The organism is Nocardia asiatica NBRC 100129 (assembly GCF_000308415.1).
Classification (GTDB): domain Bacteria; phylum Actinomycetota; class Actinomycetes; order Mycobacteriales; family Mycobacteriaceae; genus Nocardia; species Nocardia asiatica.
This window is the reverse complement of record NZ_BAFS01000150.1, coordinates 1-45,438: the sequence shown is the minus strand read 5'-3', so window position 1 is coordinate 45,438 and position 45,438 is coordinate 1. Positions and strand designations below refer to the sequence as shown.

45 protein-coding genes are annotated in these 45,438 nt (G+C 69.2%); 18 read left to right on the top strand and 27 right to left on the bottom strand.

Annotated elements, in window-relative coordinates; all coding sequences use genetic code 11:
• A partial coding sequence (locus tag ON27_RS14365; RefSeq protein WP_043726105.1) for a phospholipase D occupies positions 1 to 282 on the bottom strand: 282 nt, incomplete at its 3' end.
• Positions 283 to 480: 198 nt separating this feature from the next.
• Between ON27_RS14365 and ON27_RS14360 the strand changes: the two genes are divergently transcribed.
• The 3 genes from ON27_RS14360 (at position 481) to ON27_RS14350 (ending at position 2,881) form a co-directional block, all read left to right on the top strand.
• A complete protein-coding gene (locus tag ON27_RS14360; protein ID WP_043726104.1) occupies positions 481 to 1,104 on the top strand; it encodes a hypothetical protein in 624 nt (207 codons plus the stop codon).
• A 137-nt stretch (positions 1,105 to 1,241) separates the two neighbouring features.
• Positions 1,242 to 2,021, top strand: a complete 780-nt coding sequence (locus tag ON27_RS14355) for a helix-turn-helix domain-containing protein (RefSeq protein WP_043726101.1) — start codon at positions 1,242 to 1,244, stop codon at positions 2,019 to 2,021.
• Positions 2,018 to 2,881, top strand: coding sequence for a fructosamine kinase family protein (locus ON27_RS14350; RefSeq protein WP_051046571.1), 864 nt, complete (start codon positions 2,018 to 2,020; stop codon positions 2,879 to 2,881). The genes ON27_RS14355 and ON27_RS14350 overlap by 4 nt, the downstream gene beginning before the upstream one ends.
• A 30-nt stretch (positions 2,882 to 2,911) precedes the next feature.
• Here ON27_RS14350 and ON27_RS14345 read toward each other — a convergent pair whose 3' ends face one another.
• The 3 genes from ON27_RS14345 to ON27_RS14335 form a co-directional block, all read right to left on the bottom strand.
• Positions 2,912 to 3,787, bottom strand: a complete 876-nt coding sequence (locus tag ON27_RS14345) for a TIGR03619 family F420-dependent LLM class oxidoreductase (RefSeq protein WP_043726099.1) — start codon at positions 3,785 to 3,787, stop codon at positions 2,912 to 2,914.
• A 148-nt stretch (positions 3,788 to 3,935) separates the two neighbouring features.
• Complete coding sequence (locus ON27_RS14340; RefSeq protein WP_051046568.1) at positions 3,936 to 4,439, bottom strand: VOC family protein; 504 nt, start codon at positions 4,437 to 4,439, stop codon at positions 3,936 to 3,938.
• Positions 4,436 to 5,200 (bottom strand): SDR family NAD(P)-dependent oxidoreductase, encoded by a 765-nt coding sequence (locus ON27_RS14335; RefSeq protein WP_218002995.1) that lies wholly within the window; start codon positions 5,198 to 5,200, stop codon positions 4,436 to 4,438. The genes ON27_RS14340 and ON27_RS14335 overlap by 4 nt, the downstream gene beginning before the upstream one ends.
• Positions 5,201 to 5,261: 61 nt before the next feature.
• On the opposite strand from ON27_RS14335, the gene ON27_RS39885 reads away from it, so the two are divergent.
• Positions 5,262 to 5,897, top strand: coding sequence for a TetR/AcrR family transcriptional regulator (locus ON27_RS39885; RefSeq protein ID WP_051046564.1), 636 nt, complete (start codon positions 5,262 to 5,264; stop codon positions 5,895 to 5,897).
• 75 nt (positions 5,898 to 5,972) lie between these two features.
• On the opposite strand, the gene ON27_RS14325 is transcribed toward ON27_RS39885, so the two are convergent.
• A complete protein-coding gene (locus ON27_RS14325) occupies positions 5,973 to 6,233 on the bottom strand; it encodes a hypothetical protein (protein ID WP_043726094.1) in 261 nt (86 codons plus the stop codon).
• Positions 6,234 to 6,456: 223 nt separating this feature from the next.
• Between ON27_RS14325 and ON27_RS14320 the strand changes: the two genes are divergently transcribed.
• The gene (locus ON27_RS14320; protein WP_043726091.1) at positions 6,457 to 6,639 is read left to right on the top strand and encodes a hypothetical protein; all 183 of its coding nucleotides are present in this window, start codon (positions 6,457 to 6,459) and stop codon (positions 6,637 to 6,639) included.
• A 267-nt stretch (positions 6,640 to 6,906) separates the two neighbouring features.
• Here the strand turns inward: ON27_RS14320 and ON27_RS14315 are convergent, their stop codons facing one another.
• The 4 genes from ON27_RS14315 to ON27_RS14300 form a co-directional block, all read right to left on the bottom strand.
• Positions 6,907 to 7,716, bottom strand: coding sequence for a hypothetical protein (locus ON27_RS14315; protein ID WP_043726090.1), 810 nt, complete (start codon positions 7,714 to 7,716; stop codon positions 6,907 to 6,909).
• A 522-nt stretch (positions 7,717 to 8,238) separates the two neighbouring features.
• A complete protein-coding gene (prcB, locus tag ON27_RS14310) occupies positions 8,239 to 9,051 on the bottom strand; it encodes a proteasome subunit beta (RefSeq protein ID WP_043726089.1) in 813 nt (270 codons plus the stop codon).
• A 110-nt stretch (positions 9,052 to 9,161) separates the two neighbouring features.
• Positions 9,162 to 10,481 (bottom strand): family 1 glycosylhydrolase, encoded by a 1,320-nt coding sequence (locus tag ON27_RS14305; protein ID WP_043726087.1) that lies wholly within the window; start codon positions 10,479 to 10,481, stop codon positions 9,162 to 9,164.
• Between the two features lie 83 nt (positions 10,482 to 10,564).
• The gene (locus tag ON27_RS14300) at positions 10,565 to 11,362 is read right to left on the bottom strand and encodes a HugZ family pyridoxamine 5'-phosphate oxidase (protein ID WP_043726085.1); all 798 of its coding nucleotides are present in this window, start codon (positions 11,360 to 11,362) and stop codon (positions 10,565 to 10,567) included.
• Between the two features lie 102 nt (positions 11,363 to 11,464).
• Here ON27_RS14300 and ON27_RS14295 point away from each other — a divergent pair, with 102 nt between their 5' ends.
• Positions 11,465 to 12,556, top strand: a complete 1,092-nt coding sequence (locus ON27_RS14295) for a hypothetical protein (RefSeq protein ID WP_086007482.1) — start codon at positions 11,465 to 11,467, stop codon at positions 12,554 to 12,556.
• A 45-nt stretch (positions 12,557 to 12,601) separates the two neighbouring features.
• Here ON27_RS14295 and ON27_RS14290 read toward each other — a convergent pair whose 3' ends face one another.
• Positions 12,602 to 13,852: a lipase family alpha/beta hydrolase gene (locus ON27_RS14290; RefSeq protein ID WP_043726083.1), complete on the bottom strand. Its 1,251-nt coding sequence runs from the start codon at positions 13,850 to 13,852 to the stop codon at positions 12,602 to 12,604.
• 42 nt (positions 13,853 to 13,894) lie between these two features.
• Positions 13,895 to 14,878, bottom strand: coding sequence for an SMP-30/gluconolactonase/LRE family protein (locus ON27_RS14285; RefSeq protein ID WP_169334507.1), 984 nt, complete (start codon positions 14,876 to 14,878; stop codon positions 13,895 to 13,897).
• Positions 14,879 to 15,108: 230 nt separating this feature from the next.
• Here ON27_RS14285 and ON27_RS45385 point away from each other — a divergent pair, with 230 nt between their 5' ends.
• A complete protein-coding gene (locus ON27_RS45385; protein WP_281032766.1) occupies positions 15,109 to 15,240 on the top strand; it encodes a hypothetical protein in 132 nt (43 codons plus the stop codon).
• On the opposite strand, the gene ON27_RS14280 is transcribed toward ON27_RS45385, so the two are convergent.
• Positions 15,224 to 15,940 carry a metal-dependent hydrolase gene (locus tag ON27_RS14280; RefSeq protein ID WP_043726078.1) on the bottom strand — a complete coding sequence of 239 codons (717 nt, stop codon included), beginning with the start codon at positions 15,938 to 15,940 and terminating at the stop codon, positions 15,224 to 15,226. The genes ON27_RS45385 and ON27_RS14280 overlap by 17 nt on opposite strands.
• Positions 15,941 to 16,724: 784 nt before the next feature.
• On the opposite strand from ON27_RS14280, the gene ON27_RS14275 reads away from it, so the two are divergent.
• From ON27_RS14275 to ON27_RS14260, 4 genes are all read left to right on the top strand, one after another.
• Positions 16,725 to 17,597: a hypothetical protein gene (locus ON27_RS14275; protein ID WP_218002994.1), complete on the top strand. Its 873-nt coding sequence runs from the start codon at positions 16,725 to 16,727 to the stop codon at positions 17,595 to 17,597.
• A gap of 118 nt (positions 17,598 to 17,715) precedes the next feature.
• Positions 17,716 to 18,345, top strand: coding sequence for a histidine phosphatase family protein (locus ON27_RS14270; protein ID WP_043726073.1), 630 nt, complete (start codon positions 17,716 to 17,718; stop codon positions 18,343 to 18,345).
• A 500-nt stretch (positions 18,346 to 18,845) separates the two neighbouring features.
• Positions 18,846 to 19,487, top strand: a complete 642-nt coding sequence (gene yczE / locus ON27_RS14265; RefSeq protein ID WP_043726112.1) for a membrane protein YczE — start codon at positions 18,846 to 18,848, stop codon at positions 19,485 to 19,487.
• A gap of 125 nt (positions 19,488 to 19,612) precedes the next feature.
• Positions 19,613 to 21,826, top strand: coding sequence for a molybdopterin oxidoreductase family protein (locus ON27_RS14260; protein ID WP_043726071.1), 2,214 nt, complete (start codon positions 19,613 to 19,615; stop codon positions 21,824 to 21,826).
• 243 nt (positions 21,827 to 22,069) lie between these two features.
• Here the strand turns inward: ON27_RS14260 and ON27_RS14255 are convergent, their stop codons facing one another.
• The 4 genes from ON27_RS14255 to ON27_RS14240 form a co-directional block, all read right to left on the bottom strand.
• Positions 22,070 to 24,310 carry a molybdopterin-dependent oxidoreductase gene (locus tag ON27_RS14255; protein WP_043726067.1) on the bottom strand — a complete coding sequence of 747 codons (2,241 nt, stop codon included), beginning with the start codon at positions 24,308 to 24,310 and terminating at the stop codon, positions 22,070 to 22,072.
• Complete coding sequence (locus ON27_RS45380; protein WP_043726064.1) at positions 24,307 to 25,278, bottom strand: enoyl-CoA hydratase/isomerase family protein; 972 nt, start codon at positions 25,276 to 25,278, stop codon at positions 24,307 to 24,309. The genes ON27_RS14255 and ON27_RS45380 overlap by 4 nt, the downstream gene beginning before the upstream one ends.
• Positions 25,279 to 25,408: 130 nt before the next feature.
• Positions 25,409 to 25,951, bottom strand: coding sequence for a TetR/AcrR family transcriptional regulator (locus ON27_RS14245; RefSeq protein WP_043726057.1), 543 nt, complete (start codon positions 25,949 to 25,951; stop codon positions 25,409 to 25,411).
• A 156-nt stretch (positions 25,952 to 26,107) separates the two neighbouring features.
• Positions 26,108 to 27,010 (bottom strand): alpha/beta fold hydrolase, encoded by a 903-nt coding sequence (locus ON27_RS14240; protein ID WP_043726056.1) that lies wholly within the window; start codon positions 27,008 to 27,010, stop codon positions 26,108 to 26,110.
• Positions 27,011 to 27,137: 127 nt separating this feature from the next.
• Between ON27_RS14240 and ON27_RS14235 the strand changes: the two genes are divergently transcribed.
• Positions 27,138 to 28,994: a Na+/H+ antiporter gene (locus ON27_RS14235; RefSeq protein WP_043726055.1), complete on the top strand. Its 1,857-nt coding sequence runs from the start codon at positions 27,138 to 27,140 to the stop codon at positions 28,992 to 28,994.
• Between the two features lie 10 nt (positions 28,995 to 29,004).
• Here the strand turns inward: ON27_RS14235 and ON27_RS14230 are convergent, their stop codons facing one another.
• Complete coding sequence (locus ON27_RS14230; RefSeq protein ID WP_043726054.1) at positions 29,005 to 29,553, bottom strand: TetR/AcrR family transcriptional regulator; 549 nt, start codon at positions 29,551 to 29,553, stop codon at positions 29,005 to 29,007.
• Between the two features lie 214 nt (positions 29,554 to 29,767).
• On the opposite strand from ON27_RS14230, the gene ON27_RS14225 reads away from it, so the two are divergent.
• Both ON27_RS14225 and ON27_RS14220 read left to right on the top strand, forming a co-directional pair.
• On the top strand, positions 29,768 to 30,370 hold the full coding sequence (locus ON27_RS14225) for a TetR family transcriptional regulator (protein WP_043726051.1): 603 nt from the start codon (positions 29,768 to 29,770) through the stop codon (positions 30,368 to 30,370).
• A 30-nt stretch (positions 30,371 to 30,400) separates the two neighbouring features.
• Positions 30,401 to 31,051, top strand: coding sequence for an enoyl-CoA hydratase-related protein (locus tag ON27_RS14220; protein ID WP_043726047.1), 651 nt, complete (start codon positions 30,401 to 30,403; stop codon positions 31,049 to 31,051).
• Between the two features lie 523 nt (positions 31,052 to 31,574).
• On the opposite strand, the gene ON27_RS14215 is transcribed toward ON27_RS14220, so the two are convergent.
• From ON27_RS14215 to ON27_RS14185, 7 genes are all read right to left on the bottom strand, one after another.
• Positions 31,575 to 32,654 (bottom strand): MBL fold metallo-hydrolase, encoded by a 1,080-nt coding sequence (locus ON27_RS14215; protein ID WP_051046562.1) that lies wholly within the window; start codon positions 32,652 to 32,654, stop codon positions 31,575 to 31,577.
• Between the two features lie 49 nt (positions 32,655 to 32,703).
• Positions 32,704 to 33,942 (bottom strand): cysteine--1-D-myo-inosityl 2-amino-2-deoxy-alpha-D-glucopyranoside ligase, encoded by a 1,239-nt coding sequence (gene mshC, locus ON27_RS14210; protein ID WP_043726044.1) that lies wholly within the window; start codon positions 33,940 to 33,942, stop codon positions 32,704 to 32,706.
• 137 nt (positions 33,943 to 34,079) lie between these two features.
• Positions 34,080 to 34,502: a hypothetical protein gene (locus ON27_RS14205; protein WP_043726107.1), complete on the bottom strand. Its 423-nt coding sequence runs from the start codon at positions 34,500 to 34,502 to the stop codon at positions 34,080 to 34,082.
• Between the two features lie 85 nt (positions 34,503 to 34,587).
• Positions 34,588 to 35,394 (bottom strand): SCO1664 family protein, encoded by an 807-nt coding sequence (locus tag ON27_RS14200; RefSeq protein WP_043726041.1) that lies wholly within the window; start codon positions 35,392 to 35,394, stop codon positions 34,588 to 34,590.
• A 4-nt stretch (positions 35,395 to 35,398) separates the two neighbouring features.
• Complete coding sequence (locus ON27_RS14195) at positions 35,399 to 35,983, bottom strand: DUF3090 domain-containing protein (RefSeq protein WP_039798216.1); 585 nt, start codon at positions 35,981 to 35,983, stop codon at positions 35,399 to 35,401.
• A gap of 73 nt (positions 35,984 to 36,056) precedes the next feature.
• Positions 36,057 to 36,815, bottom strand: coding sequence for a histidine phosphatase family protein (locus tag ON27_RS14190; protein ID WP_043726037.1), 759 nt, complete (start codon positions 36,813 to 36,815; stop codon positions 36,057 to 36,059).
• Positions 36,816 to 36,831: 16 nt separating this feature from the next.
• Positions 36,832 to 37,761 (bottom strand): undecaprenyl-diphosphate phosphatase, encoded by a 930-nt coding sequence (locus tag ON27_RS14185; protein WP_043726035.1) that lies wholly within the window; start codon positions 37,759 to 37,761, stop codon positions 36,832 to 36,834.
• A gap of 292 nt (positions 37,762 to 38,053) precedes the next feature.
• Here ON27_RS14185 and ON27_RS14180 point away from each other — a divergent pair, with 292 nt between their 5' ends.
• The 4 genes from ON27_RS14180 to ON27_RS14165 are packed head-to-tail and all read left to right on the top strand — an operon-like array spanning position 38,054 to position 42,093.
• Positions 38,054 to 39,013: an aldo/keto reductase gene (locus ON27_RS14180; RefSeq protein WP_043726032.1), complete on the top strand. Its 960-nt coding sequence runs from the start codon at positions 38,054 to 38,056 to the stop codon at positions 39,011 to 39,013.
• A 20-nt stretch (positions 39,014 to 39,033) separates the two neighbouring features.
• A complete protein-coding gene (locus ON27_RS14175) occupies positions 39,034 to 40,092 on the top strand; it encodes a heme/hemin ABC transporter substrate-binding protein (protein WP_043726030.1) in 1,059 nt (352 codons plus the stop codon).
• Positions 40,089 to 41,183, top strand: a complete 1,095-nt coding sequence (locus ON27_RS14170; RefSeq protein ID WP_083887569.1) for a FecCD family ABC transporter permease — start codon at positions 40,089 to 40,091, stop codon at positions 41,181 to 41,183. Before ON27_RS14175 ends, ON27_RS14170 begins: the two co-directional genes overlap by 4 nt.
• A 25-nt stretch (positions 41,184 to 41,208) precedes the next feature.
• Positions 41,209 to 42,093: a heme ABC transporter ATP-binding protein gene (locus tag ON27_RS14165; protein ID WP_083887568.1), complete on the top strand. Its 885-nt coding sequence runs from the start codon at positions 41,209 to 41,211 to the stop codon at positions 42,091 to 42,093.
• A gap of 309 nt (positions 42,094 to 42,402) precedes the next feature.
• Here ON27_RS14165 and ON27_RS14160 read toward each other — a convergent pair whose 3' ends face one another.
• The 3 genes from ON27_RS14160 to ON27_RS14150 form a co-directional block, all read right to left on the bottom strand.
• Positions 42,403 to 44,496 carry an MMPL family transporter gene (locus ON27_RS14160; protein ID WP_043726027.1) on the bottom strand — a complete coding sequence of 698 codons (2,094 nt, stop codon included), beginning with the start codon at positions 44,494 to 44,496 and terminating at the stop codon, positions 42,403 to 42,405.
• 16 nt (positions 44,497 to 44,512) lie between these two features.
• A complete protein-coding gene (locus ON27_RS14155; RefSeq protein WP_043726024.1) occupies positions 44,513 to 45,046 on the bottom strand; it encodes a WKL family lipoprotein in 534 nt (177 codons plus the stop codon).
• 6 nt (positions 45,047 to 45,052) lie between these two features.
• Positions 45,053 to 45,438, bottom strand: a 386-nt coding sequence (locus tag ON27_RS14150) for a hypothetical protein (RefSeq protein WP_306306949.1), incomplete at its 5' end; no start/stop codon positions are given.

Sequence of the window (45,438 nt, the reverse complement as noted above, 5' to 3'; positions counted from 1 at the left end):
CCACTTCAGCAGGTAGATGTCGAGATCCGGTCGCTGTGCAGGCAGCCAGGACAGGAATTTTCCGAGACGATTCGGCCCTTCGAGGGTCTTGTCCCGGGGTTCGAACTTGATCCGGGTGTCGAAGTCCCAGCCGATGAGGATGATGCGCTTGCGGGCCTGCAACATCGCGGACTTGGCATGGCGGAAATAGTCCGCCGCGTCGACGATGCACGCCAGCCGATCGGCCCGTGCGATCTGCCAGCACGTTTCGCCCGGGGTGAGGATTTGTTGCTCGTCGCTCATGTGTAGCCAGTTCTCTCGTGCAGCCCGACACCCGCAGGTGAACGATTCACAGTACTGCGCGGTCGCCGACCCTTTCGGCGGGCATCGATCGGGCATCCGTCCCGCGACCGGAGGGATTGCGTGGCAGCGCGGGCTGGAGGAAGGTGAGTATGTCCGGTGGCGCCACGGGTGCCACCTGACCAGGGCGGGAGGTGGCCCGTGTACGCACGTTCCAGCACGATTGCGGCCCAGCCGTCGTCGATCGACGACGGGATCGCATACCTCCGTGACGAAGTGATGCCGAATCTGCCCGAAATCCAAGGGTGGGTCGGTCTGTCCTTGATGACCGACCCGTCGACAGGACGCTGCATCGCCTCGACCTCGTGGGAATCCGAGGGGGCGCTGCACGCCAGCAGAGGCCGGGTCCAGCAGTTACGCGACGGCCTGGCTCGGCGGCTCGGCGGCCGGGTGGAGCGGGTCGAGGAATGGGAGATCGCGGCGCTGCATCGGGATCATCCGGCCGGCGACAGCGCTTGCGCCCGGTGCACCTGGGTGCAGGTCGATCCGAGCCAGCTCGACCGGCTGGCCGACACGTTCAAGATGGAAGTGCTGCCGCAGACGGAGATGCTCGACGGATTCTGCAGCGCGAGCCTGTTCATCGACCGGCAGAGCGGCCGCGCGGTGGGCGCGACCGTGTGGGAATCCCGTGCGGCGATGGACGGCAGCCGCGAGCAGACCAATCGGATCAGGGCACAGGCCACCCAGCGGGTGGGTGCCAACGTGCTCGAAGTCGGCGAGTTCGATCTGGCGTTCGCGCACCTGCGCGTTCCCGAGATGGCCTGACCAGACGCGCATCCGGCCGGAGGACGGGCTTCCGGCCGGATGCCCTCGTGCGGGATGGCCGCCGGCCTCCCGGGTGTGCATGTCGATTACCCGCGAGGTAATCGCACGTGCCGTGCGGCTGTTCGTAGGATCGGGGCGTGACTACCCCAACGGCCGGTGACCTGCTGCGGCACTGGCGCCTGGAACGCAGGCTGAGCCAACTGGAGCTGGCCGGCCGGGCCGATACCTCGGCGCGGCACCTGAGCTTCATCGAGACCGGCCGCGCCACGCCGAGCCGGACCATGATCGTGCATCTGTCCGAGCATCTGGAGATCCCCTTGCGCGAACGCAACCGCGTGCTGCTGGCCGCGGGCTACGCCCCCGCCTACGCGCAACCCGGCCTGGAGACCCCCGCCATGGACGCCGTTCGCGGGGCGATGCGCCAGATCCTCGCCGGCCACGAACCCTACCCGGCGCTGGCCATCGACCAGAACTGGACGATGATCGACGCCAACAGCGGTGTGGCCGTGCTCGTCGCGGGCATCGATCCGGCGCTGACCGCCCCACCGGTCAACGCGCTGCGGCTGAGCCTGCACCCAGACGGCATGGCCGGACGCATCCGCAACCTCGCCGAGTGGCGCGGCCACGTCTTCGCCCGCCTCGCCCGGCAGGCCGAGGTGACCGGATCCAGGGACCTGGCCGACCTGCTCGAGGAGCTGCGATCCTATCCCGGCGGGGAAGTGGAACTCGCCGTCCCCGAACCCGACCAGGCGGTGGTTCCGCTGCGGATCGAACACGACGGCGACGAGCTGTCGTTCCTCAGCGTCACGACGGTGTTCGGCACTCCGATGAACGTCACCGTCGCCGAACTGGCCATCGAGTCGTTCTTCCCCGCCGACGAGGACACCATGAAACGGCTCACCGCTGGCGCCCGGTGAGCCGCGCCGCGCGACTGTCGGCACTGCTGAAGGTGCCCGTGCGCGGCATCACCGATCTCGGCGCCCGCCATGCGTGGACCCTGCACCGCGCCGAACTGTCCGACGGCCGAGACGTTTTCGTGAAGGCATCGGCGGAGCCGACACCGGTCTTCGCGGCCGAAGCGGCGGGTCTGGCTTGGTTGCGAACCACTGATCGCGGCACCCTCCGCGACGGCGCTGTGCTGCCGCCGGTGCTGGCCGCCGACGACCGGATGCTGGTGCTGCCCTGGCTGGAGGAAACCGGCCCCACACCCGCTGCCGCCGAGCGACTCGGACGCGAACTCGCGGCACTGCACGCCGGCGGAGCCGAGTCGTACGGCGCGCCGTGGGAGGGCTGGATCGCGAGCCTGCCGCTGCCCAACGCCCGGACCGCCGGACCGTGGTCGCGGTGGTACGCCGAGCATCGTCTCGCGCCCTACCTCGCCGCGGCGGCCACACACCTCGGCGCCGACGGCACACGCCTGGTCGAGCGCGTCATCGACCGCATCGATGACCTGGCCGGACCTGCCGAACCCCCGGCCCGCGTCCACGGCGACCTGTGGTCGGGCAACATCCTGTGGACCCGGGAGCGGGCGATGCTGGTCGACCCCGCCGCGCACGCCGGTCACCGCGAGACCGATCTGGCCATGCTCGCCCTCTTCGGCGCCCCGCACCTGGACCGTATCCGCGCCGCCTACCACGAGACCAGCCCGCTCGCCGACGGGTGGCGCGACCGCACGGCGCTGCACCAGTTGCATCCGCTGCTGGTGCACGTCGTGCTGTTCGGCGCGGGCTATCGCGCGCAGACGCTCGCCGCGGCCGGTGCGGCGCTGGCATCCTGACCGTGGCCGGGCCGCCGCACCGGCCAGGTGTCACCCGTCGACGCGCGCGATGACCTTCTCCGCGAAGCGCGACAGGTTGGCGATCTTCGTCTCCAGCGGCTCGGTGTCCTGCTCGGTGGTGTAGGGCAGCCGGAAGCCGACGATCACGTCGGTGACGCCTTTGTCCTCGAGACGCTTGACGCCGTCCACGGTGAAGCCGTCCAACGAGATGACGTGCACCTGGAAATCCTCGCGCGTGCCGTATTCCGCGCGCAGGGCGTCCAGTTCGGCCAGCAGCCGGTCGAGTTCGGCGCCGTCGCCACCGGCATGCATCCACCCGTCACCGCGCTGGGCGGCCCGGCGCAAGGCTGGCTTGCTGTGCCCGCCGATCAGGATCGGCACCGGTTCGGTGGGCACCGGGCTGATCTTGATCGGCGGAATGTCGTAGAACTGCCCGTGGTATTCGAAGTATCCGCCCGCAGAGAGCCCGCGCACGATGTCGATGCATTCGTCCATCCGCGCGCCGCGCTTGTCGAACGGCACCCCCATGATCTCGAAATCGTCCGGCCACGGGCTGATGCCGACGCCGAGCCCGAACCGGTTGCCGCTGAGCGCGGCCACCGAGGCGGCCTGTTTGGCCACCAGTACCGGAGGCCGGATCGGCAGCTTCAGCACGAACGGGGTGAAACGCAAGGTCGTGGTCACCGCAGCCATCGCCGCACTGAGCACGAACGCCTCGATGAACGGCTTGTCCTCCAGGAACTCGCGGTTCCCGTCCGGGGTGTAGGGGTATTTCGCGTCGGATTCCTTCGGATAGGCCACGCTGTCCGCGACGGCCATGGAGGTGTAGCCCGCCTCCTCGGCGGCCTTGGCGAGAGCGAGATAGTACGACGGATCGGTCATCGTCTCGGCGTAGGTGAAGCGCATGGTGCTCGCCTTCCTGGCGCGTCGGGCGCGCCGCGCGGTTCCCGGCGCCGGTGCCCGCGCAGCGGGCCGTCGCCGAGAAGTGAGGGAAACTGCCGCAGACGGATCCGAGCCGCCTCGAGGGTGTCGAGGCCGCCGCGGAAATCACCGCCTACTGCCATGGATTGGTGAAGCCTTCCGGGATCAAGTGGTCGAACAGGGCCTTCATCTCCCGCGACAACCGCAGCAGTTCGACGTGCGACCCGATCGGCCCGCCGTCGAGGTAGGCGAACTCCATCCCGACGCCCTCGAACCTGCCTTGCGCGACGATCTCGATGCCCGCCGCGGCGGCCTCGGCGAGGGCGGCGTCATAGTCCTCGGGCACCCAGGCGACGTGATGCAATCCCGGGCCGAAACGATCGAGATGCTCGGCATACAGGCTCGGCCCGCCACGTGGTTCGATCAATTCCAGCTGCTGGCCGCCCGCGTAGCCGAGCGCCACGCCGATCGTGTAGTCGGCCGGCGCGCCGCGCAGTTGCGTGGTCTCGGGCCCGAAGTGGACATCCGGAATGGTGAACCACTCGCCGACGCCGTAACGGCTGGTGAACGTCTCGCACGCCGCGGCCAGATCCTCGACCACCCAGCACAGCTGGAAGATCGGTCCGCGGGCGATCACCGGCGTGCTCCGACGCGGCCCATCAGGCTCGGACACCAGCGGTAGGCGGCGACCACCGCCTTGTTGTAGTGCGGAATCACGATGTACGGCTTGTTCTTGCGCATGCCGCGCAAAATGTGGGCCGCCGCCCGCTCCGTGCTGATCATCCCGATCGGCATCCGGCGCGCGGGACCGCGAAAGGAATACCCGGGCAGGTCGATGCCCGAATCGACGATGTCGGTCGCGACCCCTCCCGGCACGGCCACGCTCACCCGCACACCCGCCGCGGCCGCTTCGGCCCGCAGCGCGGTGCTCAGGCCCACCACGGCGTGCTCGGTCATCGCATAGGCCGCCGACGGCGCGATCGGGGTCAGTCCCGCGATGGAGGTCATGTTGACGATGTGACCGGATCCCTGCGCGCGCATCAGGGGATAGGCGTGGCGCGTCGCGTGCACCACGCCCCACAGATTCACGTCGACCAGCCGCTGCCACTGCGGCAGCGGCATGTGCTCGACGACGCCGCCGAGGCGGATGCCCGCGTTGTTGAACAAGAAGTCGATGCGCCCGAGTTCGGCTACCGCGCCGTGGACGAGGCGGCGCACCTGCTCGTCGTCGGAGACGTCGACGACCTGGGTGTGGATCGCGGTACCGGCGGCCAGACCCACCAGCCCGGCGGCATCACTGTCGGCGGCCACCACCGCGACGCCCCGCGCGGCCAGCAGGCGGCACAGCGCGGCGCCGAGACCGGACGCGGCACCGGTGACCACCGCCACATTATCCACGCCGTTCAATTAAGCATCTGTGTTTAACATCGTCAATACTCGTGTTTAGTACAGTGCGAGTATGCCGAGCGCCGCTTCGCGCACCGCCTTGCTCGACGCCGGGGAACGCCTCATCGCCGAACGCGGCGTCGACGTGCCGCTGCGCGACATCGCCGCCGCGGCGGGCCAGCGCAACAACTCCGCCGTGCACTATTACTTCGACTCCCGCACCGGCCTGATCGAAGCCATCGTCGAGCGGCGCATGAACTGGCTCGAACACCGGCGCATGCAACTGCTGGCCGCCCACGAGGCCGCCGGCGGGGTCAACGACCTGCCCACCCTCGTGGCCATGCTCGCCATGCCGATCCTGGAACTGCTCGCCCACGACGGGGTCACCCATCTGGGCCGGTTCCTGGAAGTCGTGCGCACCCATCCCGTGGTCGCCGACGCGCGCCGCCTCGCCGGAGCCGACCGGGCGGCCGTGCGGATCATCGCCACCCGGCTCGACGCCGCGCTCGGCCTGACGGGACGGCTGCGCAGGCAACGCCTGGAAACCATGACCACCGTCATGCTCGCGCTGATCGCCGACTACGAGCGCACCCTGGAATCGGGCGTCCGCACCGCGCACCCCGAAGACGCCGCGGAGATCGTGGACATGATCGTCGCCATGCTCACCGTGCCCGTCCGTGAACACACCGTCTCCGTGCCGGGACGCTGAAACCCGGCACGCGGCCCCGTCCTGACGCGGCATCTCACGACCGCCCGCGGCCGACCACCACCGCACGGCGAATGTTCATCCCAGCGTCCGCGGCCACCCGGCTCCGAATCCCGGCGCGGTGAGCGGCCGATGGTGTTGTGGCGAGGCGATTTCCGGGAATCTGCGGTGCAGCCGATCGATATAGCGGCGCACGGTGCACAATTCGACGTGCAGCTCCTGCCGCGCGGCGGCATCGCCGCGATGGGCGAATCCGAGCTCGCGCGCCAGCGTCTGGGCGCGTACGGTCAGCAACTCCAAGAAGACCCGGGCCTGGGCGAGGTCGGCGTCTTGTTCCATGCGGTGGCCGATCTGTCGTTCGATTCTCTGTCGGTCGCCCAGTGCCCCGTGCCGCGGTCCTCGGCCGATCGGAGCAGACATGATGCTAACCCAGCCGCAGCCTCAGCGGTGCCGAAATGGGACTGTCGCATGGCTATCGGCTGGCGACCGGCCCCCGGTGGCGCTAGCCGGGGTGGCGAGACGGCCCGGCGGCCCTGCCGCCATCGACGCGTATCGTGATCGTATGGGCGTGATCGGGGAGCTGTTTCCGGGTAAGAAGCTGACCCACGAGGGCAGCGAGGACAGCGACGGACAGACCCACACGCCGCGGTTCGACATCGACCTCGACACCGGAGTCGTGCGAGTGCCTCGCCCCGACCGGGCGGCAACCGCGCAGCGCGGCGACGACCGGCCGGAGCAGGAATAAGCCCGTCGACGTCGCTACTCGACCCGGGCGGAAAACATCTTTGATCGCAAGCCGTGTCGGCGCCGCTGCACGTCGGTAGCGTCGCCGCAATGGGCGGCGCAGAAGGGCGGCTGCGGCCACTGAAGACCGTCACGGGCGTCAGCGGCGCGGTGTGGTCAACGCCCTGCCCGCCAGCCGGCAGCCGGCGCCTTGACTTCCTACGGGCACGGCGGCGCGATCCTGGATCCGAGCAGAGTCCGCCCGATCGTGCGCGGAAACCAGCGGCCGTTATCGGCTGAGAACCGGCGTCCTCGACAGGTGCGCGGTGGTGTCGTGCTGCGGTGGGTTCGTGTTGCGCACCCACGTGACATTGGCGACCAGATCATCGTCGAAGACGAGCTCGTCCCACAGCAACTGCTCGGTCTCCGCCACAGGTTGCGCCGCCGGACGCGGCGCCTCGACGGCCACCGCCGCAGGCTGCTCCGGCTCGGCCGGCTGCGCAGGCAACGGCGTCACCAGCCACATCAGCGCCCGCATCGGACTGAGACCGTACCGACGGCTACCCTGCGCGACAGCGAGGACCGCGGCCGCGGCGGTCATCACACCGACAGCCAACGCCACCGGGGTGAGCCCGGCTCCCGCCATCCGCCGCTCACCCGAGCCCGGCGCCGCCGCCTCGTCCAGAACCCGGTGCAGCAACCCCGCGTCGAAACCTTCGCCCTGGTCGATCAGGATCCGCAGCTCCGGCGCCCTGGTATCCAGATACAGCAGGCCGCACAGCACCAGAATCGCCCCGGCCACACTCGAAGCCATCACCAGATGAGCCAGCGCACGAGAGCGCGACCGCGCCTGCGCCACCACGGCGAACACGGTGACCACCATCGCGGCGGCGGCCAGCAGACCCCAAGCGCCGCTGATCGTCACATCACGGAATTTCGACACCGAGTACTCGTCGAAGCCGGTGGTGAAACCGGAGATCCGGCCGAACGCGTCCGAACGCGCCTCGCCACCCGAACCCGACGCCGAAAGCCACGGCCGGAACAGCAGGACGAACGCCGCGAGACTCGTGGCCCCCGCACACAGAAAGCCCCAGTCCAAACCCCGTCGTGGTGTCGCACCGCGTGCCGGAGGCCGCGAGCCTCCGTTCCCACGATCTCGCGCTTCGGATGCCTGCCAGGGGGTGGTGTGTGCCATTGCTCCAGTTTCGCCGGTGCCGCGTGGAATTCGCCGCCGCCCAATGCAATAACAGTGCAATTGCTCCGGAGGGTCGAAATCGCGACACATGAATAAGGTGTAATTCGATACGGGCGCCATCGACCATCGACGAAAATCACCGTAAGCACCTGCGCGACCAGGAGCAAGCGTGATCGATCTCCCATGCATCGCCGCAGCTCCGGCGGCATCGCATCCGCATGTGACCCAACCGGTGAGTAACATTTCGCCCGTGGCGTTGGCCTCGGTCTTTGCCGTTCCGCCGCACCATTGACCGGACCATGGCCGCGCGAATTGCTGTGACCCGCTTAACAAGTACGAAATGGGACTTCGGTCACAAATCCGCGCCGTGCGCGTCCGAGGTCGCCGGATATCGTCGAATTACGGACGGCCCGAGCCGATCCCGGTTCAGCGCCCCGCCGACGCCCGCGCGTCGACCACCGACCGAGCGATCTCCGCCAGGCTCTCCTCCGAGACCTCCACCGCCCCATCGGCATCGACCAGCACCGCGGTCGGGTAGATATCGCGCGACAGATCCGGACCACCCGTCGCGGTATCGTCGTCGGCCGCGTCCAACAGCGCCTCCACCGCCACACCCAGCGCCCCCCGCGCATCGAGATCGCGGCGATAGGTCTTCTTCAACGACGACTCCGCGAACACCGATCCCGAACCGACAGCCGTGTAACCGAAACGCTCCTCGTACCGGCCACCCACCGCGTCGTACGACACGATCCGCCCCGCCCGCTCCGGATCCGCGGCATCCACGTCGAAGCCGACCAACAGCGGCACCACCGCCATATCCTGCAACGCGGCCGGAAGATTGGCCCGCACCATCGCCGACAACTTCGTGGCCTTGCCGTCGAAGGTCAGCGCCGCCCCCTCGATCTTCTCGTAATGCTCGAGTTCCACCGCGAACAATCGGATCATCTCCACCGCCACCCCCACCGTGCCCGCGAAACCAGCCGCCGAATACGTGTCGGTGATGAATACCTTCTGCATATCCCGCATCGCCACCAGATTCGCCATCGTCCCCCGGCGATCACCGGCCACCAGCACACCACCGCGATAACCGACCGCGACGATCGTCGTCCCGTGTGGCGCCACGACACCACCACCGAAACGCTGATCGGGCAACAACCGCGGCGCGTACCGGCGCAGATACTCCGAGAAGGACGCCTCCGGGTACTGCAAGCCGAGCGGCAGGTGACTGTCGGTCGTCATCTATCACCTTTCCGGGCAGAGCGTATGAACGACATGCTCTCCCGCCGACGTTACCCGAACACACCCACCGCCCGGCGACAACCGCCGAAGCCCGGCCGCAGCCCTGCGCGCTAAGCCGGGTCGTCCCCGATACACGTCTCCTGCGCGTCGATCTGCACACAGGGGACCGGAACCCGCGTGGGCCGATAACCAGAAGCCACACCACCCGCGCGGATCAAACGCCCATAGGCATCGACCCCATCGGTCGGGCGCCGCGCCAACGCCGGATCGGTCAACACGTCCACCGTGTAGAGCCCGAACCGCGGCGCGTAGGAACCCCACTCGTAGTTGTCGGTCAGACTCCAATAGTTGTAGCCGATGACGTTCATCCCGTCGGCCTTCGCCCGCTGCAACCAATACACCGTGTCCCGCAGATGATCGGCGCGCGTATAGCCATCCGGCCGAACCTGCCCGTTCTCCGTCGGAAGACCGTTCTCCACGACATACAGCGGACGATCCGGGAACTGCCGCGCGTAATGCCGCAACGCGTAGTAGATACCCTCGGGATGCACCGGCAGCTCCCACATCGGCGGACCACCCGACGCGCCGCCCTGCGCCGACTCCCCGGTGCGCGGCAGCGGAGCGAAATAGTAGTCGACCCCGATGAAGTCCAGCTTCGCCGAGATCCGATCCAGGATCGGCTGATTGACCTCCCGCTCGGCACCCGCCACATACCCCAGATTGCTCGTCACCAGCGCGTCCGGCCGAAGCCGGTGGATGACGTCGTAGATCTCGTTGTGCGCACGCGCGATGTGCTCCACCATCACCGGCGCCTCCTCGACACTGATCCCACCGGTGCGCAACTCGGTGCCGACATACGCGGCAGGCTCGTTGAACGTCACCCACAGCGGATCCCGCGAGGCGTACCGGTGCACCACCTTGCGCATATTCGCCAGCCAGTCCGCCACCATGCCCGGATCACGCCACCCGCCACGGTCCGACGCCCACCCCGGGTACACCCAATGATCCAACGTCAGCATCGGCCGCATCCCCGCCGCCAAGATCCGGGCGATCACATTGTCATAGAACCCGAACGCCGCCTCGTCCCAGGCATACGGCGCGGGCTGCAACCGCGCCCACTCGATCCCCACCCGATAGACCCGCACACCCAGACGCGCCGCCAGATCGATATCACCGATATAGCGGCGCGCGAAATCCACCGAATCGCGATACGGATCCGCCGTCGCGCCCGACGCGATGTACCGCGACCAGTTGCTGTCGGGCGCCCGTCCTTCGGACTGAAACCCCGACGACGCCACACCCCACAGAAAGTCCGCACCGAACGCAGGCCACTCCTCACCCGGATGAGCAGCCGAAACACCCGAAGTCAGCAGCACGGCCGCAGCCGCCGACAGCGCGGCGAGCCCCCGCCACTGAGTGCGTGTACGCATCGCCGTAGCGTAACTGCCGAATAGCTGGCTTCCTCGGCAGAAAGGTGCGTGTCGCCGGCCGCGCCACCGTCACGACCGCGCACTCACTCCGGCCGCGACCGCCGCGCCAACTCCACCGTCGCCGCACGCAACTGCTCGACCCCATCCAGCCGCTCCGCATACCCCACCCTCGTGCGCGCCACACCCCGCGGCGTCACCACCCGCAGATCCAAGCCGTACCGGTCCGCACGCTCGCACGACGCCACCGTCGCGTCGGGATAGCCACCCAGCCGCCGCGCCATGTCCAGCAACGCATCGGCATGATCGTCGTTGAGATGCGCCACCGCACGAGCCGCCACCGGCAGCACCGGATCCGGCTCCGCCGCCGCGTACTCCTCGGCGCTCGCCGAATCCATCCGCCCATACCCACCGACCCAGCGCACCCGCCGCACCCGCAACACCCACAGCGAGAAATCGCTGTAATCGATGTACATCCGCCCCGCCGCGACCGCCGCCAGATACGCCTCCCGCGCCGCCGCCTCCTCCGCACCCGCCGGGCGCTCCACCACCCCCGCCAACGTGACCCTCGCACCCGCCAGCGGATCCGCCGGCGGATCCGGAGCCACGACCGCCACACTCGCCCGCGCGTCCGCGGCCAGATTCCGCCCGTGCTCGGCCAGCCGCGACACACACAACACCGGCTGCCCCGCCAGCAACCCGTACGTCACCAGCGACGCCCACGGCGAGCCATCCTCGGCCAGACTGGCCAGCGTGGCCGTATTCGACGCCGCCGCAACAGTTCTCGCCTCCTCCGCAGCGGACGGACGAGCCGGATACCGCACCGGCGCGAGCGGCGGCGGCACCGAAGGCGCGTCACCCGGATCACCATGATCGACAGTCATGCCCCTATCCTCCCAGCGCGTCCCCGCGAAACGCCGCACAACCTCACACCCACGAATCAATTGGCCGCGCGCATACGCCGCCGATCGACCAGACTGGTCAAGGTGACCAGATACGCATTCGATGCCGACCGCGCCGCCCTCGTCGCCACCTGGGCGACCGGACGAGGCGACCTCGCCCAGACGGTGGCCACCCTGCCCCCGCAGGTGACCACGGACCAGGCAACCGATCTGGCGTCGAACCTCACCACCCTCTCGCGCTTCCAATGGCGCACCTACACCCACCCGGCCAGCGCCGCAGGCGACCCCGACGTCCCCAACAGCGAAGCATGGCGCCGCGCCGAGGAACGCCGCAACTTCAAAGAGGTCGAAGCCGGCCTCCGCAGCCCCAACCTGCCCACCGAAGAAGGACTGCTCGTCTCCTACAGCGGCGTCGTCGAATCCGCCCACCGCATCGGACGCACCCTGCACGACATCGACGACGACGCCCTGCGCGACACCGTCGCCGCCGAAGTGCGCACCGAACAGGAAGCCATCGAATCCGCCGAACGCGGCGACCTCTCCGGCCGCGCCCGCCAAGCCGTCGAACTGTCCCGCCCCGACGTCTCCCCGGCCCAGGTCCACGCCGCGGACGCCCTCCTGCGCACCGACCCGCTCGGCAGCATCGAACTGTTCACCGAACTCGACCCCGCCTCCGCCTCCGTCGCCGCGGCACACTGGCTCTACGCCGCCGCCGAAGTCGCCGGCGAGACCGCCAACGTCGCCACCACCGACGTCGTCGCCGAAGCCGACGAACTCGAAGCGCTCCAAGTCGAGACACCCACCCTCGTACTCGAACGCCTCGCCGCGGGCGACACCCCGACCGAAGTCGTCCTCGACCTGATCGCCGAAGCGATGGCCGTCCACGAAGGCCGCGTCCCGGCCCCCTGGAGCCTCGTCGCCCGCGTCGCCGAAATCGAAGCCCAAGCCCACCGATTCGGCGTCGACGCCGACACCCGCGAGGCGATGCTCACCGGCTTCCGCATCAGCCGCCTCGACCCCGCCCGCCCCGCGCTCGACCTCCTGGAAGACCTCCTCGACGGCATCCGCGGCTGCCTGCTGCTCTACGCCGCCCACACCGACCACGACGACCCCGAAAGCCACTTCGCCGAAGACGTCCGCCTCGAAGCCGACGCCGACCCCGAAGACCTCCTCTGAGCACACGGGCGGGACACGGCCGCACCCTGTCCCGCCCCCACCGACTCAGCAGGTGCCCGCTACGGCGGCCTCGGCCACACCGGGAGCCAGCCAGGCGCGCAGCGCGCGATACACCGCATCATGATTCAGCAACGTGAAATGATTCGCCGACGCCAGATGCATGCCGTTGCCCACCTCGAAACCGATACGGCGCGCACGACCACGCCCCGACCCGCTCGGCGTGAGCACCAGCCCGTCACCGACCACCCGGCCCAGCGGATGCCGCGGACTGCGCGTCACCGAGGCAGTCACGAAATAATGCTCCGCCCCCGCCAGCAGCGGAACCTCACGGATCACCCGCCGACGCAGCGCATCCGCGTCCAGATCCCGCCAATCCTCATCCACCAGAGAGCCGTCCCGCAAATCCCGGATGCCCCCGCTGCGCCGCCGCAACAGCCGCCCGAACGGACGCGTCTCGGGCACCCGCACCAGCGCCGCCGACGCGTAGTGCACCAACTGCTCCAGCGGCGCACCCAGATGCGGTGAACCCAGGCACACCACCTGACGCACCAGCCGCACCCACGGCAACCCGGCCTCAGCCGCCTGGAAGCACGCGCCCCGCGCGACCAGACCACCCATCGAATGACCCACCAGCGACACCCGCTCGATCGGCACCGGCCAGTGCTCCACCAGACACCGCATCAGCTCACCGAGCTGCCCGGCGTTCTCCGAGATATGCAGACCGGTGTTGTACCGCACATGCAACGCAGTGCATCCCGCGTCGGCCTCCAATCGCTCGGCGTAAGTCCGACCGCCGCCCAAACGCCACGCGTGCTCGGTCTCCACCAACCCGTGCAAGAAGATCACGACATGTGAACCAGGCCGCCGCACCCGCGCACCCACCAGCTCGGCGCGCACGGGAGCACCGTCGATCCGTAAGGACATCGGCCCCGCCAGAATCGGCCGCGTCCGCTCGAGCTCGTCACCGATCAAACCCTGCAGAGCGGCGATGAACCCCGAGCCGTACACCGCGCGTGACGGCGCGGCGCCGGGCAGATCCACGGTTCGCTCCGCCACCACCCCCGCCGCCACCACAGACCCGCTCACCACGCGGTAGACGCTGTCGGCGATCACATCGTGCATCAACTCCACCGGAGCCGCCGCCGGCCCCACGCCCCAGCGCACCGCGGTGAACACGCGGTGCGCGATCGCCCGATGCACGGCCGCGATCCCGTCGACCGCGCCGCCGAGTTCGTCACCGGCGAGCCTGGCCAGCGCCCTGACCTCCGCCTGTCGTCGGCGCGCGTCGTCCGTCATAGATTGAGTGTACAACTGTGCACTGAAATTGGGTGTGCAACCCTACGGCACCCGCGACACCGCCACCGCGGACTCGGTGAGGCTACCCAGGTACAGCACGCCGTCCTGCTCGACCACGCCGGTCACCATCGCGTACTCGGTGCCTTCGATCTGCAGGTCGTGCACGACCTCGCCCTCGAAATCAACCGCCTGCACCCACACTGTCCGCACCGGCTTCGGCTGCACCCACTCCGGCAGCGTCCACACGATGCGCCGCAGTATGCCGGGCAGGGGAAGAAGCCGGTCCAGCAGCGGATTTCGCGGTGACGGAAGGGTGATCCAGATCAACCCGTCGCTGCCCAGGCCCAGGTTGTCCGGGAAGCCGGGCAGATTCTCGACCAGCCGGTCCCACGTGCCGGCCTTCGGGCCGGTCAACCAATAGCGGGTCAGCCGGTATCCGCCGGTCTCCGCGACGACCACACAGGAACGGTCGGGCGCCACGACGACGCCATTGGCGAACTGCAGGTCATCGATCAGTGTCTCCACCCGGCCCGCGGGGTCGCGGCGGAACAACCGGCCGGTGCCGGAGTGCTCCAAGAGATCGCCCATGTATTCATGCAGCGCGTATCGACGCGAGGACGCCGAAAAGTAGATCGTGCCGTCGGCGTCACGCACGACATTGCTGGCGAATCGCAAGGGCACGCCGTCGATCTCGTCGACCAGGACGGTCAGCCTTCCCTGGGGTTCCAACTCCAGTAGTCCGCGTTCGAAATCGCAGATCAGTACGCGTCCGGCGGCGTCCGCGTGTAGGCCGAGCGGGCGGCCGCCGGTGTTCGCCAGCTCGCGGACATCGCCGGTCGCGGGATCGATGCTGAGAATGGCGCCGCCCTCGATTCCCGCGAGGATTCGGCCGTCGGGGGAGAGCACGACATCCTCTGGTCCGCTGCCGGGCAATTCGAGGCGCCTGAGTTCGGGGAGTGGCGGAGTGCTGCGAGTTCGGCGGGCTCGGGCGGGGGAGGGGGGTGGCGTCCAACGCTGCGGCCGCATTGTCGAGGCGAGCATGGCCTCAGGGTAGCCGGGGGAGTGCGGAGTTCCGGTGCGAAATGGCGCTGAGCAGGTGATCGAGCCGACGGAGGTAGCGGAATGGAAAGCGTCAGGGTATTCAACATGAGCGTACGTAGATATGCGCATTCAAATATGCAAACACCCGATCCATATCCGCAGACCTTGACAACCCCACTCCCGATCACAGACCGCAAAGAAGCCAGGGAGGGTGGGTGGGCGAGGAGATCTCGCTGGGGGAGCTGATCGGCGCTACTACCGGGCCCGGTGAGTGGATGGTCGGCTCACTCGGGAAGTTTCTCGCGAAGGCGGGGCAGCAGCGCCGTGATCTCAGGGCTGGTGAGTGATCGTGTACCAGAGGATGGCGAGCGTGCCCAGCGTGAACAACGGTGCCATGACGAAGGTTTCGATCATGTTTCCGGTGCGGTCGATGATCGGGAACCTGACCCGTAGGCCGAAGGGCCAGAACAGGCGGCAGCCGCGATCGGTGAGGCAATCGCCGATCAGGTGCGCCAGTGCGCCCAACCCAACGGCGAAGGGCAGCCAGACCGGCTTGTCGGCGATCCAATGTTCCATCGCGAACGTGCCCGCGGAAGCGAGGACCACGATCGGCCCCCATGCCTTGAAGTTGTTTCCCGACGGGCACAGATGCAGGGCGCGCACGGCGAGAGCCAGCAGGAAGAAGACCAGGCCGAGCGTGAACCACCGCCCGAGCCAGTGCTCGCCGGCCCACGTCCCGAAGGCGGCGGCCGCGACGAATGCCAAGGAGTGGGTGGCGCCGCGGTGGCCGCCGGAAACCCAGGAGATGAGCTTGCACGCGGTGTGCGTGATCGGTCCCAGCGTGTGCGAGATCGTCCCGTCGGGATGGTCGGCATCGGGCAGCAGCGCGGCCCCGGCCGTGAGAAAGACCCCCAGCAAGAGATCGACGGTGCCGAGATGCCCCGTCGCGTCCTGTAGAGCCGGGTAGGTCAAGACCGTGACCGGCAGCGTGGCCGCTGCCGCCGACCAGGCCAACGCGCCACTGGTCGCATGTGAATGTCCAAGCACCGTTCGAACGTTAGTTCAGCTTGCTATCGGTAGGCGAATATCGTTGTGGTGCGGGAAATCCGAGGAGGAGCTGGCGATAGGGTAGGGGAGCGCTGGAATTCTGAAGAGAGCCGGGAGGCTGTGCGGCCGGTGGCCGCGGCCATCACCTGTCGCGCGAGCTCCGGACAGTCGACTTCCCGGAGCCGGGTAGTCCGTTGACGAGGACGAGTAGTTCGCAGATAGTGCCGCAACCTCCGAAACAGCCGAGAGCCTCGGGTCGATGGATGGCGTGATTGTTCTCGGCGGTTCCCGTTATTCGCAAGGTGGAGGCACACGAGCAGCTCCGTGCCGACTCACGTTCGAGACGCGGATCCCCGAGCGGGCCGCAGACCCGACCGAGCAGCCGGATCGACGATGGGGACTCATCTGCCGCGACAGCGACTGGCTCTGCCAGTGAACCGGTCGCTGAAGGTTTCCCATTTGCGGGGATACAGTCCGTCCGCTAGCACCTACGCTGCACCACATAGTGAGAGCTGATCGATTGCCTGCTCCGGACAGCAGGCTCGAAAAGGATGTGTGGCAACCGTCTGGTTTCGGCCGGGCGTGGCTCGACCCAGTGATAGGGCTTCCGTAGGAGGTTGCGGTGGGAAAAGGGCGTGGAGTCCATCTGTGCGGCAGTGTTCCGTTGGCGGATGCACGGACTGTCTTCTCAGAGGCGGCACGGCGAATCGGGACTCATCTGAAACGAATTCCGGACGGCGAAACAGGCATTCGCGACAACTGGGTGGTGTGGCAGCTGCCCAAGATGCAAGCGCATCCAGACTTGGAAACCGTGCCGCCGCCGAGCCCGGAATACGGGCCGAGTGAACGGGTGCAGCCCAAGCGCGGAGTGGACCCCGCGTCGATCGACTTCGGTCCGCTCGGATACGCGGAGGCCGCCCTCGAGTCCTGGCACGTGTTCCGTGAGCTGCGTGCGGACGGCACGATTCCGGAGGGCATCCGGTTCCAGGTCAGCTTGCCTACGCCTATCGCGGTGATCGGTGCTTTCGTCGCTGGGCCGCAGGGGGAGTTGGAGCACAGGTACGAGGCCCGCCTGCTGGACGAACTCGCTGTCATCCTCGACGCGATACCACCGGAAGACTTGGCGGTGCAATGGGATGCCGCGGTCGAGTTCGCTATCTTCGAGGGGATCTTCCCTTCGTGGTTCGGGTCTGATTACCCGACGCAGCTGGAGGAAGTCGGGCAGCGGCTCATACGGCTGGGCGCGGCGGTGTCCGAACCCGTCGAACTCGGTTATCACCTCTGCTATGGGGATTTCGGTCATCGTCATTTCGCGGAGCCCGCCGACACCGGCAGGCTCGCAGCAGTGGCCGGTCGCGTGCTGGCCGGGCTGGAGCGTCCGGTCAACTGGATCCACCTGCCGGTCCCGCGCTCGCGCACCGATGCCGCATACTTCGAACCCCTTGCCGACCTTGCTCTTTCGCCGGAGACCGAGCTGTATCTCGGACTGGTTCATGCCACCGACGGACGTGCGGGCGCGCTCCAGCGCATCGAAGCCGCACGCGGCGCGATCGCCGAGTTCGGCATCGCCACCGAGTGCGGCATGGGCCGCCGTACGGCAGAGCAGATCCCGGCGTTGTTCGACTTGCACGCCGCACTGGCCGACACCTTGGCTTGATTCGCTCGCCTAGGTCTCAGGCCATTGAGCCTACTGTCGAGGCGGCACCGGCTCGACTACGCCACGATAGGGTGAGCAGAAAGGTGGCCGGAGCTGGGGTAACGAGCCAGGGGAGGGCATGCAGGACATTTACGTGGTGAGTCATCCGCACGCGGAGCACACCGAACGCGATCTAGTAGGGGGCTGGTTCGACTCGAATCTGACGGCGCGAGGTCGGCGTGATGCCTTCCGCGTGGCCGAGGAGCTGGTTCGGCGACGCGACGGCGTGGCGCGTCCGATCCGCATCACGACGTCCGACCTTGCGCGTTGTGTCGAGACTGCCCGAATCATCGGTGCGGCACTGGGCATTCCGGCGTCGGCGGACGAGCGGCTTCGGGAGATCGGTTTCGGGGAAGCGGGTGGGCGTCCGAACGCCTGGCTCGCCCGGCGGCAAGTGCCGGCACCCGATCACGACCGACTCGACCATCGCGGCCCCATCGCTGGCGCGGAGACGCGACGCGAGGTCGCGACCCGGGTGGGTGCGTGCGTGGGTGAGTTGATGGCCGACGCCGACCACGACCACGTCGTCGTCACACACGGCTACGCACTGACATTCGTGATCACCACCTGGATGATGATCCCGGTCGACGCGGCCGGTTTCGCGTCTTTCGCCACCGAGCCCGGCGCGATCACGCACCTGCGGCATGACGACTATTGGCGCAACCGTACATTGGTCGATCTCGCAGATACGTCGCACCTCCGCGCCTGACTCCGACTCGTGCGACGACCCGGACTGGTGTTGCTTGGCGCGTCGCGGGCTAGGGCTCCAGGCATGGGGAAGGGTCACGGAATGCCGACATAACGCTCTAGTTGACATAATGTTGATTATCGGCGGAAATCCGGCGCCGGTGGGCGTTGCGGTGATGTGCGATATGTCGTCGGTTCCGTTCGTCTTTCACGACTTGGCACACGCTCGGTGGGCCGGTCCGGTGGTCTCTCGGGCGGTGAGCCGACGTGGCGCCCACCGGTCGGCTTCGACATTTGTCCGTTTGGTGTAAATTTTTCGGCAATTATGGGCCTGTTCGGTAAATCTTGGATTTTTCCTAGATCGGACTCCCCTGGCCTGGTCTCGGATCGGGACAAGCCGTCACAGTGACGAATTGCGATGGGGTCTGGGAAGTGTCAACTCGTGTGATGGCTCTTGCATTGCGGTCCACCGATCGATGATTGGCTCTGGTTGTGGTGTCCAGTTGTGGGCACGCTGAGGCGATGCTGGTTCGTCGGTTGGTGGCGTTGTATGCCGGATTGTGGTTGTACGGGTTCTCGATGGCGGTGATGGTGCGGGCGGAGCTCGGGCTGGACCCGTGGGATGTGTTCCATCAGGGTGTGGCGAAGCATGTACCGCTCAGTTTCGGTACTGTGACGGCGATTACCGGCGTCGTGGTGTTGGCGGCGTGGATTCCGTTGCGGCAGGCGCCGGGTCTGGGCACAGTGAGCAATGTCGTGGTGATCGCGTTGTCGGTCGATGCCGGGCTGGCGTGGCTGCCGTCGTGGGATTCGCCGCCGGTGCGGATCGGCGCGATGGTTGCCGCTGTCGTGGCGAACGCGGTGGCGAGTGTGCTGTACATCGGTGCGGGGATGGGTCCGGGTCCGCGGGATGGACTGATGACTGGACTGGTTCGGCGCACCGGCAAGTCGGTGTGGGTGGTGCGTACGGCCATCGAGGTGTCGGTGTTGACGACCGGGTTCGTCCTCGGTGGCAGCATCGGTATCGGCACGCTGGTGTATGCCTTCGGGATCGGTCCGCTGATCCACTTGATGATTCCCGCGGTGAACCGCGTGCTGCCGGGGTTCGCGCCGCCGAAGCAGCAGCCTGTGGCCGGTGGCGTCGCCGGGGTTCCGGCCGGGTGACCGCCGGAGCTCCCCTGCTCCGACGGGCATGCGCGCACCAGAATCTTGCCTAACATACAGGCCTGTACGGAAGGTGGGCGTCCCGGTTAGCCTGAGGGGAACGATCCGGCAGAAGGTGAAATTTCATGAGTGCTACCACCATTGCCCGGCAGTGCACCCTGTGCGAGGCGCACTGCGGAATTCTCGTCACGGTGGACGACGACCGGGTGACGCGGATCGAGGGTAATCCGCGGGACGTGTTGTCGAAGGGGTACATCTGCCCGAAGGCGACGGCGATGGGCGGGTTGCACCATGACCCGGATCGGTTGCGGACGCCGGTGCGGCGGGTGGGTTCGTCGTTCGAGCCGATCGGGTGGGACGAGGCTTTCGAGGAGATCGGGCGGCGGCTGCGGAAGATCCGTCGCGAGCACGGGCACAGCGCGATCGGCATGTATCTCGGTAATCCGGCCGCGCACAGTTCCTCGGTGCTGTATGCGGTGCTGCTGCGGTCGGTGCTGCTGACGCGGAACTTCTTCTCGGCTTCGTCGATCGATCAGTTCCCGCAGGAGTTCGTCGCGTGGCGGATGTTCGGCTCGAATGTGCTGATGCCGGTGACCGACATCGATCGGACCGATCGTCTGGTGATCCTGGGGGCCAATCCGGCGGTGTCCAACGGGTCGGTGACCACCATGCCGAATGCCAAGCAGCGGATCCGGGACGTGCGGCGGCGTGGCGGGAAGGTCGTGGTGATCGATCCGCGGCGCACCGAGACGGCGCGGCTGGCCGATCAGCATGTCGCGGTGACTCCGGGGGGTGACGTGTATCTGTTGTTGGCGATGTTGCACGTGCTGGTGGCCGAGGATTTGTGTGACGAGGCGGCGATTCGCAGGTCGAGTACCGGCTGGGAGCAGTTGCGTGAGCTGGTGGCCGAGGCGTCGCCGGAGCAGATGGCGGTGTACGCGGGGGTGGACGCGGAGACCATTCGCGGGCTCGCCAGGGAGCATGCGGCGGCGTCCTCGGCGGTGCTGTACGCCCGGATCGGGGTGTGCCAGCAGGTGACCGGGACGTTGACGCATTGGTTGGTGAACACGATCAACGCGGTGACGGGCAATCTGGATCGGGCGGGTGGGCAGATGTTCGCGACGCCGCCGATCGATGCGGCGCGGTATGCGAAGTATCTGCCGGTGGGGCATGGGGCGTGGACGGATCGTTCCGGGACCTACAAGTCGTTCCGTTCGGAGTTGCCGGTGGCGGCGCTGGCGGAGGAGATGCTGACCGAGGGGCCGGGCCGGATTCGGGCGATGATCACGTACGCGGGTAATCCGGTGTTGTCGACGCCGCAGCGCGGTCGGTTGGGTGAGGCGCTGGATTCGCTGGATTTCTATGTGGCCGTGGACATGTATGTCACGGAGACGACGCGGCACGCGGACATCATCCTGCCGCCGATTTCGCCGTTGGAGCGCGAGGACGTCAACCTCCTGTTCCCGGTGTTCAGTGTGCGGAACAATCTGCGGTTCGACGCTCGGGTGTTCCAGCCGCCTGCCGACGGGTTGGAGGATTGGCAGATCATGGCGCGGTTGGTCACCGAAGTGGTGTCGTTGCCTGCGCGGCGGGTCACCGCTCGGGTGTTGAATGCGGTGTTCGATCGGGTCAGTCCGCTGCGGATCGCTTCGCTGGGGGTGGCGGCGGGTCCGTACGGTGTGTTGCGGCGTGGTCGCGAGGGGTTGACCGTGGGGAAGGTGCGTGCGGCGGTGGGGGGCATCGATCTGGGACCGTTGCGGCCGAGGTTGCGGTCGTTGCTGGGGACGAAGGATCGGAAGGTGCATTTGGCGCCGGAGGATTTTGTGGCGGCCGCGCGTGCTGTGCTGGCGGATGCGCGGGAGGGCAAGGCGTTGACGAGGCCGGCTGATGGGTTCGACTTGAAGTTGATCGGTCGCCGTCATCTGCGCAGCAACAATTCGTGGTTGCACAATGTGCCGTCGATGGTGAAGGGGCGGGATCGCTGTACGGCGCTGATGCATCCGCAGGACGCGGCGGCGCGCGGGTTGGGTGACGGTGAGTCGGTGGAGGTGCGTTCCCGCACCGGAGTGATCGTGGTGCCGTTGGAGGTCAGTGACGAGATCCGGGTGGGGACGGTGGCGATTCCGCACGGGTGGGGGCATCAGGAGCCGGGTGTGGGGTGGACGGTGGCGGCGGCGTTGCCGGGGGCGAATGTGAATTTGCTGCATGATCCGGCGTTGACGGACACGTTCTCGGGTACGGCGGCGGTGAACAACACGTGGGTGACGGTGACGCGGGCGTCGGTCGATGCCGCTGATCGCGCGGGTGTGGCCGAGCGGGAGCCCGCGCCGACTGTTTGACGGGTGCGGCGTGGCGCCGGCCGGCCCGAAGCAGGGCCGACGTGTGGTCTGCCGGTAGCGACGCCGCCGTCTGGGTTGAGCGGCGACCCTGCCGGGTTGCGGTCCGGGCCGAAGTGCTGTGTGGCGGGGACCGAACGGGCGTGGTCCCGGTGCCGCAGGGTCTCGGCCCGGCGCGGGCGCAGGTGTGGGACAGCGCCGCCTCGGGTGGGTCTGGCGGGGTTGCGGCTCGTCTGCGCTGGCGGTTCAGGCGGGTTCGATGCGGGCGGGGACGTGTTTGTGCCAGGGGGTGCCCGCGATGGCGTCGCGCCAGGTGAGGTCGGTGAGTTCGTTGGCGGCGACGCCGGTGCGCCGGGTGCCGTTGCCGGTGGGCAGGTCCAGGCCGAGGCCGTTGGGCAGGGAGGCGTGGCCGGGTTGCATGCGGTCGTTGGTCTCCACGGTGGCGACGGCGCTGCCGCGGCGGGTGGTGATGCGGGCGTGGTCGCCGGTGGCGAGGCCGAGGCGGGCGGCGTCGTCGGGGTTGAGGCGCAGGGCGCCTTCGGGGTCGCGGCGGCGCCAGGTGTCGTCGCGGAAGATGGTGTTGGCGGTGAAGGAGCGGCGCTCCCCCGCCGCGAGCACGAACGGGAATTCGGCGCTGGTGTGGGTGGCGGGTGTGGTGGTGAGTTCGCGCAAAGCTTGCAGGAGTTCGGGGATGGCCAGTGGGATGCGTTTGTCGGGGTGCGGGAGGTAGTTCCAGGCGTCGTCGTAGTCGTCGAGGGTGAAGGTGACTCCGGAGCGTTCGCTGCGGATGGCGTCGAACAGTGCATCGGCGTCGCGGTGTCCGGCGCGGCGCATGGCCTCGGGGTAGACCTTGGCGACGCGCTGGGCAAGGGCCCACAGGACGGCCGCGGAGCGCGCGTTGCCGGGCAGGGTGGGGCCGAGTGTTTCGTAGAGCAGGTAGGGGGCGAGGCCGCCGAGGGATTTGTCGGTGGCCAGCAGGGCGGCGAAGGTCCAAGCGTAGGGGCGTCGTCCGAGCCTGGCCGCGGTGCGGAGGAGGGTGAGTTTCGCGTGGCCGACGGCGCGCAGTTCGCGCAGCAGTCGTGCGTAGATCTCGGGTTCGGGCAGGGTTCCCGGTAGTGGGTCGAGGAGGGGGGCGCGCAGGTGGAAGGTGTTGTGCGGGAATTCGAGGTTGAAGAAGGTGGCTTCCCATTTCTCGAATTGGCTGGCGGCGGGGAGGACGTAGTCGGCGTGGCGTGCGGTTTCGGTGAGGGCGATGTCGATGACGACGACCAGGTCGAGGGCGTGGAGTGCGTCGCGGAATGCGGTGGAGTCGGCCAGGGAGTGGGCGGGGTTGGCGGATTCGATGATCATCGCGCGGAACCGGTCGGGGTGGTCGGTGCATATTTCTTCGGCGATGGCGTTGCAGGGCAGCATGCCGCCGAGGATGGGTGCGCCGGTGACGGGGCTGCGTTTGACTTCCCGGCTGTATCCGGCCAGTGGCGCCATCCACGAGTGCGGTTGCATGGCGCCTGGTTTGGCGAAGTTGCCGGTGAGCAACCACAGCAGTTTGTCGAGGTAGGAGACGAGGGTGCTGTTGGGGCTCTGCTGGACGCCGAGGTCTTCGTAGGTGGCGACGCTGCGGGCGGTGGCGATGCGGTGGGCGGTGGTGCGCAGGAGTTGTTCGGGGATGCCGCAGATCTCGGCGTAGGCGGGGATGTCGATGTGCGCGAGGTGGGCGCGGACGGTGTCGGATCCGGTGGTGTGTGCGGCGAGGAAGGCGTGGTCGAGCAGGTCGTCCTGGACGAGGACGGCGAGCAGGGCGGCCAGGCACCAGGCGTCGGTGCCGGGGCGTACGGGCAGGTGGATGTCGGCGAGGTCGGCGGTTTCGGTGCGCACCGGGTCGATGACGATCATGGTGCGGGTGGGGTCTTTGGCGATCTGTTGCAGGATCGTGCGAGCGCGGGGGACGCCGTGGGATTGCCAGGGGTTCTTGCCGAGGAACACGGCGACTTCCGCGTGTTCGAAGTCGCCGGTGGTGTGGCCGCCGGTGAGGTGGGCGTCGACCCATCCTTCGCCGGTTTTCTCCTGGGCCAGGGCGCTGGAGCGGTAGCGGCTGCCGAGGGCGCGGCGCAGGGCGGTGCTGTAGGCGCCGCCGAGGTGGTTGCCCTGTCCCCCGCCGCCGTAGTAGAAGATCTTGTCGCCGCCGTGGGTGTTCTTGATGTCGGTGAGGCGTGCGGCGACTTCGGAGATGGCGGTGTGCCAGTCTATTTCGGTGAAGGTGCCATCCGGTTCGCGGCGGAGCGGGGTGGTGAGCCTGGTGCCGCCGTTCTGGTAGTGGTCGAGGCGCAGCGCTTTGTTGCAGGTGTAGCCGGCGGAGGCGACGTGGTCTTTGTCGCCGCGGATCTTGGCGAGGCGGCGGTCCTCGAGCTGGACGAGCAGTCCGCAGTTGTTCTCGCACAGGATGCAGGCGGTTTTGTGCCACGCTCCGGTGGCCGTGGGGGTGGTCATCGGCTCACCTGGTCGACGCGGGTGCCCTCCAGCCAGGGTTGTGGGTCGGCGAGGAAGGGGGTGTCGGCGAGCCGGTCGAGGTCTTCGAAGAAGGCTTTGGTGGTGCGGGCGGCCGCGGCGGTGGTGCCGACGGAGACGAATCCGGCTTGTTCGGCGTCCAGGCCGCGGGAGAGGGATTTGTCGGTGCCGAAGTAGACGGCGCGTTTGAGTTCGGCGACGGCGACGGGGTTGCGTGCGGCGAGTCGTGCCGCGGTGGCTTGGGTTTCGGTGAGGAGGTCTTCGGCGGGGAGGGTGCGGTGGAGCAGGCCGAGACGCAGCGCTTCCTGGGCGGTGTAGGGCTTGCCTTCGAGAGTGATCTCGATGGCTTTGGCGGCGCCGAGCAGGCGGGTGAGGCGTTGGGTGGCGCCGCCGCCGGGGATGAGGTTGGCCAGTGTCTCGATCTGGCCGAGGCGCACGTGGTCGGCGTCGGCGGCGTAGCGCAGGTCGCAGGCGAGGGCGATCTCGTGGCCGCCGCCGAGGGCGGGGCCGTTGATGGCGGCGAGGTAGGCGACGCCGGAGCGGTTCATGCGCAGGGTGGTGCGTTTCCAGCGGTGGCCCCAGACCAGGCCGGCGCCGAGGCCGCCGCCATGGCGTTCGACCAGGCCGGTGGCGCCGGGCACGCGCAGTGCGGTGGCGGCGGCGCGCAGGAGCGGCGCGGCGGCGCGGGCGGGCAGGAAGGGGTGCGGTTGTTCGATCATGCCGCTGAGGGCGGCGGGGTCGGCATGGGTGAGGAAGCGGCCGGGCAGTCCACCGGTGAGCACGACCGCGCCGACCGTGTCGTCGGTGTCGACGGCGGCGGTGAGGGTGTCGAGGTCGCGGACGACCGCGGTGGTGACGAAGTTCCATGGTGGTGCGACGACGCGCGCGGTGAGTACCCGCCCGGTGTGTTCGAGTTCGATGGTTTCCAGGTGGAGGTCGGCGGCGGGCATCGGCGGCTCCTTCGGTGCGCGGGTCTGCGGTCGGATCGCGAGATCGTGTCCGCGCGAGGGTGATCGGGCGCGGCCTGTTCCCGACTATGGCATTCACCATAATGGGTGTGTCAAGGGCTGACGTGCGCGCTCATCCCGCGGCGGGCATCAGCTCGCGCAACCCGTCGACGGCGTCGTCGAGTGGTGTGATGTCGCGGCGGACACGGCACAGCGCGATGGCGCCCTCGAACGCGGCGACCGTGAGCGTGGCCAGGCGGCCCGCGCGTTCGGCGGGCACGGCGTGGCGGGTCAGCATCCCGGTGAGGGCTCGGTGCCAGCGATGGAAGATCTCCGCGGCGAGCCGGGCGAACTCGGGGGTTTCGTCGTTGGTTTCCACGGTGACCGCGAAGATCGGGCAGCCGGCTCGGAAGTCGCTGTCGAGCAGGGTGGCCCGCCACATCGCGGCGAAGCGGTCCAGTGCGGCGGCGGGGTCTTGCTCGCTGGTCAGGCGTTCGATGTAGGTGGACATCAGCTCTCCCGCCGTGCTGAGCGCGTCGGTGATCAGCTCGGTGCGGCCGCCGGGAAAGTGGTGGTAGACCGAGCCGCGTGGCGCGCCGGTGGCGGCCAGGACCCGGTCGACGCTGGTGGCGCTGGCGCCGTGCACGCGAAGGGAGTCGATCGCGCCGTCGATCATGCGCCGGCGCGCCTGCCCCCGGGGTGGACGAGGAGTGCCGGCGCTGCGGGATCGACGTGTCGTTGCCATACCGCCCATACTATGGCTCCTGCCATAGAAGGTGCCGCCGTTCCGGACCGGCCCGACCGGTCCGGAACGACGGCTGCGCGGCAGCGCTCACGCGGTGGGCTTGTGCACCCGGTTGCCGTGGAATTCCAGCAGCGCCGCGAGGGTCTGCTCGGGGGCTTCCAGCTGCGGGTAGTGGCCGATCCTGGGCAGTTCGACCACGTCCGGGTCGGTGATCAGCTCGCGGTAGCGGCGCACCATGTGACCGCCGGAAACGGGGTCGGCCGTGCCGTCGACGAACCGCACCGGAACCTGGGTCTGCTGCAGGGCGCCCACCCAGCGCCGCCGGTGCTTGCGGCGCTCGGCCAGGTACCGGATCAGCTTGTGGCCGTTGCGTTTCCCGTGCTTGCTGCACCACAGCAGCCAGAAGTGGTGCAGTTCGACCTCGGTGGGCCGGGTGTCGGGCCCGAACACCGCGGCCAGGCTGCGGTGGAAGGTGTGCTCGGTGCCCAGTACGCCGACCAGCGGGCCGAGCGGGCCGGCCAGCAGCCGCTGCACCGCGCGGGGGCGGTGCGCCTCGGGGAACAGTCCGCCGTTGAGCAGGAACACCGATTCGACCAGCAGTGATTCTTCGCCGAGGGCGCGGCGCTCGGCGTCGCGCGCCAGCAGTTCCTGGGCGACGGTGTCGCCGTAGTCGTGGGCCAGGATGTGGTATCGGCCGATGCCCTGTTCGCGCAGCAGGTTCTCGTGGATGTCGGCTTGGTCGGCGATGCTGTAGTCGTAGTGGCGTGGTTTGGCCGACCAGCCGAATCCGATCATGTCCGGTGCGATGACGCGCGCGAAGCGCTCGCACAGACCGGGCCAGATCCGATGCCAGTCCCAGGACGCGGTGGGGAATCCGTGGATGCACACCAGCGTCCCGTCGGCGCCACCGCCTCCGTCGCGCCAGAAGATCTGGTGGCCGCGATGGGTGTGGCGTCGTCCGTTCGCCCGCCAGGACGCGAACTCCTCCATGTGCTACCTCCTCGTCGTCGACAAGCATGGCGCGTGATCGCGCCGGGCACAGTAGTTCGGTGGACCGCGTACGTGTCATCTACCGCGCGGGCCGTTTGCCGATCGTGCGCTCTGCGAGAATTCCACCGTGGATGTCGCGATCGGCCTGGTTGTTCTCATCGCGTCGGCGGCCGCCTTGGCGGCGCTGGCGCGCCGGTTCGGGGTCTCCGAACCGTTGGTGCTGACGGTGGGCGGGGTGGCGGCGTCGTATCTGCCGTTCGTGCCGGAGATCCACCTCGAGCCGGAGATCATTCTGCTCGGTTTGCTGCCTCCTTTGCTGTATACCGCCGCGATCCGCACGTCGCTGGTGGATTTCCGGGCGAATGTGCGCACGATCGCGTTGCTGTCGGTGGGTTTGGTCCTGTTCACGACGTTCGCCGTGGCGGTGGTGGTGTGGTGGCTGCTGAAGGTGCCGTTCCCGGTCGCCGTCGCCTTGGGGGCGGTGGTGGCCCCGCCGGACGCGGTGGCCGCGACGGCGGTGGCCCGGCGGATCGGGATGCCGCGGCGGATCGTGACGATCCTGGAGGACGAGTCGCTGTTCAACGACGCGACCGCGCTGGTGGCGTTGCGGACCGCGCTGGCGGCCACGATGGGCGCGGTGTCGGTGTGGGAGGCCGGGGCGGACTTCCTGCTGGCGGCCGGTGGCGGCGCGGCGGTCGGGGTCGTCGTGGCGTATCTGCTGGCGATGCTGCGGCGGCGCATCACCGATCCGGTGATGGACACCACGTTGTCGTTTCTCGCGCCGTTCGCCGCCTATCTGCCCGCCGAGGGCATCCACGCCTCGGGGGTGATCGCGGTGGTGACCTGCGGCATGATCCTCGGCCACAACGCGCCGGCGTGGCAGAGTGCCGCGTCGCGGATCGCCGAGCGCATCAACTGGCGCACGATCCAGTTCATCCTGGAGAGCGCGGTGTTCGTCCTGATCGGGCTGCAGGTGCGCGGCATCTTGGAGGACGCGTGGAACAGCGATCTCGACCACGCTACCCTGCTGCTGACGGCGCTGGCGGTGCTGGCCGCGACGATGCTGGCGCGTCCGGTATGGGTCTTCGGTTCGGCGCTGCTGACCCGCAGTCTCGGCAACGGCCGGGCGGTGCCGGTGAGTCATCTGGTGGTGGTGTCCTGGGCGGGGATGCGGGGTGTGGTGACGCTGGCGGCGGTGCTGCTGCTGCCGCAGGACACCGAGCGGCTGGCCGTGCTGAAACTGCTGGCGCTGGTGGTGGTGGGCGGAACGCTGCTGCTGCAAGGGATGTCGCTGCCGTGGCTGGTGCGCCGACTGCGGTTGCGCGCGCCCAGCCGCGCCGAGGACGCGTTGCAGAAGGCCAATCTGTTGCAGCAGGCCACCGCGGCCGGTCTGGCGGCGCTCGAACAGCGGGTCACGCCGGATACTCCGGACGCGGTGGTGCAGACATTGCGCGATCGCGTGCTGTGGAAGAGCAACGCCGCGTGGGAGCGGCTGGGGCGGGCGGAGTCGGAACTGGTGACACCCACGGCGGAATATCGGCGGCTGCGCCTGGCGATGCTGCGCGCCGAACGCGAAACGGTGTTGCGGGTGCGCGATTCCGGTGCTGTCGACTACGAGATCCTGCAACATGTGCTGGCGCAATTGGATCTGGAGGAGTCGATCATCGACCGCTTCGACGAAGCGGAGGACGAACACGCCGAGCCGCTGGCCGTCGCGGCGGCCGAGGACGTCTGCGGGCATCTGCGTGACGCGCCGCTGGTGCGGGCGCATACCGGGCCCGACGAATGCGCCGAATGCCTCGCCGAAGGGTTGTCGTGGGTGCATCTGCGGATGTGCCTGGCGTGTGGGCATGTGGCCTGCTGCGACTCCTCGCCTGGCAACCACGCGAGCAGGCATTACGCGGGCAGCGGCCATCCGGTGATGCGCAGTGTGGAACCGGGTGAGGCGTGGCGATGGTGCTACGCCGACGAACTGCTCGGGTAGCGGCGCGGTGTCAGCGCTGGGCGTGGGAGTAGATCAGGCGCGCGTATTCGGCCAGCAGCCGGTCCAGTGACAGGTTCTCCCCGCCCGCGGCGATCTGCTGGTAACCCACGAGCATCGCCATACCGAGCGAGGTGACCACGGCGGCGGTGTCGTCGTCGCCGACGACGCCCCTGACCGCCTTGTGCACGGTGCGCCTGCGGGATTCGTCGACGCGTTTGAGGGCGAGGTTGACCGATTCGTCGTTGGCCGCCCAGGCGCGGATCGCGGCCTCGGCGGCATGATGCAGCCCGGCGGCGAGATCGGACATCGCGCGGATGTCGTCGTCGGGGTTGCCCTTGTTGAACGGCATGGTGCCCAGGATGCGCACCTGCCGGTTCTCCCAGTGCTCGAGCAAGGCGTCGACGAATCCCTGCCAGCTGCCGAAGTGGTGGTAGAACGACCCACTGGTGACGCCGAGCTGCCGGCACAGCACACCGATGTTCAGACCTTTGAAGCCGAGTTCGGCGAGCACTGCCAAGCCGGTGTCGAAGTACTGCTCCTTGGTGACCACTCGTGACATACGCGCGCCGTTCTCTTCGTTCGGTCAGGGGGGAGGGACCGAACAGTACCCCATCGTAGCGTCGGCCGGACCGAGCTCGGGAAGTACCGATGCGTACCCCGGGAGAACGCCGCAGTACCTGTTACCTGCGGCAATACGTAGTACTCATGACCGATCGGGCGGCGGAGGGGCGCGCCCCCCGTTACAGAGCAAGCGCTCTGTTATGGTTGTGGGTATGCCCCGTCCCCGGACGCACGACCCCGACACCGTGCTCGACGCCGCGGAAGCGTTGGCCGTTCGCTCCGGCCCCGCCGCGGTCACCACGCGCGCGGTCGCGGCCGCCACCGGCGTCTCCAACGGCGCGATCTACCACACCTTCGGATCGCGCGCCGAACTGCTGGGCCGCACCTGGCTGCGCGCCGCGCGCCGCTTCCTGGACCTGCAGACCGCGTTGGTCACCACCGCCCTGGACGGCTGCGACGGCGTCGAGGCGGTGGTCGCGGCCGCCGAGGCGCCCGCGCTGTTCGCCGAGCGCTACCCGCACTCCTCGCGGTTGCTGCTGGCCGTGCGCCGCGAGGAGTTGCTGGGCGAGCTGCCCGAGGCCGTCGCCGGTGAACTCGCCGCCACCGACGAGGTCCTGGTGAGCCTGCTGGCCCAGCTGTCGCGGCGGCTGTGGCAGCGCGGCGATCGGCGCGCGGTCGACCTGATCACCCTGTGCCTGGTCGATCTGCCCACCGCGGTGCTGCTGCGCCGCGACCGGCTCACCGATCCGCACGCACGGGAATATCTGCGCGGCGCTGTGCGCGCCGTGCTCGCAGTCGGCCCGCCGCCACCCTGACCTGCCTGAATCCCCGATGAAAGGAACCCCATGCCCACCCTCGACTACCACGACAAGATCGCCGTCCTCGATCTCGGCGGCGCAGAGAACCGCTTCTCCCCCGAATTCCTCGACCGCGTCGGCGCCTGCCTCGACACCGCCCTCGCCGACGGCGCCCAGGGCCTGGTCACCACCGCGAGCGGCAAGTTCTACTCCAACGGACTGGACCTGGACTGGCTCGGCGCCCACGGCGAGCGCGCCGAGTGGTATGTCGCGCAGGTGCAAGCGCTGTTCGCGCGGATGCTCACCCTGCCCGTGCCCACCGTCGCCGCACTGCCCGGTCACGCCTTCGGCGCGGGCGCCATGCTCGCCATCGCCCACGACTACCGCGTCATGCGCGCCGACCGCGGCTACTTCTGCTTCCCCGAAGTCGACATCCGCATCCCCTTCACCCCCGGCATGGCCGCGCTCATCCAGGCCAAGCTCACCCCGAAGACCGCCCTCGCCGCCATGACCACCGGCCGTCGCTTCGGCGGCGCCGACGCCGCTGCCCTCGACATCGTCGACGCCACCGCCGCCGAAGGCGCCGTCACCGAAGCCGCCCTCGCCCTGCTGGCCCCGCTCGGGGGCAAGGACCCCGGCACCCTCGGCGCGATCAAGAACACCATGTACGGCCCTGCCGTGACAGCGCTGACCACCTAGACAATCGGTCGCCACCGGCCGGATTCGCCAGAATTGCTGTACGGCAAGAATTTTCACATCGACTGCGGCGAAAATTCGCGGAGGTGACATGAAATTCTCTCCGGATCGATATCTCGATCGACGGCCGGATCGGGTCCCGTCCGATAATCGCGGTATGCATACCAGCGAGTTGCCGCACCGCGTGTGACGCTGAAGTACCAGGTCAAGTGGTGCGGCCGCTCATCCGGCTCGGTAGGCGAAGGCCAGAGAAGGACCCGTTCTCGGACCCCCGTCGCACCTTGTGTTCATTAGTCGTTCACGAGAAAGACGGTCGCGTCGGACACGCTGCTGAATTCGTGTTTCCGACGGAAATGGAGTGATCGTGGAATTGCTGACCGTTCTCGCCGACCTTCTGACGGCCGTGTTCTCAGCCGGTAGCGGCAGCGCTGGCTGATCGCACCTACGAAAGCTCGGACAGTCCGCCCCCTGCGCCGTACCGCAACACCCGCGCCCGAGCGGGCAGCGGGCGTCCGTGCGAGCGCGCTCACAGCAAGAAGGTGAGTCGTTGCGGCCGCACGTAATCGGACGGGTCGTGCAGTGCGCGCAGCTCCGGTCGGCGTGCGGCGGCGATCTTGTGCAGCTCCGCGCGCAGTGCCGGATCGTAGTTCGCCGCCCCTGCGGTGAGTCCGGGCAGCCAATTGTCGTGATGGGACGGGACGAACACCGTCGGGGCCAGCGCCTGGATGTAGGTGCGTGGGTCGCGCAGGCCGTTGCTGATCTGGTTGTAGCCCTGCACCGCGCCGATCTGCACATCGGTGGCCGGTAGCGCGGCCAGGACGTCGAGCACCTGCGGCGCGCGTTCGGTGAGCGGTCCGGTCGAGTCGTGCCAGACCAGGGACAGACCGGGGACCCGGAACTGATACAGCAGGACCCCGCCCTCGGGGTCGCGCAAGCGCGGTATCCCTTGCAGCAGCCCGCTCAGTGTCGGCGGGTGGGCGAGCACGATTCCCGGTTCCGGGCGGGGGAAAAAGCGAGGTGATCCGTCGGTGGGGTCGGGTGGGGTGCGTGCGGAGTGCAGATGCCGGATGACGGTGATCTCGACCGCGCCGACGGTGAAGTCCGCGCGGGCGCCGATCGCGGTGTGCGCGTCACCGTGGTGTGCGGTCGGGAACGTCGCATCGGTGAGCTGGGCGGTGATGTTCGCGCAGTGCTCGGCGGTGCCGTGCACGGTGGCGCCGCTGGCCCGCGCGATGCGGCCCGCGTCACCGGCATGGTCGAAGTGGCCGTGACCGATGAATATCGCCTCGGGTGCCAGGTCCACCAGATCCTGCGGGGTGGCCGGGACGTAGCCGGTGCTGGTCAGCCGGGGAACCCACGCGTCGAGCAGGAACACCGCGCCGCCGATGGCCATGGCGTAGGTGGTGCAGCCCACCCAGGACAGCACCACCCGGTCGGTGCGCAGGGCACCGGTGGCGGCATCGACGCTGTCGGCGCCGAAGAAACGCCTGCGAGCGGCGATCGTCCGTGGATCGGCGGTACCGGCCGAGGGCAGTAATCGTCCGGCCGCGAGGGCCGCCAGTTTGCCGCGGGGATCGAACCGGCCCGGACCGGGAAGCTTGCACACGCCGCTACCCCATCACGCGCGGCGGACGCGGGCAAGGGACGGTCAGCGGCTACAGGCGGATGCCCAGCAGCGCGTCGACGGCGGTGGCGATCAGCGCGGGCGCCTCGCTGTCCTGGCCGCCGTAGTCGAGTGCTCGGCGGGCCCAGTCGTCGACAGCGTCGAGCGCTTTGGGGGTGTCCAGGTCGTCGGCCAGGTGCTGGCGCAGGCGGGCGACGGTGTCGGTGGCCGAGGGACCTGCCTGCAGTGCGGTGGCCGCGCGCCACGACCGCAGGCGCCGCTGCGCCTGCTCGAGCAGGGCGTCGGTCCACATCCGGTCCTGGCGGTAGTGCCCGGCCAGCAGTGCCAGCCGGATGGCGGCCGGGTCGACGCCCTGGCGGCGCAGCACCGACACCAGCACGAGATTGCCGCGCGACTTCGACATCTTCTCCCCGTCCAGCCCGATCAGCCCGGCGTGCACATAGTGGCGGGCGAAGCGGCGTCCGGCGATCAGCGACTCGGCGTGCGCGGCGGAGTATTCGTGGTGGGGGTAGATCAGGTCGCTGCCGCCGCCCTGGATGTCGAACTCCGGGCCGATGCGGTTCACCGCGATCGCCGAACACTCGATGTGCCAGCCGGGGCGGCCCGCGCCGAACGGAGCGGGCCAGGACGGCTCGCCGGGCCGCGCGGAGCGCCACAGCAGCGCGTCGATGATGTCGCGTTTGCCGGGACGGTCCGGGTCGCCGCCGCGTTCGGCGAACAACCGCTCCATCGTGGCGCGGTCGTAGCCGGATTCGTAGCCGAACTGTTCGGTGGCGTCGGCGCGGAAGTAGACGTCGGGGTACTCGGCGTCGTCGACGACGTAGGCCGCGCCGGAGGCCAGCAGTTTCTGCACGAACTCGACGACCTCGTCGACGGATTCGACGGCCCCGACGTAGTCGCGCGGCGGCACGATCCGCAGCGCGGACATGTCCTCGCGGAACAGATCGGTTTCCGCGGCGCCCAGATCCCGCCAGTCCACGCCGTCACGGTCGGCGCGTTCGAACAGCGGGTCGTCGACGTCGGTGACGTTCTGCACGTAGTGCACGTCGTGGCCCGCGTCGCGCCAGAGCCGGTTGACCAGATCGAAGGTCAGGTAGGTCGCGGCGTGCCCGAGATGGGTGGCGTCGTAGGGCGTGATGCCGCAGACGTACATGGTGGCGGTGGGGCCGGGGGTGACCGGGCGCACCTGACGGTCGGCGGTGTCGTACAACCGCAACGGCGGTCCTGCTCCGGGGACGGTCGGGAGGGCGGTATCGGACCAGGACTGCATGCTTACGAGGGTAAAGGTGTGCTGGAGATCAGCTGTCCCCGGCCCGGTGCCCGCGCCCGCCGCCCCGCTCGCCTCGCGCCGCGCGACCTGCGTCTTCGGGCCGATCGTGTGATGTCAATAGTTAGGGTTTCGGTGCATCAGCTGTCGGCGCCGCGGGTGGGATCGGCGACGGTGTTGGGCGTGATCGTGAAGGTACCGTCCAGCTCCGGGATGTCGGGGTCGATGTCGGCCAGCGCTGTCTGGGTGAACCGGCCGCGCGCCACGTCGAACTCGAGTTCGTGATACGCGACCGTATCGCCCCAGTCCGGGGAAGGCAACGACAGGAACCGCATGGTGAACCGCCCGGAGTCCACCGAGCCCTCGGTGAGGACATAGACCCCGAAGTGGTTCTCCCCTTCCGAACTCAGCCAGTAGACGCCGTTGTCGTAGAGGTGCACGGCGGTGTCGGGATAGGGCTTCTTGTCGTAGAGGTGCACGTAGTGCAACGCGATCCGGTAGGTGGGCGCGCCGATGGCGATCCGCACCGTCGGTGCCGCGTGGTCTCCGGTCGCGTCGGTCATCGCGTCCTCCTCGTCGTCGCGCCGAGCGTTCGAAGCCTCCACTGTGCCCGTTATCGCCGGTCGCGGCATCGGCTGTGGTCGCGCTTCAGAACGCGGGCCACGGGATGGGGCGCGCGGTGCGCGGCAGCGGCATCACCGGCTCGTCGAGCAACTGCTGGGTGCGTTCGATCAACGCGTCGATCTCGGCGTCGGTGATGTGCTCGCTGAGGGTGTCGGCGAAGGCGCCCGGCAGTTGCTTGGCGAACGCGGTGACGTCCGCGAGGAGTCCGTCGCCGATCGGTTGCCCGGCCCAGCCCCACAGCACCGTGCGCAATTTGTGGTCGGTGTGCAGGCAGATGCCGTGGTCGACGCCGTAGACCTGCCCGTCCAGCCCTTCCAGGGCGTGCCCGCCCTTGCGGTCTGCGTTGTTGAGCAGCACGTCCAGCACCGCCACCCGCTGCAACCGCGGATCGTCGGCGTGGATCAGTGACACTTCGTTGCCCATGTCGTCCAGCGCGCGCAGCACCTCACGGAACCCCTCGGGCACCGTGCCTGCGGGGCACAGGTCGATCAGGTCCAGGCGGTCGCCGCGGTCGGTGTGGTTGTCCACGCCCACGACCCAGCGCTGCACCATGCCGGGACCGAAAGGGCCCTCGCGCACAATCGTTTCCGGGATCACTCCCCAGCCGATCGCTTCGGAGATCAGATACGAGGCCACCTCACGCCCGGCCAAGGTGCCGTCGGGGAAGTCCCACAGCGGTCGTTCGCCGCGGATCGGTTTGTAGACCACCCGCAGCGGCGGGTGGCCGGCGGCGCCGCTCACCTCGCAGACCAGGGTCACGTTGCTGGCGGTGTTCACCCGCCCGATCACCGTCAGCTCGCCGCTGTGGAATCCGTCCCCGGCCTCGGCCACCGAATCACTCCTCCAGTTCGGCCGCGCCGAAGATGTCTCCGCGCTTGTAGCCGTTGGTGCGCACGCACATGTGCCCGCGCGCGGACAGCGGTTCGCCGCACAGCGGGCAGGGCGGGCGGCCCGCGGCGATCACCCGGGTGGAGCGCAGTGCGAATTCCCGCGCCTGGATCGGGGTGAGGAACACCCGCACCGCGTCGGGGCCTTCTTCGGTGTCGTCGAGCACCACCGACTCGTCGACCTCGGTCTCGGTGATCGCCAGCAGCTCCACCACCACCGCGCCCGCGTCGGCGTCCCAGCCCAGGCCCATCGTGCCCACCCGGAATTCGGCGTCGATCGGAGTGACCAGGGGCGCGTTGTCGCTGACGTCCTCGGCCTGCGGGGGGACTTCCGCGCCGAAGCGGCGCGCGACCTCGTCCAGTAGCAGACCCATCCGGTCGGCGAGCACCTTCACCTGCTGCTTTTCCAGCAGCACGCTGACCACGCGCGGTTCCTGCACCGCCTGCAGGTAGAACGCGCGATCGCCCGGCTCACCGACGGTCCCGGCGACGAAACGATCGGGGGTGCGGAATACATGGATTGCGCGTGACACATGCACCTCCTGATACGTGACCCTGATCGACTACCCGCGGCGCGGGGGTTCCATACAACGACCGCTCGGTTGTTTACAAGGAATCTCGGCGCTCCGCATTCCCATTATCCGCACTTCCGGTATTACCGAGCTCGCCACCGGGAACAGGCCCGGAGGGCTGCGGTCCCGGCGCCGCCGAGCCGGCGCCGGAGCGTTGCCCGCCGGAAGCGGCGAGGGCCGACAGGTCGGCGCCGGTGTCGTTGAGCCGCCACACGTAGGGCGCGGTCGGGGTGTAGCGCACGACGCTGATCGACGCGGGCTCCACGACGATGCGCTGGAAGCCGTCGAGGTGGATGCCCAGCGCGTCCGCGAGGATCGACTTGATCACGTCCCCGTGCGTGCACGCCACCCACAGCGCGTCGCGGCCGTGCTGTTCGGCGAGGGCGCGGTCGTGGTCGCGGATCGCGGCCACCGCGCGCACCTGCACCTGCGCCAGGCCTTCACCGCCGGGGAACACCGCGCCGGAAGCGTGCCGCTGCACGACTTTCCACAGCGGTTCCTCCAGCAGTTCCGCGATCGGGCGGCCGGTCCATTCGCCGTAGTCCACCTCGAGCAGGCGGTCGTCGAAAATCGGTTCCAGCCCGTATTTTTCCGCCAGCGGGGCGACCGTGCGCTGACAGCGCAGCAGCGGGGAGTGCACGATCCGTTCGATCGGCAGCCCGGCCAGTCGTTCGGCCACGGTCCTCGCCTGCTCCTCGCCGCGCTCGGTGAGCTCGACGCCGGTGCTGCGACCGGCCAGGGTGCGGGCGGTGTTCGAGGTCGACACACCGTGCCGCAACAGGATCACCGTCATGCGGTCAGCCTAGCGATCATGTCGCCGAGACCTCGCCCGCCGCCAGCAGACCCAGGATGACCGCGCCCAGCACGACGCGGTAGCCGACGAACCAGTACAGCGAATGCCGTGCGACGAAACGCAGCAGCCACGCTACCGACGCGTAGCCGACCACGAACGCCAGCACGGTGGCCACCAGTAGTTGCGGCCCGCTGGCGTTGAGTCCCTCACCAGCGGGTTCGAACGCGTCCGGCAGGCTGAACAGGCCCGAGGCGGTGACCGCCGGGATCGCCAGCAGGAACGAGAAACGCACGGCGGCTTCGCGTTCCAGGCCCAGGAACAGGCCCGCGGTCGAGGTCGCGCCCGAACGCGAGACACCGGGGATCAGGGCGAGGCACTGCGCGAAACCCATGGCCAGCCCGTCGCGGGTGGTCAGCTGCTCGATCGAGCGCTCTTTGCGGCCGAAGTGCTCACCGGCGGCGATGACCAGGGCGAAGAAGATCAGCATGAACGACACCAGCCACAGGTTGCGGGCTCCGGTGCGGATCTCGTCTTTGAACAGGAATCCCAGCACGCCGATGGGGATGGTGGCGATGATCACATACCAGCCGATTCGATAGTCGAGGTCGCGCTGGGTCTGCTCGTCGAGAACGCGGGTGCGGTCGGCGGTGAGGACGGGAAGTCTCGTGGTGGGCTGATCGTGCAGCGGGAGCTCGCGGCGGCGGGGCGCGGTCAGCCGATCGCGCACTCCCGCGAACCAGGCCAGCACGATCCGCCAGATGTCCTTGGCGAAGAACACCAGCACCGCGGCTTCGGTGCCGAGCTGGGTGACCGCGGTGAACGAGGCGCCGGCGTCTTCGCCGAAGAAGACCGACGAAACGATGCGCAGATGCGCCGATGAGGAGATCGGCAGGAACTCCGTCAGCCCCTGCACCAGACCCAGCACCAAGGCCTGCACCCAGGTCATCGACTCGCCAACCACTAACCATCCTCCACTTTCGCCCGAAACACGCGTCGGTGTTTGGGCATTGGCGCAGCGGCCGGTCGTTCTTTCGTGACGACCGCCCCGATCACGCAGCGACAGTACAGTGCCGGACTCGCGGCAGCGTGCCCGGCTGTTGGGTGCCCGGCGCCGAGGGAGGTTCGCCGGGGACGGCGGGTTCGCCCGCGCACCCGAGTGCGACCCACTGTGCTGGTGGGCGCCGAGTCGCGTATCCACACTCTAGGCTTGGCGCCGTGACGAAAGCGCGGACACGGTGATGGAACAGCGGACGGTGGGCCGCAGCGGCCTGCGGGTGTCGCGGATGGGCCTGGCGACCCATACCTGGGGTTCGCACACCGACGCCGAGGACGCCGCGGGGCAGTTGGTGGCGTTCGTCGAGGCGGGCGGCACGCTGGTGGACACTTCGCCCGCCTACGCGGGCGGGGCCGCGCAGCGGATCCTGGCCGAATTGCTCGGTGACCTGGTTTCGCGGGACGAGCTGGTGCTCAGCGGGTGCGCGGGGACCGCGCCGTGGGGGTTCGCCCCCGCCGAGGTGCCGGTGCCCGCGCAGGTCACGGTGGATGCCTCGCGGCGGGCGCTGCTGCGGCAACTGGATCGCACCCTGCTGGAGTTCGGCACCGACCATCTCGACATCTGGAATGTGGCGGTGTGGGATCCGCGTACGCCGCTCGAGGAGATCGCCTCGACGTTGGAGCAGGCGGTGCGGTCGGGCCGGGTCCGGTACGCGGGGGTGCGCGGGTTCGGCGCCTGGCAGCTGGCCAGCCTGGCCGCGGTGGCGCCGGTGACCGCGGCGCAGACCCCGTATTCGCTGCTGGCGCGGGGCGCCGAAGCCGATGTGGTCCCGGCCGCGCGGTATCACGGGGTGGGGGTGATCGCCTCGGCGCCGCTGGCGGGCGGCATCCTGACCGGTAAATACCGCGACGGGGTGCCCGCCGATTCGCGGGGCGCCGACGAGGCGACCGCGGCGGAGATCCGCAGTGGTCTCGACGACCGCGCCACCCGGGTGGTGGACGCGCTGGTGACCGCCGCCGACGGGCTGGGTACCTCGCCGCTGGCGGTGGCGCTGGCCTGGATCCGCGACCGGCCCGGCATCGCGAGCATGATCGTCGGCGCCCGTGACATCGGGCAGCTCACCGGGGTGCTGGCCGCCGAGACGCTGGAGCTGCCGCGGGCGATCGCGGCCGCCTTGGACGACGTCAGTGCGCGCGCCGAGTGACACAGATTAGCCTTGCCTGCATGAGCACTGCAGCGACCTGGGGTGGGCGTGGGAACCGAGCCGGACCCGGGTGGTGGCGTGCCGTCCTGGCCGTGCTCGCGGTGAGCTTGCTGGCCGGGTCGGTCGCGTGTGGCGGCGACGCGGGCTCCTCGCACGGCGGGCACGGTCCGACGACGGCGACGCTGCCGGATCTGGACCCGGTGCCGATCGGGCCGGAGCCTACGCCCGCGCTGCCGGTGACGGTGCGGTCGTTCGACGGCGCGGAGGTCACCGTCACCGACGCCTCGCGCATCATCGCCGTCGACCGCTACGGCACCCTCGCTCAGACCGTGTACGCGCTGGGGTTGGGGCCCAGACTGGTGGGGCGCAGCACCTCGGCGGCGTTTCCGGCGGTGCGGGAGGTGCCGAACGTGGCCGGCGGCAACGGATCGCTGAACGTCGAGTCGGTGCTGGCGCTGCGGCCGTCGGTGTTCTTGACCGACACCACCAGCGCCTCGCCCGCGGTGCGGGAGCAGTTGCGCGCGGCGGGTGTCACGGTGGTGTACTTCGATCCGGAGCGCACGATGGACGGGGTGGTGCCGCAGATCGAGGCGGTCGCGGGCGCGCTGGGGGTGCCGGAGCGGGGGCAGGCGCTGGCGCAGCGCACGCGCGACGAGATCGCGGCCGCCAGTGCGGCGGTGCCCGCCCAGGATCCGCGCCTGACCATCGCGTTCGTGTATCTGCGTTCCACCGCCATCACCATGCTCGCCGGGCCGGGCTCGGGTGCGGACGCGTTGATCGCGGCGCTGGGCGCGCGGGACGCGGGCAGCGTCGCGGGGTTGACCGAGCCGTTCACCGCGGTCACCAGTGAGGCGATGATCGGCGCCGCGCCGGATGTGCTGCTGGTGATGTCGGACGGGCTGAAGTCCGTCGGTGGTGTGGAGGGGCTGCAGAAGGTGCCCGGCGTCGCGCAGACCCCTGCCGGGCGCGACCGGCGTGTGGTGGACATGTCCGATGCGGTGCTGCTGAGTTTCGGGCCCAACACCGGCCGGGTGATCGCGGCGCTGAGCGCGGCGGTGTACGGCACCGGGCACGCATGAGCCTGCCGGGGACGCGAGCGGCGCGGCCGCCGGTGACGCCGGTACCGAAGTCGCGCAGCTGTTCGCGGTTGGTGCTGGTGTTCGCGGTCGCGCTGGCGGGGTTGGTCGTGCTGGCATTGGCGTCGGCGGCGATCGGTCAGGTGCCGACGACGCCTGCCGAGGTGGCGGGCAGCGTGCTGCACCGGTTGGGGTTGGATATCGGGCCGATGCCCGCGCATCCTTCCGGTGAGGTGACGCTGTGGGAGGTGCGGTTCCCGCGGGTCGTGCTGGCGGTGCTGGTGGGTGCGGCGCTGGCGACAGCGGGTGCGTTGTTGCAGGGTGTGTTCGCCAATCCGCTCGCCGAGCCGGGCGTGATCGGGGTGTCGGCGGGTGCGGCGGTCGGTGCGGGCACGGTCATCGTGGTGGGTGGGGCGTTCGTGGCCGCGTGGTCGGTGGCCGCGGCGGCGTTCGTCGCGGGACTGGCCACCACGTTGCTGGTGTATCTGCTGGCGCGCTCGGGTGGGCGCACGGAGGTGGTCACGCTGGTGCTGACCGGTGTGGCGATCAACGCTTTCGCCGGTGGGCTGATCGCGTTGCTGTTGTTCGTCGCCTCCCCCGCGGCGCGCGACCAGATCGTGTTCTGGCAGTTGGGTTCGCTCAACGGGGCCAGGTGGGAAGCGGTGGGTGTGGTGGCGCCGCTGACCGGGATCGGTGTCGCCGCGGCGGTGCTGCTGGCGCCGCGGTTGGATCTGCTGGCGCTCGGGGAGTCCGCGGCCCGGCATCTCGGTGTCGACGTGGAGCGGCTGCGCCGCAACGTGATCGTCGTAGTCGCGGTTCTGGCCACAGCCGGTGTCGCGTTCACCGGCATCATCCTGTTCGTGGGGCTCATCGTGCCGCATCTGGTGCGGATGCTGGTCGGTCCGGCCCACCGGGTGCTGATCCCGCTGAGCGCCATCGTCGGCGCGGTGGTGCTGCTGGCCGCCGACGTCACCGCCCGATCCCTGGTCGACAACGCGGACCTGCCCTTGGGCATGCTCACCTCCCTGATCGGCGGCCCGGTGTTCTTCTGGCTGCTGCGCCGCACCCGCGCCCGCTCCGGAGGCTGGGCATGACCGCACGTCGCGTGGCGCACGGCCGATGCCGGGACGATTTCCGCACGAGGCGCCATTCGGGGCCGGGAGGTGTCGGGTGAGCTTGTTGCGGACAGTGCACGAGTTGCCGCAGTGGCCGCGGAAGGGGCAGGCGACGGTGCGGGCGGCGGGGGTGAGTGTGGAGCGGCGCGGTGGCGGGCAGGCGCGCCGGGTGCTCGAGGGTGTCGACTTCGAGGCGGTCGCGGGGCAGGTCGTGGCCCTGGTCGGGCCCAACGGCGCGGGTAAGTCGACGTTGCTGGCCGCGCTGGCCGGGGAGTTGGCGCTGAGCGCGGGGGCTGTCGAACTCGACGGGCAGCCGTTGACGCACTGGACGACGCTGGACATGGCCCGGCGGCGGGCGGTATTGCCGCAGACCCACACCGTCGGCTTCCCCTTCACCGCGCGGGAAGTGGTGGCGATGGGCCGCGCGCCCTGGGTGCGCACCGAGCGGCGCGAACTCGACGAAGAACACATCGCCGCGGCGATGGCCGCCACCGACGTCGAACACCTGGCCGCCCGGTCGTTTCCGACTCTCTCCGGCGGTGAACGCGCCCGCGTGGCGCTGGCGCGGGTGCTGGCGCAGGACACCGCCACACTGCTGTTGGACGAGCCGACCGCGGCACTGGATCTCGGGCATCAGGAAGCGGTGCTGCGGTTGGCCGCCGCCCGCGCCGCCGACGGCGCGTCCGTGGTGGTCGTGCTGCACGATCTCGGGATCGCGGCCGCCTACGCCGACCGCGTCGCCGTGCTGGACGCCGGTCGCATCGCCGCGGACGGACCACCACGCGAAGTGCTCACCACCGAACTGCTCACGCGGGTCTACCAGCACCCGGTCGAAGTGCTCGACCACCCGGTGACCGGCGCGCAACTGGTCCTGCCGGTGCGCCGCTGAGCCCGACTCACTCCGGTGGCCGCCGCCGTCGCGGTAGTCGTCCCGCGCGGTGTCGTTGACGCTCTGCGGTGATGCGGGCGCAACTCGTAGGGCCGAACCGTAGTTGCGCCGGAGCCGCCCGAGCTCGGCGGATGCTACGGCTCCTCCCCCCGTGTAAGGTTGACGTGCGCTTCGGTGGGAGGCGTCGGATGGCCTTTCGGGCAGATCCAGCTCTGGAAGCATCGGGCGCACACGCAGTGCCGCCGCCAGGGAGCAACCGCGGCTTCGCCCTTGCGGGGTGGAGTCCATCACCCCGAGGCCGGACGGGCGTCAGCGCCAGATCAGTTTCAGCACCGCGGGAGTCAGCAGCAGGCGGATCACGGTGGCATCGAGGATCAGGGCGGCGATCATGCCATAGGCGATGTATTTCATCAGTACCAGGTCCGAGAACCCGAACGCGCCGGTGACCACGATGAGGATGGCCGCGGCGGAGGTGATCACGCCGCCGGTGTGAGCGATGCCGTAGCGGATCGCCTCGGGCGCGTCCGCGCCGGCGGCGCGGGCCTCCGACACCCGCGACAGCAGGAACACCTCGTAGTCGGTGGACAGCCCGAACACCACCGTCACGATCAGGGCCAGCACCGCGAACATCAACGGTCCGGGAGTGAAGTGGAAGATCCCCGCGCCGTGGCCCTCGACGAACATCCAGGTCAGCATGCCGAGGGTGGACACGAGGCTGAGCGCGCTCATCGCCACGGCCTTCAATGCCAGCACCAGCGAGCGGAACGCCGCGTACAGCAGCGCCAGCGCCGCCGCGACGAGCAGGGCCAGCAGTGTGGGCAGGCCGTCGATCAGGCCGTTGATGCTGTCGCGTTCGAGTGCGGGCACACCGGCGACCATCACCCGCACCCCGGGCGGTTCGGGGATGGCGCGCAGTGCGGCGATGACGTCGTCGGCGTCGCGTTTGTCGGCCAATCCGGCGGCGAGCACGTTGATGCCGTCCTTGGTGGGCGCGGCGGGCTCGAAGCGGCCGGTGAGGCCGGGGATCTGGTTGGCGGTGTAGCGGATGTCGCTGAGCTGGCGCGCGTCGGCGCCGACCACCACGAGTTTCAGCGGTTCGGTGCGGAAGCTGGGAAACAGCTCGTCGAACCGTTCCTGCGCGACCCGGGCGGGGTTGTCGTCGGACAGGTAGCGTTCGCTGAGCCCGCCGAATTCGATGTTGCGCATCGGGATGGCGAGTGCGAGCAGCGCGAGCACGATCGGCACGGCCACCGCCACGGGTCTGCGCATCGCCCACAGCGCCAGGCGGGCGAAGAATCCGGCGTCGATCTGCGCTTCGGTCTTGGTGCGGGAGAACCGTTTCCAGCCCAGGAAGCCGATGCGGCGTCCGACGATGCTCAATGCGGCGGGCAGCGCGGTCACCGACAGCAGCGCCGCCAGCAGGACCGAGCTGATGCCGCCCAGCGGCACCGAACGCAGCACCCCGTTGGGGAAGATGAACAGCGCGCCGAGGCTGAGGGCGATGATCGCGGCCGAGAACAGCACGGTGCGCCCGGCGGTGGCGACGGTGCGGGCGGTGGCCTCCTCGACGGTGTGGCCCGCGGCGAGTTCTTCCCGGAAGCGGGTGACGGTGAACAGCCCGTAGTCGATCGCCAACCCCAGGCTGACCAGGGTCATCACGGCGCTGGCGAAGACGTTGACGTCGAGGTGGTCGGTCAGCAGCCGCAGGCCGCCCTGGGTGCCCAGGATCGTCATGCCGCCGATGAGCACCGGCAGCAGCGCCCCGATCACGCCGCCGAACACGAAATACAGCAGGATCGCCACCAGCGGCAGGGCGATCATCTCCGCGCGTTTGATGTCGCGCTGCATGCCGGTGTTGATGCCTTCCACGATCGGCTGCAACCCGGCCAGCTGCACGGTGGTGCCGCCCGGGCCGCCACCAGCGCGCCCGGCGCCGAGATGGTCCTTGATCGCCAGATAGTTCTCCACCGTCGCGGTGCCCGAGCCGCGCAAGCCGACGCTGGCGAAGGCGTGGGTGTGGGTGGGGTCGGTGGCCTGGGCGGAGAACGGGCTGTCCCAGTAGCTGTCGATCTTCTGGATGCGCTCGGGATAGGCCGACAGCAGGTCGGCGAGCTGCCGGGTGACCGGGCCGCGTACCGCGGGATCGTCGACGGTGGCGCCGTCGGGGGCGGTGTAGAGCAGGATCAGGTCGCTGTCGGTGTCGCGGCCGAAGGTGCGGTCGGCCAGTTCGGCGGCGGCCACCGATTCGCTGCTCTCGTCGAACCAGCCCTCCTGGGTCAGCCGTCCGGCCAGGTCGCGGCCGTACCAGCCCGACAGCAGCACGAACAGGACGAAGAAGGCCAGCACCAGGAAGCGGTGGCGGTGCACGAACCGTCCCCACCGCAGTGAACCGGAACGGCGCATCGCGTCGCGGGCCCGCTCAGCCGCAGGCCGGAGTGCGGTAGTCGGCCGAGCGCAGGATGCCGCACAGGTCGGTGCGCGAGATCTTCCACTTGCCGTCGATCAGCACGAAGTGCACGACCGTGGTGCGGACCGCGGCGCCGGTGCCGTCCTTGTCCAGGCGCATGGTGGCCGTCAGTGTGCCGTCGTGGTTGTCGAACACCGGGTCGGTGACGCCGTAGACGGCGCGCGGGTTGTCCTGCAGCGCCTTGTACATGTCGGGGATGGCCTGGCGGAAGGATTCGCCGTCCTCGATGAGGGCGGTGCGTTCGCTGTCGGGCAGCGCCGGGTCCAGTGCCCGCTTGATCTGGGCGTCCAGGTCGGCGGCGGTGGGCAGCGGCGGGTGCGCGGCGCTGGAGGAGACCGCGATCGAGGATGACAGCGACGCGTTGGCCGACGAGCGGGCGGCCTCGACCGCGGCGTCGTCGGTTCCGCTGTCGCAGGCGGCGGCCGGCGCGGCCAGCAGCAGAACGGCCGCGGTGAGCGCGGTGCGGGCGAGTCGTGTGCGGGTCATCACTTCCTACATACCTTCGATGACGGAGCTGATCCGTCCCAGCAGGGCACGCACGGCCGTGACGTCCCGTTCCGCGGCGGCCTCGACCGCAGCGGTGTCCGGGATCATATCCCGCACCAGCGCCGCGACACTGCGTTCGTCGTCGAGGTCGATGTCGGTGACCGTGGCTTCGGCGACCGCGAGCACGTCCTCGGGGCCGGGGACGGCGTCGGCCGGACCGCGGCGGTAGACCTCGAGCGTCATCGTGGCGCGGACCGTGCGGAAGGCGAACGGGTGCCCGTCGGCGGTGGTGCCGAACCCGTGCGCGTACGGACCGACGGTGATGTCGTCGATGACGAATCCCGACGAATGGTCGGCTTTCAACCCGGTTCTCCCTATATCGGACGGTGTGG

Coding starts and splice junctions, on each gene's coding strand:
- ON27_RS14190 (WP_043726037.1), bottom strand. CDS start 36,815: ATGACGGTGATCCTGTTGCGGCACGGTGTGTCGACCTCGAACACCGCC.
- ON27_RS14170 (WP_083887569.1), top strand. CDS start 40,089: ATGAGCCTGCCGGGGACGCGAGCGGCGCGGCCGCCGGTGACGCCGGTA.
- ON27_RS14325 (WP_043726094.1), bottom strand. CDS start 6,233: ATGGAACAAGACGCCGACCTCGCCCAGGCCCGGGTCTTCTTGGAGTTG.
- ON27_RS14285 (WP_169334507.1), bottom strand. CDS start 14,878: ATGCGGCCGCAGCGTTGGACGCCACCCCCCTCCCCCGCCCGAGCCCGC.
- ON27_RS14230 (WP_043726054.1), bottom strand. CDS start 29,553: ATGTCACGAGTGGTCACCAAGGAGCAGTACTTCGACACCGGCTTGGCA.
- ON27_RS14225 (WP_043726051.1), top strand. CDS start 29,768: ATGCCCCGTCCCCGGACGCACGACCCCGACACCGTGCTCGACGCCGCG.
- ON27_RS14220 (WP_043726047.1), top strand. CDS start 30,401: ATGCCCACCCTCGACTACCACGACAAGATCGCCGTCCTCGATCTCGGC.
- ON27_RS14255 (WP_043726067.1), bottom strand. CDS start 24,310: ATGACCACCCCCACGGCCACCGGAGCGTGGCACAAAACCGCCTGCATC.
- ON27_RS14180 (WP_043726032.1), top strand. CDS start 38,054: ATGGAACAGCGGACGGTGGGCCGCAGCGGCCTGCGGGTGTCGCGGATG.
- ON27_RS14245 (WP_043726057.1), bottom strand. CDS start 25,951: ATGATCGACGGCGCGATCGACTCCCTTCGCGTGCACGGCGCCAGCGCC.
- ON27_RS14345 (WP_043726099.1), bottom strand. CDS start 3,787: ATGCGCTTCACCTACGCCGAGACGATGACCGATCCGTCGTACTATCTC.
- ON27_RS14320 (WP_043726091.1), top strand. CDS start 6,457: ATGGGCGTGATCGGGGAGCTGTTTCCGGGTAAGAAGCTGACCCACGAG.
- ON27_RS14185 (WP_043726035.1), bottom strand. CDS start 37,761: ATGACCTGGGTGCAGGCCTTGGTGCTGGGTCTGGTGCAGGGGCTGACG.
- ON27_RS14160 (WP_043726027.1), bottom strand. CDS start 44,496: ATGCGCCGTTCCGGTTCACTGCGGTGGGGACGGTTCGTGCACCGCCAC.
- ON27_RS14155 (WP_043726024.1), bottom strand. CDS start 45,046: ATGACCCGCACACGACTCGCCCGCACCGCGCTCACCGCGGCCGTTCTG.
- ON27_RS14300 (WP_043726085.1), bottom strand. CDS start 11,362: ATGACTGTCGATCATGGTGATCCGGGTGACGCGCCTTCGGTGCCGCCG.
- ON27_RS14270 (WP_043726073.1), top strand. CDS start 17,716: ATGCAGGACATTTACGTGGTGAGTCATCCGCACGCGGAGCACACCGAA.
- ON27_RS14305 (WP_043726087.1), bottom strand. CDS start 10,481: ATGCGTACACGCACTCAGTGGCGGGGGCTCGCCGCGCTGTCGGCGGCT.
- yczE (WP_043726112.1), top strand. CDS start 18,846: ATGCTGGTTCGTCGGTTGGTGGCGTTGTATGCCGGATTGTGGTTGTAC.
- ON27_RS14260 (WP_043726071.1), top strand. CDS start 19,613: ATGAGTGCTACCACCATTGCCCGGCAGTGCACCCTGTGCGAGGCGCAC.
- ON27_RS14275 (WP_218002994.1), top strand. CDS start 16,725: ATGCAAGCGCATCCAGACTTGGAAACCGTGCCGCCGCCGAGCCCGGAA.
- prcB (WP_043726089.1), bottom strand. CDS start 9,051: ATGACGACCGACAGTCACCTGCCGCTCGGCTTGCAGTACCCGGAGGCG.
- mshC (WP_043726044.1), bottom strand. CDS start 33,942: ATGCAGTCCTGGTCCGATACCGCCCTCCCGACCGTCCCCGGAGCAGGA.
- ON27_RS14290 (WP_043726083.1), bottom strand. CDS start 13,852: ATGACGGACGACGCGCGCCGACGACAGGCGGAGGTCAGGGCGCTGGCC.
- ON27_RS39885 (WP_051046564.1), top strand. CDS start 5,262: ATGCCGAGCGCCGCTTCGCGCACCGCCTTGCTCGACGCCGGGGAACGC.
- ON27_RS45380 (WP_043726064.1), bottom strand. CDS start 25,278: ATGCCCGCCGCCGACCTCCACCTGGAAACCATCGAACTCGAACACACC.
- ON27_RS14175 (WP_043726030.1), top strand. CDS start 39,034: ATGAGCACTGCAGCGACCTGGGGTGGGCGTGGGAACCGAGCCGGACCC.
- ON27_RS14165 (WP_083887568.1), top strand. CDS start 41,209: ATGCCGGGACGATTTCCGCACGAGGCGCCATTCGGGGCCGGGAGGTGT.
- ON27_RS14205 (WP_043726107.1), bottom strand. CDS start 34,502: ATGACCGACGCGACCGGAGACCACGCGGCACCGACGGTGCGGATCGCC.
- ON27_RS14240 (WP_043726056.1), bottom strand. CDS start 27,010: ATGGAGGAGTTCGCGTCCTGGCGGGCGAACGGACGACGCCACACCCAT.